The 57223-nt window shown below is 38.7% G+C and carries 63 protein-coding genes, 1 other RNA gene, 1 pseudogene and 1 riboswitch (2 of these 66 only partly in view); of the genes and pseudogenes, 44 read left to right on the forward strand and 21 right to left on the reverse strand.

Annotated features, from left to right (window positions below):
- The 5 genes from cobA to M3226_RS15025 all read left to right on the forward strand — a co-directional run.
- Nucleotides 1–679, forward strand: the 3' portion of a protein-coding gene (gene cobA / locus M3226_RS15005) for a uroporphyrinogen-III C-methyltransferase (protein ID WP_251566525.1). The gene continues 101 nt to the left of window position 1, outside the view; 679 of the gene's 780 nt are visible here — the last part of the coding sequence; its start codon lies off the left edge, out of view; its stop codon occupies nucleotides 677–679.
- Nucleotides 680–697: 18 nt separating this feature from the next.
- On the forward strand, nucleotides 698–1423 hold the full coding sequence (locus M3226_RS15010; protein WP_251566526.1) for a sirohydrochlorin chelatase: 726 nt from the start codon (nucleotides 698–700) through the stop codon (nucleotides 1421–1423).
- 190 nt (nucleotides 1424–1613) lie between these two features.
- Nucleotides 1614–3413 carry an assimilatory sulfite reductase (NADPH) flavoprotein subunit gene (locus M3226_RS15015; RefSeq protein ID WP_251566527.1) on the forward strand — a complete coding sequence of 600 codons (1800 nt, stop codon included), beginning with the start codon at nucleotides 1614–1616 and terminating at the stop codon, nucleotides 3411–3413.
- A 28-nt stretch (nucleotides 3414–3441) separates the two neighbouring features.
- Nucleotides 3442–5160: an assimilatory sulfite reductase (NADPH) hemoprotein subunit gene (cysI, locus tag M3226_RS15020; protein ID WP_251566528.1), complete on the forward strand. Its 1719-nt coding sequence runs from the start codon at nucleotides 3442–3444 to the stop codon at nucleotides 5158–5160.
- Between the two features lie 287 nt (nucleotides 5161–5447).
- A complete protein-coding gene (locus tag M3226_RS15025) occupies nucleotides 5448–6155 on the forward strand; it encodes a rhamnogalacturonan acetylesterase (RefSeq protein WP_251566624.1) in 708 nt (235 codons plus the stop codon).
- A gap of 75 nt (nucleotides 6156–6230) precedes the next feature.
- Here the strand turns inward: M3226_RS15025 and M3226_RS15030 are convergent, their stop codons facing one another.
- Nucleotides 6231–7226, reverse strand: coding sequence for an NADPH:quinone oxidoreductase family protein (locus tag M3226_RS15030; RefSeq protein WP_251566529.1), 996 nt, complete (start codon nucleotides 7224–7226; stop codon nucleotides 6231–6233).
- Between the two features lie 385 nt (nucleotides 7227–7611).
- Between M3226_RS15030 and M3226_RS15035 the strand changes: the two genes are divergently transcribed.
- Complete coding sequence (locus M3226_RS15035; protein WP_251566530.1) at nucleotides 7612–8175, forward strand: DUF2062 domain-containing protein; 564 nt, start codon at nucleotides 7612–7614, stop codon at nucleotides 8173–8175.
- Nucleotides 8176–8235: 60 nt separating this feature from the next.
- On the opposite strand, the gene M3226_RS15040 is transcribed toward M3226_RS15035, so the two are convergent.
- Together M3226_RS15040 and M3226_RS15045 are read right to left on the reverse strand one after the other, a co-directional pair.
- Entirely contained in the window at nucleotides 8236–9054 is an 819-nt protein-coding gene (locus M3226_RS15040) for a GDSL-type esterase/lipase family protein (protein WP_251566531.1), read from the reverse strand.
- Between the two features lie 185 nt (nucleotides 9055–9239).
- Nucleotides 9240–10145, reverse strand: a complete 906-nt coding sequence (locus M3226_RS15045) for an MBL fold metallo-hydrolase (RefSeq protein WP_251566532.1) — start codon at nucleotides 10143–10145, stop codon at nucleotides 9240–9242.
- A gap of 264 nt (nucleotides 10146–10409) precedes the next feature.
- Here M3226_RS15045 and M3226_RS15050 point away from each other — a divergent pair, with 264 nt between their 5' ends.
- From M3226_RS15050 to M3226_RS15065, 4 genes are all read left to right on the forward strand, one after another.
- Nucleotides 10410–10592: a Fur-regulated basic protein FbpA gene (locus M3226_RS15050; protein WP_251566533.1), complete on the forward strand. Its 183-nt coding sequence runs from the start codon at nucleotides 10410–10412 to the stop codon at nucleotides 10590–10592.
- A gap of 186 nt (nucleotides 10593–10778) precedes the next feature.
- Nucleotides 10779–12209, forward strand: a complete 1431-nt coding sequence (locus tag M3226_RS15055) for an amino acid permease (RefSeq protein ID WP_251566534.1) — start codon at nucleotides 10779–10781, stop codon at nucleotides 12207–12209.
- A 142-nt stretch (nucleotides 12210–12351) separates the two neighbouring features.
- Nucleotides 12352–12819 carry a CoxG family protein gene (locus tag M3226_RS15060; RefSeq protein WP_251566535.1) on the forward strand — a complete coding sequence of 156 codons (468 nt, stop codon included), beginning with the start codon at nucleotides 12352–12354 and terminating at the stop codon, nucleotides 12817–12819.
- Nucleotides 12820–12948: 129 nt separating this feature from the next.
- Nucleotides 12949–13962: a DUF3231 family protein gene (locus tag M3226_RS15065; protein WP_374110603.1), complete on the forward strand. Its 1014-nt coding sequence runs from the start codon at nucleotides 12949–12951 to the stop codon at nucleotides 13960–13962.
- A gap of 70 nt (nucleotides 13963–14032) precedes the next feature.
- Here the strand turns inward: M3226_RS15065 and M3226_RS15070 are convergent, their stop codons facing one another.
- Nucleotides 14033–14920, reverse strand: coding sequence for a YhcN/YlaJ family sporulation lipoprotein (locus tag M3226_RS15070; RefSeq protein WP_251566537.1), 888 nt, complete (start codon nucleotides 14918–14920; stop codon nucleotides 14033–14035).
- Nucleotides 14921–15114: 194 nt separating this feature from the next.
- Here M3226_RS15070 and M3226_RS15075 point away from each other — a divergent pair, with 194 nt between their 5' ends.
- Nucleotides 15115–16140 carry a threonine aldolase family protein gene (locus tag M3226_RS15075; RefSeq protein ID WP_251566538.1) on the forward strand — a complete coding sequence of 342 codons (1026 nt, stop codon included), beginning with the start codon at nucleotides 15115–15117 and terminating at the stop codon, nucleotides 16138–16140.
- 154 nt (nucleotides 16141–16294) lie between these two features.
- Here M3226_RS15075 and M3226_RS15080 read toward each other — a convergent pair whose 3' ends face one another.
- The 3 genes from M3226_RS15080 to M3226_RS15090 all read right to left on the reverse strand — a co-directional run bounded on the left by M3226_RS15080 (nucleotide 16295) and on the right by M3226_RS15090 (nucleotide 17201).
- Nucleotides 16295–16639: a YkgJ family cysteine cluster protein gene (locus M3226_RS15080; protein ID WP_251566539.1), complete on the reverse strand. Its 345-nt coding sequence runs from the start codon at nucleotides 16637–16639 to the stop codon at nucleotides 16295–16297.
- A 33-nt stretch (nucleotides 16640–16672) separates the two neighbouring features.
- Nucleotides 16673–16909, reverse strand: a complete 237-nt coding sequence (locus tag M3226_RS15085) for a hypothetical protein (protein WP_251566540.1) — start codon at nucleotides 16907–16909, stop codon at nucleotides 16673–16675.
- A gap of 70 nt (nucleotides 16910–16979) precedes the next feature.
- The gene (locus M3226_RS15090) at nucleotides 16980–17201 is read right to left on the reverse strand and encodes a hypothetical protein (RefSeq protein WP_251566541.1); all 222 of its coding nucleotides are present in this window, start codon (nucleotides 17199–17201) and stop codon (nucleotides 16980–16982) included.
- 165 nt (nucleotides 17202–17366) lie between these two features.
- Between M3226_RS15090 and M3226_RS15095 the strand changes: the two genes are divergently transcribed.
- The 4 genes from M3226_RS15095 (at nucleotide 17367) to M3226_RS15110 (ending at nucleotide 19886) form a co-directional block, all read left to right on the forward strand.
- Nucleotides 17367–17684, forward strand: a complete 318-nt coding sequence (locus M3226_RS15095; protein ID WP_251566542.1) for an antibiotic biosynthesis monooxygenase family protein — start codon at nucleotides 17367–17369, stop codon at nucleotides 17682–17684.
- A gap of 367 nt (nucleotides 17685–18051) precedes the next feature.
- Nucleotides 18052–18819 carry a TSUP family transporter gene (locus tag M3226_RS15100; RefSeq protein WP_251566543.1) on the forward strand — a complete coding sequence of 256 codons (768 nt, stop codon included), beginning with the start codon at nucleotides 18052–18054 and terminating at the stop codon, nucleotides 18817–18819.
- A gap of 21 nt (nucleotides 18820–18840) precedes the next feature.
- Nucleotides 18841–19452, forward strand: coding sequence for an NUDIX hydrolase (locus tag M3226_RS15105; RefSeq protein ID WP_251566544.1), 612 nt, complete (start codon nucleotides 18841–18843; stop codon nucleotides 19450–19452).
- 44 nt (nucleotides 19453–19496) lie between these two features.
- Complete coding sequence (locus M3226_RS15110) at nucleotides 19497–19886, forward strand: VOC family protein (RefSeq protein ID WP_251566545.1); 390 nt, start codon at nucleotides 19497–19499, stop codon at nucleotides 19884–19886.
- 66 nt (nucleotides 19887–19952) lie between these two features.
- On the opposite strand, the gene M3226_RS15115 is transcribed toward M3226_RS15110, so the two are convergent.
- The gene (locus M3226_RS15115) at nucleotides 19953–20108 is read right to left on the reverse strand and encodes a lmo0937 family membrane protein (RefSeq protein WP_374110604.1); all 156 of its coding nucleotides are present in this window, start codon (nucleotides 20106–20108) and stop codon (nucleotides 19953–19955) included.
- Nucleotides 20109–20270: 162 nt separating this feature from the next.
- On the opposite strand from M3226_RS15115, the gene M3226_RS15120 reads away from it, so the two are divergent.
- The 3 genes from M3226_RS15120 to M3226_RS15130 all read left to right on the forward strand — a co-directional run bounded on the left by M3226_RS15120 (nucleotide 20271) and on the right by M3226_RS15130 (nucleotide 23041).
- Entirely contained in the window at nucleotides 20271–21113 is an 843-nt protein-coding gene (locus M3226_RS15120) for an aldo/keto reductase (RefSeq protein WP_251566546.1), read from the forward strand.
- Nucleotides 21114–21267: 154 nt separating this feature from the next.
- Nucleotides 21268–22770, forward strand: coding sequence for a DHA2 family efflux MFS transporter permease subunit (locus M3226_RS15125; RefSeq protein ID WP_251566547.1), 1503 nt, complete (start codon nucleotides 21268–21270; stop codon nucleotides 22768–22770).
- Nucleotides 22771–22876: 106 nt separating this feature from the next.
- Entirely contained in the window at nucleotides 22877–23041 is a 165-nt protein-coding gene (locus tag M3226_RS15130; protein ID WP_251566548.1) for a hypothetical protein, read from the forward strand.
- 25 nt (nucleotides 23042–23066) lie between these two features.
- On the opposite strand, the gene thiC is transcribed toward M3226_RS15130, so the two are convergent.
- Nucleotides 23067–24851: a phosphomethylpyrimidine synthase ThiC gene (thiC, locus tag M3226_RS15135; RefSeq protein ID WP_251566549.1), complete on the reverse strand. Its 1785-nt coding sequence runs from the start codon at nucleotides 24849–24851 to the stop codon at nucleotides 23067–23069.
- Between the two features lie 135 nt (nucleotides 24852–24986).
- Nucleotides 24987–25101, reverse strand: a riboswitch (TPP riboswitch).
- 173 nt (nucleotides 25102–25274) lie between these two features.
- Here thiC and M3226_RS15140 point away from each other — a divergent pair.
- From M3226_RS15140 to M3226_RS15155, 4 genes are all read left to right on the forward strand, one after another.
- Nucleotides 25275–25442, forward strand: coding sequence for a hypothetical protein (locus tag M3226_RS15140; RefSeq protein WP_251566550.1), 168 nt, complete (start codon nucleotides 25275–25277; stop codon nucleotides 25440–25442).
- Between the two features lie 241 nt (nucleotides 25443–25683).
- The gene (locus M3226_RS15145; RefSeq protein WP_251566551.1) at nucleotides 25684–26130 is read left to right on the forward strand and encodes a MarR family winged helix-turn-helix transcriptional regulator; all 447 of its coding nucleotides are present in this window, start codon (nucleotides 25684–25686) and stop codon (nucleotides 26128–26130) included.
- A 238-nt stretch (nucleotides 26131–26368) separates the two neighbouring features.
- A complete protein-coding gene (locus M3226_RS15150; RefSeq protein WP_251566552.1) occupies nucleotides 26369–27400 on the forward strand; it encodes an NADH:flavin oxidoreductase/NADH oxidase in 1032 nt (343 codons plus the stop codon).
- A 27-nt stretch (nucleotides 27401–27427) separates the two neighbouring features.
- Nucleotides 27428–28252 (forward strand): aldo/keto reductase, encoded by an 825-nt coding sequence (locus M3226_RS15155; protein WP_251566553.1) that lies wholly within the window; start codon nucleotides 27428–27430, stop codon nucleotides 28250–28252.
- 429 nt (nucleotides 28253–28681) lie between these two features.
- Here M3226_RS15155 and M3226_RS15160 read toward each other — a convergent pair whose 3' ends face one another.
- Nucleotides 28682–28891: an alpha/beta-type small acid-soluble spore protein gene (locus M3226_RS15160; RefSeq protein ID WP_251566554.1), complete on the reverse strand. Its 210-nt coding sequence runs from the start codon at nucleotides 28889–28891 to the stop codon at nucleotides 28682–28684.
- Between the two features lie 364 nt (nucleotides 28892–29255).
- Here M3226_RS15160 and M3226_RS32250 point away from each other — a divergent pair, with 364 nt between their 5' ends.
- Both M3226_RS32250 and M3226_RS15165 read left to right on the forward strand, forming a co-directional pair.
- Nucleotides 29256–29384 carry a hypothetical protein gene (locus M3226_RS32250; RefSeq protein WP_255286518.1) on the forward strand — a complete coding sequence of 43 codons (129 nt, stop codon included), beginning with the start codon at nucleotides 29256–29258 and terminating at the stop codon, nucleotides 29382–29384.
- Nucleotides 29385–29490: 106 nt separating this feature from the next.
- Nucleotides 29491–30036: a hypothetical protein gene (locus M3226_RS15165; protein WP_251566555.1), complete on the forward strand. Its 546-nt coding sequence runs from the start codon at nucleotides 29491–29493 to the stop codon at nucleotides 30034–30036.
- A gap of 26 nt (nucleotides 30037–30062) precedes the next feature.
- Here M3226_RS15165 and M3226_RS15170 read toward each other — a convergent pair whose 3' ends face one another.
- On the reverse strand, nucleotides 30063–30959 hold the full coding sequence (locus tag M3226_RS15170) for a TetR/AcrR family transcriptional regulator (protein ID WP_251566556.1): 897 nt from the start codon (nucleotides 30957–30959) through the stop codon (nucleotides 30063–30065).
- A 192-nt stretch (nucleotides 30960–31151) separates the two neighbouring features.
- On the opposite strand from M3226_RS15170, the gene M3226_RS15175 reads away from it, so the two are divergent.
- The 4 genes from M3226_RS15175 (at nucleotide 31152) to M3226_RS15190 (ending at nucleotide 36882) form a co-directional block, all read left to right on the forward strand.
- Nucleotides 31152–32678, forward strand: coding sequence for a DHA2 family efflux MFS transporter permease subunit (locus M3226_RS15175; RefSeq protein WP_251566557.1), 1527 nt, complete (start codon nucleotides 31152–31154; stop codon nucleotides 32676–32678).
- Between the two features lie 381 nt (nucleotides 32679–33059).
- Nucleotides 33060–34235, forward strand: a complete 1176-nt coding sequence (locus tag M3226_RS15180) for a glucose-1-phosphate adenylyltransferase (protein ID WP_285857858.1) — start codon at nucleotides 33060–33062, stop codon at nucleotides 34233–34235.
- Nucleotides 34236–34509: 274 nt separating this feature from the next.
- A complete protein-coding gene (locus M3226_RS15185; RefSeq protein ID WP_251566558.1) occupies nucleotides 34510–35109 on the forward strand; it encodes a hypothetical protein in 600 nt (199 codons plus the stop codon).
- A 189-nt stretch (nucleotides 35110–35298) separates the two neighbouring features.
- On the forward strand, nucleotides 35299–36882 hold the full coding sequence (locus M3226_RS15190; protein WP_251566559.1) for a glucose PTS transporter subunit IIA: 1584 nt from the start codon (nucleotides 35299–35301) through the stop codon (nucleotides 36880–36882).
- 73 nt (nucleotides 36883–36955) lie between these two features.
- Here the strand turns inward: M3226_RS15190 and M3226_RS15195 are convergent, their stop codons facing one another.
- Nucleotides 36956–37342 carry a GNAT family N-acetyltransferase gene (locus M3226_RS15195; RefSeq protein WP_251566560.1) on the reverse strand — a complete coding sequence of 129 codons (387 nt, stop codon included), beginning with the start codon at nucleotides 37340–37342 and terminating at the stop codon, nucleotides 36956–36958.
- A gap of 250 nt (nucleotides 37343–37592) precedes the next feature.
- On the opposite strand from M3226_RS15195, the gene M3226_RS15200 reads away from it, so the two are divergent.
- Entirely contained in the window at nucleotides 37593–37883 is a 291-nt protein-coding gene (locus M3226_RS15200; RefSeq protein WP_251566561.1) for a hypothetical protein, read from the forward strand.
- A gap of 110 nt (nucleotides 37884–37993) precedes the next feature.
- On the opposite strand, the gene rnpB is transcribed toward M3226_RS15200, so the two are convergent.
- Nucleotides 37994–38376, reverse strand: an RNA gene (gene rnpB, locus M3226_RS15205) — RNase P RNA component class B.
- A gap of 323 nt (nucleotides 38377–38699) precedes the next feature.
- Between rnpB and M3226_RS15210 the strand changes: the two genes are divergently transcribed.
- Nucleotides 38700–38834, forward strand: coding sequence for a BA3454 family stress response protein (locus M3226_RS15210; RefSeq protein ID WP_251566562.1), 135 nt, complete (start codon nucleotides 38700–38702; stop codon nucleotides 38832–38834).
- 126 nt (nucleotides 38835–38960) lie between these two features.
- Here M3226_RS15210 and M3226_RS15215 read toward each other — a convergent pair whose 3' ends face one another.
- Together M3226_RS15215 and M3226_RS15220 are read right to left on the reverse strand one after the other, a co-directional pair.
- Nucleotides 38961–39251: a putative quinol monooxygenase gene (locus M3226_RS15215; protein ID WP_251566563.1), complete on the reverse strand. Its 291-nt coding sequence runs from the start codon at nucleotides 39249–39251 to the stop codon at nucleotides 38961–38963.
- A 196-nt stretch (nucleotides 39252–39447) separates the two neighbouring features.
- Complete coding sequence (locus M3226_RS15220; RefSeq protein WP_251566564.1) at nucleotides 39448–39993, reverse strand: 3D domain-containing protein; 546 nt, start codon at nucleotides 39991–39993, stop codon at nucleotides 39448–39450.
- A gap of 208 nt (nucleotides 39994–40201) precedes the next feature.
- On the opposite strand from M3226_RS15220, the gene M3226_RS15225 reads away from it, so the two are divergent.
- From M3226_RS15225 to M3226_RS15270, 10 genes are all read left to right on the forward strand, one after another.
- Complete coding sequence (locus tag M3226_RS15225) at nucleotides 40202–41791, forward strand: ATP-binding protein (protein ID WP_251566565.1); 1590 nt, start codon at nucleotides 40202–40204, stop codon at nucleotides 41789–41791.
- 15 nt (nucleotides 41792–41806) lie between these two features.
- Nucleotides 41807–42508: a response regulator gene (locus tag M3226_RS15230; protein WP_251566566.1), complete on the forward strand. Its 702-nt coding sequence runs from the start codon at nucleotides 41807–41809 to the stop codon at nucleotides 42506–42508.
- Between the two features lie 257 nt (nucleotides 42509–42765).
- Nucleotides 42766–44199 carry a GntT/GntP/DsdX family permease gene (locus tag M3226_RS15235; RefSeq protein ID WP_251566567.1) on the forward strand — a complete coding sequence of 478 codons (1434 nt, stop codon included), beginning with the start codon at nucleotides 42766–42768 and terminating at the stop codon, nucleotides 44197–44199.
- 54 nt (nucleotides 44200–44253) lie between these two features.
- On the forward strand, nucleotides 44254–44415 hold the full coding sequence (locus tag M3226_RS15240) for a hypothetical protein (RefSeq protein ID WP_251566568.1): 162 nt from the start codon (nucleotides 44254–44256) through the stop codon (nucleotides 44413–44415).
- 496 nt (nucleotides 44416–44911) lie between these two features.
- Nucleotides 44912–45724, forward strand: coding sequence for a formate/nitrite transporter family protein (locus M3226_RS15245; protein ID WP_251566569.1), 813 nt, complete (start codon nucleotides 44912–44914; stop codon nucleotides 45722–45724).
- A gap of 159 nt (nucleotides 45725–45883) precedes the next feature.
- A complete protein-coding gene (gene fdhF, locus M3226_RS15250; RefSeq protein WP_285857859.1) occupies nucleotides 45884–48856 on the forward strand; it encodes a formate dehydrogenase subunit alpha in 2973 nt (990 codons plus the stop codon).
- Nucleotides 48856–49335, forward strand: coding sequence for a DUF1641 domain-containing protein (locus tag M3226_RS15255; protein ID WP_251566570.1), 480 nt, complete (start codon nucleotides 48856–48858; stop codon nucleotides 49333–49335). The genes fdhF and M3226_RS15255 overlap by 1 nt, the downstream gene beginning before the upstream one ends.
- Nucleotides 49336–49372: 37 nt before the next feature.
- Complete coding sequence (locus tag M3226_RS15260) at nucleotides 49373–49729, forward strand: DUF2294 domain-containing protein (protein WP_251566571.1); 357 nt, start codon at nucleotides 49373–49375, stop codon at nucleotides 49727–49729.
- Nucleotides 49730–49745: 16 nt separating this feature from the next.
- On the forward strand, nucleotides 49746–50561 hold the full coding sequence (fdhD, locus tag M3226_RS15265) for a formate dehydrogenase accessory sulfurtransferase FdhD (RefSeq protein WP_251566572.1): 816 nt from the start codon (nucleotides 49746–49748) through the stop codon (nucleotides 50559–50561).
- Between the two features lie 624 nt (nucleotides 50562–51185).
- A complete protein-coding gene (locus M3226_RS15270; RefSeq protein WP_251566573.1) occupies nucleotides 51186–51749 on the forward strand; it encodes a hypothetical protein in 564 nt (187 codons plus the stop codon).
- A 152-nt stretch (nucleotides 51750–51901) separates the two neighbouring features.
- On the opposite strand, the gene M3226_RS15275 is transcribed toward M3226_RS15270, so the two are convergent.
- The 3 genes from M3226_RS15275 to M3226_RS15285 all read right to left on the reverse strand — a co-directional run bounded on the left by M3226_RS15275 (nucleotide 51902) and on the right by M3226_RS15285 (nucleotide 53269).
- Nucleotides 51902–52333 carry an HIT family protein gene (locus M3226_RS15275; protein WP_251566574.1) on the reverse strand — a complete coding sequence of 144 codons (432 nt, stop codon included), beginning with the start codon at nucleotides 52331–52333 and terminating at the stop codon, nucleotides 51902–51904.
- Nucleotides 52334–52396: 63 nt separating this feature from the next.
- Nucleotides 52397–52690 carry a hypothetical protein gene (locus tag M3226_RS15280; protein ID WP_251566575.1) on the reverse strand — a complete coding sequence of 98 codons (294 nt, stop codon included), beginning with the start codon at nucleotides 52688–52690 and terminating at the stop codon, nucleotides 52397–52399.
- Between the two features lie 54 nt (nucleotides 52691–52744).
- Complete coding sequence (locus M3226_RS15285; RefSeq protein ID WP_251566576.1) at nucleotides 52745–53269, reverse strand: CarD family transcriptional regulator; 525 nt, start codon at nucleotides 53267–53269, stop codon at nucleotides 52745–52747.
- Nucleotides 53270–53556: 287 nt separating this feature from the next.
- On the opposite strand from M3226_RS15285, the gene M3226_RS15290 reads away from it, so the two are divergent.
- Nucleotides 53557–53661, forward strand: coding sequence for a hypothetical protein (locus M3226_RS15290; protein WP_251566577.1), 105 nt, complete (start codon nucleotides 53557–53559; stop codon nucleotides 53659–53661).
- A gap of 203 nt (nucleotides 53662–53864) precedes the next feature.
- Nucleotides 53865–54209 carry a hypothetical protein gene (locus tag M3226_RS15295; RefSeq protein WP_251566578.1) on the forward strand — a complete coding sequence of 115 codons (345 nt, stop codon included), beginning with the start codon at nucleotides 53865–53867 and terminating at the stop codon, nucleotides 54207–54209.
- 218 nt (nucleotides 54210–54427) lie between these two features.
- On the opposite strand, the gene M3226_RS15300 is transcribed toward M3226_RS15295, so the two are convergent.
- Nucleotides 54428–55579, reverse strand: a complete 1152-nt coding sequence (locus M3226_RS15300; RefSeq protein WP_251566579.1) for an SLC13 family permease — start codon at nucleotides 55577–55579, stop codon at nucleotides 54428–54430.
- Nucleotides 55580–55972: 393 nt separating this feature from the next.
- Between M3226_RS15300 and M3226_RS15305 the strand changes: the two genes are divergently transcribed.
- Both M3226_RS15305 and M3226_RS15310 read left to right on the forward strand, forming a co-directional pair.
- Nucleotides 55973–56191 carry a hypothetical protein gene (locus M3226_RS15305; RefSeq protein ID WP_251566580.1) on the forward strand — a complete coding sequence of 73 codons (219 nt, stop codon included), beginning with the start codon at nucleotides 55973–55975 and terminating at the stop codon, nucleotides 56189–56191.
- A 166-nt stretch (nucleotides 56192–56357) separates the two neighbouring features.
- Complete coding sequence (locus tag M3226_RS15310; protein WP_251566581.1) at nucleotides 56358–56636, forward strand: hypothetical protein; 279 nt, start codon at nucleotides 56358–56360, stop codon at nucleotides 56634–56636.
- A gap of 81 nt (nucleotides 56637–56717) precedes the next feature.
- Here the strand turns inward: M3226_RS15310 and M3226_RS15315 are convergent.
- Nucleotides 56718–56862 (reverse strand): annotated as a pseudogene (locus M3226_RS15315) (PadR family transcriptional regulator); the annotation flags it as partial.
- A gap of 193 nt (nucleotides 56863–57055) precedes the next feature.
- A protein-coding gene (locus M3226_RS15320) for a C40 family peptidase (RefSeq protein ID WP_251566582.1) crosses the window boundary here: on the reverse strand, nucleotides 57056–57223 show its final stretch. The gene runs 318 nt beyond the window's last position; 168 of the gene's 486 nt are visible here — the last part of the coding sequence; the start codon falls outside the window, past its right edge — the gene reads right to left on this strand; its stop codon occupies nucleotides 57056–57058.

Genomic DNA, 57223 nt, shown 5'->3' on the forward strand with positions numbered 1-57223 from the left:
TGATCGGCTCGTAAATCCTGAACTACTTGATTTTGCAAAAGAAGGGGCACAGCTGGTTTACTGCGGTAAGCTCCCAAACTATCATACAATGAAGCAAGAAACCATTAACCATTTTTTAGTTAAATACGCTAAAAAAGGCTATCAGGTTGTGAGGTTAAAAGGCGGCGATCCCTTTGTATTTGGACGCGGCGGCGAGGAGGCGGAAGAATGTGTAAAGCACGATGTTCCGTTTGAAGTGGTTCCCGGGATTACTTCCGGGATCGCCGCATCCGCTTATGCCGGGATTCCCGTCACCCATCGAAGTTTGAGTAAAAGTTTTGCTTTTATCACGGGCCACCAGGCCGCTGGTAATGTTGCAGCGGAACATCAATGGTATCACTTGGCGAATGGGGTCGATACGCTTTGTATTTATATGGGTGTATCCCATCTTCCGACCATAACGGAGCAGTTAATCTCGGCCGGCAAATCACCTGATACTCCAATTGCGCTTGTACATTGGGGGACGCTAAGTGATCAGCAAACGGTGGTTGGAACGCTTGAAACCATCGAGGATCTTGTGAAGGAAGCTTCAATCTCAAATCCAAGCATGATGGTGATTGGAGAGGTTGTAAAGCTTCATAATCGGTTAAACTGGTTTCAAGAGGAAATTGTTCCTAAACTGCCGGTTGTCCATGGGTAGTGTTTGGAGGGGATGAAGATGAAAGCCATTTTATACATTGGTCATGGTACACGCTCGAAAAAAGGAGCAGGCGAGGCAAGGGCCTTTTTTACAAGAGTGAGTGAGCGAGTCGATGTGCCGCTGCAAGAAATTAGTTTTCTAGAGTTAACAGAGCCGTCGATTGAAGAAGGTTTTAGGCGGTGTGTAGAGAAAGGCGCAACAGAAGTAACGGTTGTTCCCCTGTTTCTATTGGCTGCAGGGCATATAAAGCAGGATATCCCAAATGTGCTTAAGGTGTTAAGCTCGGATTACCCGGATATTTCGATCAATGTAAAGGATCCTTTCGGTGTTCAAAGTAAGATTTTGGATGCAGTGGCTGAACTAGTTCGAGTGACCGCAGGTCCAGTCGGGTTTCAGGATCGAGTATTGATTGTCGGAAGAGGGAGCAGTGATCCTGCTACACTGGCAGATTTCAGCATGATTGCGGATGGCGTGAAGGAGCGGCTTGGTATTACAGGCGTTTCGGTATGTTATTTGGCGGCAGCGGAACCTCGCCTGCAAGAGGGGTTAGCGGCGGTGCTGGATGATGTTGAGTGTAAGGTGATTGTGATTCCTTATTTATTATTCTCTGGGCTCCTGATTGCGGAGGTAACGGCAGAGATCCGCAAGTGGTCGAAGCTTGGCCGTGAAATTTATCATACAGGTATTTTGAGCAGCCATCGGGTAATTGAGGATATTGTGGTTGAGCGGGCAACGGAAAGCTAGTTGGTTAACCGTTTTTGTGCCTATAGCCTCGAAAAAATCGAGTGAACGATAATTAATAATAAAAATTCAGTGTATTTTTTAGATTAATAGTTGTCTGAATCATAAAAAAATGGCATGCTAGATTATTAGAGAGACTATTCTCAATAATTTCCTAAAATAATAATTTTTTATTCCATGTGAGGTGGTATAGTTGCAACTTCAGGTATTGAACAGCCCGTTTACAGAGGAGCAGGTGGAGCTTCTAAACAGACTCCTGCCAACCTTGTCAGAAACACAAAAGGTTTGGCTAAGCGGCTATCTTGCCGGCTCCCAACTGGGAACCGCATCAGCCCAATTAGCACAACTTCCAGCTGAAAGTCAAAAAATCTCTAAAGAGGTAACCATTCTTTACGGTTCTCAAACGGGGAACGCACGAGGTTTAGCAAAAAAATCAGCACAAACTCTTGAAGCAAATGGATATCAAGTAACCGTCAGCGCCATGAGTGATTTTAAACCAAACAATCTTAAGAAGCTTCAAAACCTTCTTATCATTGCGAGTACTCACGGTGAAGGGGATCCGCCTGATAATGCGATTAGCTTCCATGAGTTCTTATATAGTAAAAGGGCACCAAAACTAGAAGATTTACATTATTCCGTTTTAGCCCTTGGAGACAGTTCTTATGAGTTTTTCTGCCAAACAGGCAAAGATTTCGACGTTCGTCTTGAAGAACTTGGCGGTACACGTCTATACCCAAGATTTGACTGTGATGTTGACTTTGATGAACCTGCTGCAGAATGGCTTGAAGGGGTTCTTGCAAGTTTAGGTGAGTCTGCAGGAGGAACCAAAGCGCAAACGCAAACGGCAGTAAACCGAGCAGTCGAATCGGTTTACTCAAGAACGAACCCATTTAAAGCAGAAGTTCTTGAAAATATCAACCTGAACGGCAGAGGCTCAAATAAAGAAACACATCACCTTGAGATTTCACTTGAAGGTTCTGGCCTAACATACGAGCCGGGAGACGCTCTTGGAATTTATCCAGACAATGATCCAGAGTTAGTGGATCTATTAATCAAGGAATTAAATATGAATCCTGATGAAAAAGTAACAGTGAAACAGGGAGACGTTCGTACCTTACGTGATGCGCTCGTTTCTTATTATGAAATAAGCGTTCTAACAAAGCCACTTCTTCAAAAAGCAGCAGACCTGACAGGAAATAAAGAGTTACAGGATTTTCTTGCACCTGGAAAAGAAGAAGAGGTAAAAGCCTATATTCATGGACGTGACTTAATTGATTTAGTTCGTGACTATACGCCTTGGAATGTAACGGCACAAGAGTTTGTCTCGATATTACGAAAAATACCAGGCCGACTTTATTCGATTGCATCAAGCTTAGCGGCGAACCCTGATGAAGTTCATTTAACCATCGGTGCTGTTCGCTACGATGCACATGGACGTCTCCGGAATGGCGTTTGTTCGACATTAGTAGCTGACCGTATTAATCCTGGGGATATCCTCAATGTATACGTCCAGCAAAATGAAAACTATAAACTGCCGCAAAACCCTGAAACACCGATCATTATGATTGGACCTGGTACAGGTGTTGCGCCGTTCCGCTCCTTCATGCAGGAACGAGAAGAAACTGGGGCAGAAGGAAAATCATGGCTTTTCTTCGGTGATCAGCATTTCGTGACGGACTTCCTTTACCAAGTTGAATGGCAAAAGTGGCTGCAAAACGGTACATTAACGAAACTAGATGTAGCCTTTTCAAGAGACACTGACCAAAAGGTTTATGTACAGCACAGTATGCAAGAACAAAGCAAGGAATTATTCCAGTGGCTTCAAGACGGTGCAGTCGTATACATTTGTGGTGATGAGAAACACATGGCACATGATGTTCATCAAACTCTTATCGACATTATTGAAAAAGAAGGCAGCATGAGCCGTGAGGATGCAGAGGCTTATTTAGCCGACATGCAGCAGCAAAAACGTTACCAGCGGGATGTATATTGATTTTAAGGGGAAGGAGTTTTAATTCAACATGGTTAATCAAATTTTAAAAGCACCAGATGGACCACCAAGTGATGTTGAGGATATAAAAGTACGAAGCAACTATCTTCGCGGTACGTTGAAAGAAGTTATGCAGGATCGAATCAGCGCCGGTATTCCAGACGACGATAACCGTCTAATGAAACACCATGGCAGCTACTTGCAGGACGACCGCGATCTTCGCAACGAGCGTGCCAAGCAAAAGCTTGAACCAGCTTATCAATTCATGCTTCGCGTCCGCCTTCCTGGGGGGGTAGCAGCACCAAACCAGTGGCTTGTTATGGATGAACTAGCTGACAAGTATGGGAACGGAACCTTAAAGCTGACCACACGTGAGACATGGCAAATGCATGGAATTCTAAAATGGAATATGAAAAGTACCATTCAGGAAATTAATTCGGCACTTATGGATACCATCGCAGCCTGCGGTGATGTAAACCGTAACGTAATGTGTGCTTCGAATCCATATCAATCAGAGATTCATGCTGAAGTGTATGAATGGTCTAAAAAATTAAGTGATGATCTTCTTCCAAAAACAAGAGCCTATTATGAAGTTTGGCTAGATGAAGAAAAAGTTGCCGGCACTCCTGAATTTGAAGAAGTGGAACCAATGTATGGCCCAACTTACCTGCCTCGTAAATTCAAAATTGGTATCGCTGTTCCGCCGTCCAATGACATCGATGTCTTTTCACAAGACCTTGCTTTCATTGCGATTGTCGAAGATGGCAAACTAATCGGCTTTAACGTAGGCATTGGCGGAGGCATGGGTATGTCACACGGTGATACCGCAACATATCCGCAGCTGGCAAAAGTGATCGGTTTCGTTAAACCGCATCAACTTTATGAAGTGGCTGAAAAGACGATTACGATTCAACGTGATTACGGAAACCGTTCCGTTCGTAAAAATGCCCGCTTTAAGTACACAGTTGATAGACTTGGTCTGGAAAACGTGAAGGCTGAACTTGAAAACCGTCTTGGCTGGAGCCTGGAAGCAGCGAAACCATTTAAGTTTGATTCTAACGGCGACCGTTATGGCTGGGTGAAAGGCGTTCAAGGAAAATGGAACTTTACTCTATTTATTGAAAACGGCCGTGTGGCGGACTACCCAGATTATAAATTAAAGACTGGCTTACGCGAAATTGCCAAGGTCCATACTGGTGATTTCCACTTGACCGGTAACCAAAACGTAATTATTGCCAATGTTTCAAGCCAGAAAAAGAAGAAAATTAGTGAGTTAATTGAAAAATATGGATTAACAGACGGCAATCATTATTCAGCTCTCCGCCGCAGTTCAATGGCTTGTGTCGCTCTTCCTACATGCGGATTAGCGATGGCAGAAGCAGAGCGTTATTTACCTTCACTTATTTCAAAAATTGAAGAGATTGTTGATGAGAGCGGCTTACGTGATAAAGAAATTACCATCCGGATGACTGGCTGTCCAAACGGTTGTGCAAGACACGCCCTTGGAGAGATCGGTTTTATCGGTAAAGCGGTTGGAAAATACAATATGTATCTAGGTGCAGCACATGACGGTTCACGTCTAAGCAAAATGTACCGTGAAAATATTGGCGAAGAAGAAATTCTTAAGGAATTACGTGTAATTCTTCCACGCTACGCGAAAGAAAGACAGGAAGACGAGCACTTCGGTGACTTTGTCATTCGTGTGGGTATCGTGAAAGCAACAACCGATGGTACTAATTTCCACGAATAATATTAATCGAGGGGCAGGAATTCTGCCTCTCTTTTTTATTTCAGAACTAAAAAACATATGTAAAAAGAATTAAAATGCTGTACAGAACCCTGAAAAAGGTGTAAAAATGGATTGATTGGGAATGTTACAAGAACAATATTTTTACATGAGTGGTTTTTTTTATAGGGGGAAAGAAGTTGAAAAAAAGGTTTGGCATGAAGCTTACGTTTATCTCAGTTCTCGTCATCCTAGCGGGTTTTGCCGCTTACATGGTTAATAATAGATCAGAAGCGGCACCAAAGCCTGCGATGGCAGAGCAAGCACCAACACCTGTCACCATCTATCTTGCTGGAGATTCAACGGTATCCGATTATCCAAGTTCACTATTTCCGCGTACAGGCTGGGGTCAGGTGCTTCCAACCATGCTTGACCAACAGGTAACGGTCCGGAATTTCGCAAAACGGGGAAGAAGTTCGAAAAGCTTCATCCATGAGGGTAGATTAGACTGGATTTTGAACAGTATTCAAAAGGGTGATTATCTGTTTATTCAGTTTGGCCACAATGATGAAAAAGTTAACTATCCAAATCTATACACAAATCCAAACACAACCTATAAGAGTTATTTAAAAATGTATATCGATGGAGCACGGAAAAAGGGGGCCATTCCCGTTCTCGTCACACCCGTTCAACGGATGAGTTTTTCAAACGATGGCAGGGCATTGGATACTCACGGCCGTTATCCGGAAGCCATGAAGGCACTTGCAAAAGCGGAAAATGTCCCTGTTATTGATTTAGCGGCAAAAAGTAGAAGATTATACCAACAGCTAGGGACCAATGATACAAAGAAATTATTTTTATGGCTAAAAGCCGGCCAATATCCGAATTACCCTCAAGGAGTTAAGGATCCAACCCATTTTCAGGAATATGGGGCAGAGCATATTGCTAAATTGGTGATTGAGGGGATTGAGGAATTACATCTACCTATAGAAAATCATATTCTGGCTAAGTATCGTTAAATAATGAAAGAAAGACTGCTTCTTTTCGTAAAAGAGCAGTCTTTCTTTATGTTTCGTTTTTGGAAATTCACAATACTAAATTAAACTCACAATGATTCTACCCCGTGCCTGGCCCTTTAAGAGAGTGGGAAGGACTTCAGGAAGCTGCTCAAGTGTGACCTCTGCCTGGATGAGTTCTTCTAGGTTTCCTGGTTTAAAATCTGAAGCGAGACCATCCCAGATTTTTAATCGCGTCTCCATTGGACAGTTGACAGAGTCAATGCCTAGTAAATTAACCCCTCTTAGAATGAACGGGAACACGGTTGTTGGCAGCTTTGTCCCTGCTGTTAAGCCACTTGCCGCCACGGAACCGCCATATTGTATTTGAGTTAATAACGACGCAAGCGGCTCACCACCGACCGGATCGACTGCGGCGAACCATTTTTGCTTGCCTAAAGCTCTAATTTTTCCGTCATAGACTTCTTCACGCGAAATGACTTCTGTAGCACCAAGCTTTTTCAAGTAGTCATGCTCCGAAACTTTCCCTGTACTTGCCTCGACCTGGTAGCCAAGTTTTGAAAGAATGGAAACAGCAAAGCTGCCGACTCCGCCTGTTGCACCAGTTACGAGAACCTTGCCTAAATCTGGGGTAACGTTATTTTCTTTTAATCGTTGGACAGAGAGTGCAGCCGTGAAGCCGGCTGTACCAATGACCATTGCTTCTTTCATAGATAAACCGCTAGGGAGCGGAACGATCCAATTAGCAGGAATCCGCGCGTACTCGCTGTAGCCGCCAAAATGGGAAACTCCAATTTCATAACTTGTAGCGATTACCTCATCTCCTGCTTGAAATCGATCGTCACTGGATGAAACAACCACCCCTGCTAAATCAATTCCCGGTACAAATGGATAGCGTGTCACAATGTTGCCATCCGGGATGCTGGCTAAGCTATCCTTATAATTGACGCTTGAGTAGTGAACACGAACAAGGACATCGCCTTCAGGCAGGTCAGTTAAAGAAAGATTTTGTACTTCAACCGAAAAATTTTCATCCTGCTTATCCACAATCAGGGCATTAAACGTTTCTGTCATAGTTTTTACTCCTTTGTTTTTTTAAAAATATAAGTTAATTTCATCATACAATAAATAGTAGCACTTTACCTTTTTAGGACACAGGCTATTTGTGAAATTTTAAAGGATAATAAAAGGGAACCCTTATCGTGGAGCTCCGTTCTTGATGAGTTAATAGTCCCGGAAACGGAACGTGATTTGATAACATGAATATTCTATGTAAAATTAAAGTACCTTTAAAGGTATCGCTTCCACTTTATTTAGGAAAACATTCCCTTATTAGATTAATTTTTAATTAATATTCAAAAAACCAGCAATATCCTGTATAGTACTTCTGGTTTATTTAGCTTATTTGGAATATAATTAACTTATAATCATTTATTGTATTCGGTTGGGGGGTTAACTTATGAGCATAAAACATAAAAAGCATAATTTTTTTCAACGTCTAGGACGTGCTTTTAAGTTAAACATTTTAAAACTTCTCCGTTCTCCAGGAGGGGCAAAAAAGGTATCATTGGGATTTGCAATTGGATTCGGGCTAGAGATGTTAGTGATTTCGTCTGCCTCCCTTATCTATATATTATTTGTACCGATTGTCCGGTTAGCAAAAGGGTCACTGCCAGCGTCAATAATTGGGAATGTGATCGGAAAGCTGACCTTGCTGCCAGTTATTTTATTACCATTTGCCAGAAAATTAGGGAAACTAATCTTTCCAATGAAGGTGAAACTAGGGCATAATGGAACATTTTCATTTCAAAAGCTCATCCATGGTGATTTCCATAGCTTGGTAAGCCTAATTCACGGCGGGTTTCACGCGCTTATAGGAATGACTATTTTTGGTATTATTCTAAGTGTAATTTCCTACTTTATTGTTCATTATTTTTATGAAAAAGAACGGGTAAATCGTCTGAAAAGAAGACGTACTAAAAGTGAAATTCGAATCAAAAGAGTAAATAAAAATTTTATTTGACGGGTGTAAACGTTCGCATTAAATTTTAAAAAAAACGAAGGAGTATGCTCCTTCGTTTTTTTATGCTGCCGTTTTTCGGTATTGATGTTTAAATTGGTATATCATTTGCTCGGAGATGGCCGTATAGCCCGCAAAATTTGGATGAACACCATCGGCTGATAAATTTTGTAGGTGTTCCCCGTTAATCACCTTTGTGGTTTCGACCACAATGGAAGAGGGAAGCCGGTTTGCTGTTTCGTAAATATGGACATTCCATTTTGGCAGCAGTTTATCAGCAAGTGCGTACATTTGATTGTCAGGAGATAACGGATTATATAATTCTAATAACACAACTGTGGCATTAGGATTTAGTTTGGTTACTCTGGACGTAATATCAGTTAAATTTTTCGTAAAAGTGGCTTGGAGCTCGTCGTAGGTCTGGAACACAGACTGGAGGTCGAGTCCCTTGGCAGCATGGATGATATCATTTCCGCCCACATTTATGGTGATAATGTCCGCCTGCTTAATGAAATTATCAAATTGCCCGCTCTGTACGAGCTGATTTAATTCACTGCTTGTAATCCCGTTAATCCCTTGGTTGTCGGACACTATCTTTTTATGGGTCTGTTCACTTAGCAAATTAGAAAATTGCGTCACCATATTTTTGCTCTGTCCGGCACCAACACCGCGGATAACCGAATCACCTAAGGCTAAATGATGCAAGGTGTCATCTTTTGTGTTTTTAAAATAGGTTAAATAAGAGATTTGATTGTCCGTTTGACTTGCTTTAACGGTGTGTTTTTTCATTTGGTAAAGTTGATAATGAGGATAATAAATCCATATGGAGGTTCCAACTCCAATAAACAGTACCAAACAAATCAAATATTTTAAAAGCTTCATATCATTCACTCCCTGATATTCCATTATAGCAAGGAAAACAACAGAAATATGTAGGAGTTGATTTCCATTGTAAAGAGAAGGGCACTAAAGGATGATCCGTCCTTTAAGTAATAAAGTTTCGTATTAGCCATAAGAGGGTATATAAAAGAAGGATGTTAGCTGCGCGGGAAACATCCTTCTTAAAACTACATGACTGTTTCGCCCAATAAAAGTACTTTTAATTGTTCCTTTGGAAGCTTGAGATTATCCCATGCACGATATAAACGTTCTAATGCTTCCGGTCCGGTATCGTCCGCTAAGCGATAGGCGCCGTAATGCATTGGAACAAATGTTTTCGCCTTTAACTCCAGGAAGGCTTTGACGCTGTCCTCAGGGTTAATATGAGATACAGCCATAAACCATTCTGGTTCATATGCCCCAATTGGCATAAATACGGTATCGATGTCAAAACGCTCGGCAATTTTCTTAAAACCGGTGAAATAGCCGGTATCACCAACAAAATAAAAGGTTTCTTGCCCGGTTTGAAAGACCCATCCACCCCAGTGGGACGTATTCATATCATTCAATGAACGTCTAGTCCAGTGCTGGGCAGGGACGAAATGAATGGAAATACCTTGATGCTCGGCACTTTCCCACCAGTTTAGCTCCGTTACATTTTGATAACCTTTTTTTAAAAAGAGTGATTTTAATCCAGCTGGTACATAATAATGAGGGCTGCCTGTTAATTTTTTTAACGTTGGAAAATCTAAATGGTCATAATGGCCATGTGAAATCATTACCATATCAATCTCTGGCATGTCCTCCAAGGCAATACCAGGTGCTGTTAATCTTTTTTGAAAACCCATCCGCTTGGCCCAGACGGGGTCAGTTAAAATATTTATGCCATTTAGCTGGAGCAAAAAGGTGGAATGGCCTATCCAGGTATAGGTGGTCTTGCTCCTGTTTTCATTCAATTCTTGTATGATTTTCACAGGCGATTGTTCAATGTTTTTTGTTAAATCTTTTATCTTGGATTTTCTTTCTTTTTGCCATTTATGCATATCTTTAAACGTTTTTTTATTTTCAACACCATCTAAATTAGCATATCTCATTATCGATATCACCTCGAGCTCTCGGGAGTTTGAATCTACAATGAGTATAGCAATTATTTTTTCAACCATCAAAAATGAACCAATGTAACAATCCGATTAAATATTTTGAAAAAACATTTGTCCACATTCAAAAATGGTTGCGTTCATTAAAATAAGGTTAAAGTTTACGATGATGCGAGATTTCGACAATATTTTAAAATAGGACTATTTATAATAAAGGGCAGAAGGTCAAAAATAAAAGTCTATGAATGGAGGTTTTCTCAGGTGAGCGAATTACTTCAGGAAGCTGTCCACGATAAAAGACAAATTTTGATTGATCAATTAATCCAATCAGGGGTATATAAGATTAAAAATAAGCATCTGTATGAGATGTCCCTGAGCGAATTAGAGACGGAATACTTAAACATTGGTTCGGCAGAGCCGCCGAAACAACATACTTATATGTAAACCTAAATTCAGTTAAACATAGGAAATGAGGGAGCTGCTCAGATTTTTGAGCGGCTTTCTTTGTGTGAATCCAGTTTTTGTCATATGGTCCAAATTGTCTCTTCCTAGAATCAATTTATAAACGGGAGCTAATAATATCCTTGTCATGTTTCATGCAAAAATTTAAAGTATGGGAGAAAACGTTTAATGGAGACAAAAAGTAAAGGACTGTCCGCGTGGCAGTTAACGATGATGGCCTTAGGAAGCGTCATTGGAGGTTCCTTTTTTCTAGGTTCATCCGTTGCCATTCATGCAGCTGGACCGTCTATTTTATTGTCCTACATTTTAGCAGGCGTCCTGGTTTATTTAATCCTCTATGCATTGTCAGAAATGACAGTAGCCACTCCTACTGTTGGATCGTTTAGTAATTTTGCGGCACGAGAACTTGGCCCTGGATTTGGCTTTGTAGTGGGCTGGCTGTACTGGACAGGGACGGTTTTATCGATGTCGAGTGAAGCTACCGCCATTTCGATCCTGCTCCGAGAATGGTTTCCACATTTATCAATTGCCATTTTTGGAAGTTTTCTTATTGTTGGGGTAACACTGGTGAACTTATTAGGAGCAGACAAGTTTGGGAAAATCGTAAGCGGGCTTTCCGGAGTGAAAATATTTGCGATTATCTTCTTTATTATTACCGCTATTGTGTTAATCACGGGTTTACTCCCTCACAAAAGTGCGATAGGGGCAGGGGAGTTAACGCGAGAGGCAATCATGCCAGGGGGTATTAAGGGGATAGCCGGAAGTATGTTACTCGTGGTTTTTGCCTATGCAGGTTTTGAAATCATTGGTTTAGCAGCTTCGGAAGCGAGGAATCCCCGTGATACCATTCCTAAGGCAATTCGTTATACAGTCTTTTCTCTTGTTGGATTATATATCCTGTATGCAGCAGTCCTACTTCCACTCATCCCGACGGCTGCATTAAATGAAACCGTTAGTCCGATGGTGGCATCTTTGGATCGATGGGGGATTGGCTGGGCTGGCTCCGCCCTTAATGGGGTGTTAATTTCGGCGAGTTTATCAGCGATGCTTGCAGCCATTTTTGGGCTGGGCAGAATGGTTCGGTCATTAGTCGATGAGGGACATGCCCCACAGTTGCTAAAAGATAATAAAGATGTGCCCTACCGCGGTATTCTTTTTTCCGGTCTTGCTATGCTCTTAGGCTTAGGGTTTGGTCTGCTGTTCCCTAGAGTTTATTTGGTATTGATCAGTACGAGCGGTTTCACATTGATTTTTACTTATGCGGTGATTATGGCCAGTCATATCCGCTTTCGCAAACGGGAGGGCTGCCCTCCGGAAGGCATCTGTCAAGTTAAGGGCTTTCCGTATACTTCATATATTGCGTTAATTAGCTTAATTATTGTTCTTTTAAGTATGCCGTTAATTCCCGGTCAAGGTACAGGGCTTGTGGCCGGAATGGTCATGCTGGTTTTGTTTACAGCTATTTATTTTGTAATGAGATATAGGATTAGCACACAGAACAAGACGACAGTTAGGGGAGGAATACAATCCAAACCAGGTTTGTTAACGGAATTCTCGGAAGAAATAACTCTAGATAAGGAAAAAAATAAGGACAATTGAGCCGAAAACGTAAAAAAAGCTGACATCGAACAATCGTCATATACGATTGATCGAGTCAGCATTTTTATTATCCTTTTTTAACATCTCCGCCCAACCATGAATATGAATAAATCATAATCTACTGACAACGGGAGGAGAAACTGTGGAAATCGAGTACCAATACCACTTCAGTTTACCAAGAAGCGTGGTCTGGAAGTATATCAAAAATGAAAGGGTCCTTAAAAATGCACTACCAGGATGCAGGTCTTTTTCCATGGTGTCAAATAATATATATAAAGCGGAAATGGATATCCATATAGGGCCAATCCAAGACTTGTTCACACTTGAAATTCGATTAGATGAAGATCAAGCCCCAAGCCTTATAGAACTCCATATTAAAGGGAATGGCAATATGGGACAGCTGAATGGGCAAGCTTTACTTATGCTTAAAGAAAACCAAGGGACTACCATGTTATCCTGTAAGGCAAATGGTCAAGTTACAGGAGCGCTAGGTTTAGCAGGCAAGCGAATTTTAGATTCTAGTGCCAACAAAGGATTAGAAAACTTTTTTCAAATACTTGAAAAGGAAATCAAGCGGCGTATTTATGAACTTAAAAGACGAAACAGATGAAGGAGCGGTTGATCAATCGCTCTTATTATCTTTTTGGGAATCATTCATAACTTTACCACCGATAGGAAAAGATAACCCCATATTAACGAATGCAAGACCCTTATTAGTAGGTAATTCATTGCGAGGGGAGTGTCCGATTTGGAGGATCAATCAGAAATCCGCTTAACGGCTGCTGAAATGGCGGTATTGTGGTCACAATACATAAATGATACATCAGTAATATGTGCGAATAGCCATTTTTTGGAAAAAACAACGGACCCGGAAGTACGTTCGATTGTTGAATTTACTTTATCTACCGCAAAAAGTAATATCGAGTTTCTTCAAGGTTTTTTTAAAAATGAGGATTTTCCCATTCCGTTCGGATTTACCGAAAAAGACGTATTGCCGGAAGCGCCAAAACTGTTTTCTGATACGTTTGTTCTGATGTATTTAAGACAAATGTCCATTCTTGCCATGGCTGCCAGCAGCGCAGCTCTGGGATTAGCTACCCGTGAAGATGTGGTCGCTTTTCATAAAAAAGTATTACAAGCAGCCGTTAAATTACAGGACCTCACGCGCCGCTTGATGTTAAAACAAGGGACCTATATTAGACCGCCGTTTATATCGACACCAGATAAAGTAGACTTTGTTGAGAAACAGCAATTTTTAAATGGATTTTTTGGTAAAAAAAGAGCTTTGACCGTTGTGGAGATTACTCATCTGTTTATGAATATACAAACAAATGCAATAGGAAAAGCCTTAATCACAGGGTTTGGACAAATTGCTAAGAGCGAAGAGGTCAAACAATACCTGAAAAGAGGGAAACAAATCGCCCAAAAACATATGGATATCTTTGGTGGTTTACTTATAAAAGAAGATCTTCCCGCACCAATGAGCTGGGATGCTGCTGTCATGGATTCCACGTCATCTATATTTTCAGATAAATTAATTATGTTTCTGACATCAGCGATGATTGCTGCTGGAGTTGGAAACTATGGTATGGGAATGGCAGCAAGTCCAAGGAAAGATTTAGGATTTCAGTATGCATCTTTAATTCCGGAAATAGCATTGTATGCGGAGGATGGTGCTAATATTATGATTAAAAATGGCTGGATGGAGGAACCGCCTCAAGCTGATGACAAGGATCAATTAATGGATAGTTAAAACAGGCAAATGGGCAAAGAAAGAAGCATTGTTTTTCCTATGGAGGAAAGACAATGCTTCCTTTTTAAATTTAACGGAAGATGTTGTTGACAGTATTGTTAAAGTCGTTCCAAATGTTGTTATTTCGGTTACGGCCTTTTGTGTTTAAATCATTTGAGTAGTCGGTCATTTGACGGAAGAAGTCACGGTCGTAAGAAACATAGACACGGTGAACCGCCCTGTCAGCTGTACGTACTTGATCCGCAATCCTTTGATCTAATGGTGAAGACACATGATGGAAATTAGTACCAGTCGTGCCGTCATTTGTTCCAGTTGTACCGTCATTTGTACCGGTAAAAGTATTATTCATGTTACCTGTTGTGCCATTATTGGTGCCAGTGCCACGAATACCGATCGTACCACGAGTATTTGATGTTCCGCCAGCACCAGGGGTTAAACCATCAGCTGTATTGTCAAGAGGATTTACACCAGTAGTACTAGGATAGTTTCCATTCAGACCAGTTCCTGCCCCGCGTGCAGTAAGGTGATTGTCACGACCATTGGTACCTGTAGTACCTAAGTTATTATTTGTACCGGTGATGCCTGTTGTGTTGTTACGATTAGTTGTTGTACCTGTGGTACCCGTGTTATTACGATTGTTTGTAGTACCAGTTCCCGTCTGGAACCGATTGTTTTTTAAGCGAACTGCGACATAGGCATTGTTATTTCGGATGATGACATGCGCTAAATCCACTTCTTGCAGTTTTTCAACCGCCCTTCCGGCACGGTTTGAATATCGTAGGTTATGATCATTTACATTTTGAACACTTAAGCGGTTATCATTGTTGTTTCTGACGTTGCGGACATCCATACCATTGTTTACGTCATTTCTTAGGTTGTTTTTGGTCGCATTATCAGCACAGCCCGTTAAACCAACAAGGGTAGAAGCTAACACGAAAGTCACTAAACCTTTTTTCAAGAACTTCACTCCCTATAAATAATTGTGTTACATATATATCGTCACCCATTTGTGTGGAAGTATTCGAAGCTTTGATGAGGTAAATATTGATATAACTAACCTATCCTTGTGTATTCGTATTCACTTAAATTGACGAATTATGGTACGATTAAGGGTGAATGAAAAATGGAAAATTAATAACGGAGGAACCGCAAATGTACAGCTTTAAGAATGATTACAGTGAAGGAGCACATCCACAAATCCTGAAGGCATTGATGGAGACCAATTTAGTTCAAGAAGAAGGATATGGAGAAGACGACTATTCTTTGAAGGCAATTGGGAGAATAAAGGAGAAATTAGGCCGGGGTAACGTGGATGTTCATCTGTTAACTGGCGGGACACAAACAAACCTTACAGCGATTTCTGCATTTTTAAGACCACATGAGGCAGCAATATCCGCGAGCACTGGCCACATTCTTGGTCACGAAACGGGAGCCATTGAAGCTACAGGCCACAAGGTTCTCTCTGTTGAAAGTAAAGATGGAAAACTAACTCCTGCGGGTATAAAAGCCGTACTTGATGGCCATCCGGATGAACATATGGTAAAACCAAGGCTTGTATACATATCAAATTCTACGGAAATCGGCTCGATCTATAAAAAGGAAGAGCTGCAGCATTTAAGTGATTTTTGTCGTGCAAATCAGCTTCTTTTATATATGGACGGGGCAAGATTAGGGTCGGCTCTTTGTTCGAAGGAAAATGATCTTCAATTAAGTGATTTGCCTGACCTTGTTGATGCGTTTTATATTGGCGGAACGAAGAATGGGGCGTTGTTGGGAGAGGCTTTAGTAATTTGTCGGGATTCTCTTAAGGAGGATTTTCGTTATCATATTAAGCAAAAAGGGGCGCTGCTGGCGAAGGGAAGATTATTAGGCATTCAGTTCCTAGAATTGTTTAGAGACAATTTGTTTTTTGATTTGGCGGAGCACGCCAATCGGATGGCAGGGTTGCTTCAAGTTGCGTTGACGCATGCTAATGTGAAGTTTCTGACGCATTCACCGTCTAATCAAATATTTCCAATTTTCCCTAATACATTGATTACTGAATTGGAAAAGACCTATGCCTTTCATGTTTGGGAGAAGGTCGACGCGGAGCATTCAGCCATTCGTTTGGTTACTTCGTGGGCAACGAAAGAGGACGAGGTTGTGGGGTTTATTGAGGAATTGAAAAGGTGGCTGTAAGCTTCTAAGATTTGGCTTGGACGATGCGGAATGAAATAACAGGAGTGTGTCTGAATGCGGGACTCATTTGGACAATTGAAAGAAAAAGCGTCTTCCTGGTTGGTATGGAATCAAAAAATACCAGAGCACTCCATGGAGTAAACTCTGGTATCTTCTATTTAAAATCCTTCCATGTAAAATCAATCGAAAGAATCCCAGCCGGTTCCTCAATTAAATCATGATTTTTCGTTGCTAACTCAGGCTTACGAAAGCAAGTCATCCCCTTATAAAACCCGAACATACTGCACGCTTTAGGACGGGCAGAATAAATGCCGCACCTGTCTTTTTCGGTATCATAAAAAATACAAGTCCCATGAAAGCGGAGTTGATTTTCTAATTCGTCACGTGTCTTCCTCGGCATAGTTTTAATCTTCTTTTTTATCTTCTTTAATTCCACTTCTGATATAGCAACTGGACCACAGCACAACCCTTTGCAGTCCTGACATGGTAATTGCTCCATCTGTTTCCCCATTTCTTCGATACTATATAACTACTAAGTTGATAAAAGGAATATGTTTCCACCTGTATTTTTACCATGGTAACGATTACAGGTCAACAGGAAACGACTTTTATCATTTTTATTCATCCTTTTTTCATATTTTTCCAATTTATACATTAAATCTTTTAATTTCTTTTCGAGGGCATCCAGCTTTATCTTTTCGTTTTTGATAATTTCCTCTATTCGATCTTCCATCGAATCATGATTTAAAGGTGTTTTGTCATCAATCATTGGGAATCTTTCCTTTTTGTAAATGACATTCTTACTTAAAAAGAGACGGTGGACTGACTCCTGCAAGATTTTAACGTTTTCTCTTTTTGGATTGGTCCACCACTGCTGTTTTACCTTTAGTGACTTTTTCTATGACTACTTGGACATGAAACTTATTTTGTTCCACATTGGTAACACTTGAAACCTTTCCTTTACGGCCTTTTATCTTTAGTTCTTCCCCGACGGAAGGGACCCGTTGAAGGAGCTGGCTTAACAAAAGGTTTTTGTTTTCAAAAAAATGAACGGCAAACATTTGGTCTCACCTAATTTCATATAAAATGTATTAGAAATAAATCCTCATCTAAATATATGATTATAGTTGTATTAGAGACCATGAACCTAAAAAAAATCATAAAAAGACTCCATGTTTTAAATTTATTATAAAATAAATTATGGTGACAAAAAGGGGGAATAAAAAATGAGTGAAACACTACAACCGCCGTATTATGCGGTGATCTTTACTTCACAACGGACAGAAGGGGATAAAGGTTATGGGAAAATGGCAGAAACAATGGAGGAACTGGCCTCGACACAGCCAGGTTTTTTGGGAATCGAAAGCGTGAGGGACACACAATTAGGAATTACGGTTTCCTATTGGAATTCATTAGAAGCCATCGAGAAATGGAAGAACCATGCAGTGCATATAATCGCTCAACAAAGGGGCAAAGAGGAATGGTATAAAAACTATAAAGTCAGAGTTTGTAAGGTGGAACGAGCGTATTCTTTTGAAAAATAACGGAAGATATCGAAACAAAAAGGTAACTGAAAATCCCATGTTACCTTTTTCAAATTTTGAAATGATAGTTGGAAAATCATACAAACCAATATAATAGAAAAGTTTAACACCGGCAAACCATTAAATGGGTTCCATCAGGATCTTTGAAATTAAACCAATGGTTATGTTGTAGACCTGTTGTTAATGCAACTTCCTTTTCTTTCATAAACTACCTCCAAAATGATATCGGATTAATTTCGCCAAAACGGTCAAAATCCCTTTGTACCCTTTTAGTACACTCATTCATAAATAAAACCAGCGAATCCTATTTACAATAGTTAAAACTTTAGCTACTATTTCAATAGTTATAAGAGAGAAGGTTGTATAGATGCCATTTGATTTAGATCCATCGTTATTAGTTATTTTAATTGTATTTGGTTTTTTAGCCGCATTTATCGATTCGGTTGTTGGCGGCGGCGGTCTGATTGCATTGCCGGTATTGTTATTTACAGGAATATCACCAGCGGCAGCTGTTGCTACCAATAAATTAGCCGGAACCATCGGCTCTTTAACCAGCACTATCATGTTCTACCGCTCAGGTAAGCTCGATATCAAGTCGGTATATAAGTTATTTCCGTTAACGTTTATTGGTTCAATGATTGGCGCTTGGACGGTCGATTTGATGAATCCTGAAGTATTAAAACCATTGATGCTGGTCATGCTCGCGGCCGTAGCAATTTATACGATTTTCAAAAAGGATTGGGGAAGTGTAGCAACCAACAAAAAATTATCAAAACGGCACTTAACGATATTTATGACCCTCATTTTTGCCATTGGATTTTATGATGGATTTATTGGTCCGGGAACCGGCTCATTTTTAATCTTTGCCTTTTTAATGGTTGGCTTTGATTTTTTAAAGGCAGCGGGGAACTCTAAGTTTTTAAATTTTGGCAGTAATATTTCGGCATTGCTTATGTTCATGTTTTTGGGACATGTCAATTATGCCTATGGTATTACAATGGGAATTGCCCAACTAGTTGGGGCCATTTGCGGTTCAAAATTTGCGATTGCGCGAGGAAGTGGTTACGTACGGGCCTTGTTTATCGTCGTGACCTTTTTACTACTAGCAAAAAATACGTATGATTATCTCCATTAACATGTGATTGGAGGGAGCAAGATGGATACAGAACAATTAAAAATTTTCGACCAAGCGAGAAATGAAATGGGTGTGGCTACGCGTGAAGAGGTACATAAAAAGGGATATTGGCATGAAGTTTTCCATTGTTGGTTTGTTAGTGGGGATAATCTCATTTTGCAGCTTCGCAGTGAAAAGAAAAAAGAAAATCCTTTACTCTTCGATATCACCGCTGCAGGTCACCTATTAGCAGCTGAAACGGTAGAAGATGGAGTGCGTGAAGTGAAAGAGGAACTGGGTGTCGATCTTACTTTTGAAGAGTTACTGCCACTTGGAATCATCAATTATTGCTCAATCCAAGGAGATTATATTGATAATGAAATCGCCCATGTATTCTTATATAAAGGGCATGTGGAGATAAATGAATTAATCTTGCAAAAGGAAGAAGTGGAAGGGATTGTAAAAGTTGATTTTAAAGACTTTCGCGACTTGTGGACCGGAATCAAAGACACAATACGAGTGGCAGGTTATGAAATAAAAGCTGATGGCAGTAAGCCTGTGGTTGATAAACTAGTTGGACGAGATCAATTTGTGCCACACCCAGCTGGATATTATGAAACCATTATTGAAAAAATAGAAGAGGAAATCAAATAGAAACTGAACTATTAAAAAAATTTAATTGAAAGAAGTGAAAATTTTTGATTAAATATCTATCCCTCCATCATGTGAGCCTTTCTGTAACAGATTTGGAAAGGGCAAAAGATTTCTATGGGAAAACTTTAGGTTTAAAAGAAATAAGCCGTCCTGATTTTGATTTTCCAGGTGCCTGGTATGGGATAGAGGGGCAGCAGCTTCACTTGATTGTCGATCCCTCTTCACAGACGATTCGCCAGGATAAAAGCTTATCCACGAGAGAAGGTCACTTTGCTCTTAGAGTAGAAAACTACTTTGATACTCTTAACTGGTTAAAACAGAATAAAGTGGAAATTCTTGAAAAACCACACGGAAAAAGTGGATTTGCACAAATTTTCTGTGCCGACCCTGATGGTAACTTGATTGAATTAAATGTGGATCAAAAAGATCTATAGGAAGCGCGGGGACGGTTCCGATGCTTGAAAAGAAGCACTAGAACCGTCCCCGTGTTTTACCATGTTTTAGGCTCTATTTTTTGTCCTGCCCGAAATAAATTTAAAGATGATTACCACGGCAGCAATTACTAGTAGAAGATGTATAAGTCCTCCTGCAATATGGAATACAAGCCCAAGGACCCAAAATAATAGTAATAATCCAACAATCGTCCAAATCATCATAATCCCTACTTTCTTGAAATAGTGGTTTGTTATGTATGATACCCATAAATCAAAAAAGTATATCAATTAGTATTTGCTATATATTCCAACTCCAATCTATTACTATGAAATTTATTGATAAATATGGTAATTTATAAATAGGACTGAAAGGAGTGAAAAGTTTTGGAGAAGACAATTCCAGAGATAACACTAAATGATGGGCTTACTATGCCAGTTATAGGTTTGGGAACCTATAGACTAAAAGGAAGTGAAGGGGTCAATTCTATCATAAGTGCGATTGATATCGGCTATAGACTGATAGATTCAGCTTATAATTATGAAAATGAAGGAACGGTAGGGGAGGCTGTTAGACGCAGTTCAGTTCCAAGAGAAGAATTAAAGATTACCTCTAAACTGCCAGGCCGCTATCAAAACTATGACAAAGCCGTTACGACCATTCAAGAGTCGTTATATCGGGCTAATTTAGATTATTATGATGTTTATCTGATTCATTGGCCTAACCCGAATCAGGATACATATGTGGAAGCGTGGCAGGCGTTAATTGACGCTAAAAAATGGGGACTGATTCGTTCGATAGGTGTTTGTAATTTCTTGCCTGAACATATCGAGCGTTTAGAAAAGGAAACAGGCGTGAAACCGAGCATGAACCAAATAGAATTACACCCTTTTTTCAATCAAGCAACACAAAGAAAATGGCACCAAGAGAACAACATCGTGACGGAATCTTGGAGCCCGCTAGCCCGGGCAAATGAAGTGCTGCAAAACGATATCCTTCAACAGATTGCCGATCAACATCAAAAATCAATATCACAAGTGATACTACGATGGCATTACCAACTGGGAGCTATTTCAATCCCTAAATCATCATCTCCTGAACGGCAGCTAGAAAATATCTCTATTTTTGATTTTTCATTAAATGAAACCGAAATGAGCCTAATTTCAGGATTAACCCGCCCAGAGGGAAGAATCAACAACCAAGATCCAGCTACATACGAGGAATTTTAGGGAAGCCTGGGGACGGTTCTCATGCTTAAAAAGAAGCGCGAGAACCGTCCCCGTTCTCCCAGATGATTAGTGTTTTCCTTGTATTCACATACTAACAAGTACTATACTAATTAAGTTTATATTATATAAATACATCTACAGGAGGACTTATTTCTTGGGTACTGCAGAAACAACGAAGAAGACTATTCGAACAACACCGATATTTGCGGTATTGCTGGCAGGGGCTTTTGTTGCATTCTTGAATCAAACGGTGATTAATGTAGCATTGCCCAAAATTATGGAGACTTTTGATATTTCCGCTTCAACTGCAAACTGGTTAAGTACCATCTTCATGTTAACAAATGGAATTGTCATTCCAGTTACAGCGTTTTTAATGGAAAGATATACCACCAGGCAATTATTTTTATTCTCCATGGGGGTATTTGCGGTTGGTACCTTTATTTGTGCTATTGCACCTGCCTTTTACATCATCCTGATGGGTCGTGTTGTACAGGCAATTGGAGCTGGGGTCCTATTTCCTTTAATCACAAATGTTATTTTTACGATTTTCCCGATCGAGCGGCGCGGGTTTGCAATGGGGATTTTTGGTGTTGCGATGAATTTTGCACCAGCGATTGGTCCAACATGGGCAGGGTGGATTATTGAAACCTATTCCTGGCATACAATGTTTTATATCATTGCCCCAGTTGCTTTAATGGACTTTTTATTAGCGATCTTTTTTGTGAAAAATGTAACAGAAACCAGACGTCCAAGATTGGATGTGCTCGGGGTTATTTTATCCACAATTGGATTTGGCGGTTTACTTTATGGATTTTCTACAGGTGGAACAAAGGGGTGGACTGATCCGGAGGTCGTTACCTTGTTTGTCATCGGAGGAATAAGCCTGATTCTTTTCGTATGGCGTCAACTAACTGTAGGCCATCCTATTCTTGAATTCAGGATCTTCAAGTATCGCATGTTTACGTTAACCACCATCATTAACGTCATTGTCACGATGGCCATGTTCTCCGGAATGATTTTAATGCCAATTTATATGCAGAATATCCATGGCTTTACACCACTTGAAGCAGGATTCATGCTACTCCCAGGCGGCATAGTGATGGGGGTTATGTCTCCGATTACTGGAAAGCTATTTGATAAATATGGAGCCAGATGGTTAGCAATTATTGGTTTAGCGATAACGATTGTGACCACTTATGCACTGACAAAACTGCATACGGATACGTCCTATACTTATGTTTTATGGGTATATACCGCAAGGATGTTTGGAATGTCCATCCTCATGATGCCAATCTTTACAGCAGGATTAAATGATTTGGGCCTCAGCTTAAATAGATATGGTACCGCAATGGTGAATACATTAAGGATGGTTGCGGGGGCTGTAGGCATGGCCTTTTTTGTCTCAATCATGACCAATCAAGGGGAAGAACATATGAAAACGATTATGAGCCAGGAAGAGATTTCCCCTGGGGATAAGGTCCACATGGCGATGGCGATTAAACAGGGAACGGTAATGGGGATTGATGATGCCTTTATGATCGCTACCTATTTATCGATTGCCGCATTTATCTTGGCTTTCTTTATCCGCACACGTGGTAAAAAGGAAGAAGCACCCATCCAAAAGAAAGCCATTAAAAAAGCACCGCAGATGCAGTAAATCATTTTTATAAAGTTAAAAGAAAATTGACGTATGCGCGTTAGCATACGTCAATTTTCTTTTAATATATATTTTTTAAACATGAAAGAAAATGGGAGGTTTTCTTTTGAAAAAAACCAATATTTTCTTAGTTACCATTTCCATAATTATTGCCATAATAAATCAATTTGTTGAGACAATTTTCTTGGATGGACACTCAGATAGTATTGGTACAGGATTATCTATTATTCTTTTGGCGATTATTCTTTTAAATCTACTGAGGGACAAATAAATAGGTCAATAGAATCTTAATCGATTTACTGATACAGTTTACCGCCAGATTGTTTAAACTCTTCTGCTTTATCCTTCATTCCTTTTTCAATCGCTTCTTCTGTTTCAAGTTTGTTTTCTCTTGCAGAGTTTCGAATATCGTGAGAGATTCTCATGCTGCAAAACTTTGGTCCGCACATGGAGCAGAAATGGGCTGTTTTGGCCCCTTCAGCAGGCAGGGTTTCATCATGGTACTCCAGTGCACGCTCAGGATCCAATGATAAATTAAATTGATCTCTCCAACGGAACTCAAAACGAGCCTTTGATAATGCATCATCTCTTATTTGTGCTCCGGGATGTCCTTTGGCCAAGTCAGCTGCATGTGCAGCAATTTTGTAGGTTATCACACCTTCACGCACGTCATCTCTATTAGGTAGTCCCAAATGTTCTTTTGGAGTTACATAACATAGCATGGCAGTACCAAACCAGCCAATCATTGCAGCTCCAATTGCGGAGGTTATATGATCATATCCGGGAGCAATATCCGTTGTAAGAGGTCCCAGTGTATAGAAGGGCGCTTCCTTACAAATTTCTAGTTGTTTATCCATGTTCTCTTTAATGAGGTGCATCGGCACATGTCCAGGACCTTCTACCATTACCTGTACGTCATGTTCCCAAGCAATCTGCGTTAATTCGCCTAGAGTTTCTAATTCTGCAAATTGTGCTTCATCATTTGCATCGGCAATAGAACCTGGTCGTAAACCATCTCCTAATGAGAAGGCCACATCGTATGATTTCATAATTTCACAGATCTCTTCAAAGTGAGTATATAAAAAGTTTTCTTTATGATGGTGTAAACACCATTGGGCCATAATTGATCCGCCACGTGAGACAATTCCGGTTAACCGTTTCGCTGTTAACGGAACATATCGTAATAGGACACCAGCATGGATGGTAAAGTAATCGACACCTTGTTCAGCCTGCTCAATTAAGGTATCACGGTAAACTTCCCAGGTCAGGTCTTCAGCAATTCCATTTACTTTTTCGAGTGCTTGATAAATCGGAACGGTACCAACAGGAACGGCTGAGTTTCGAATAATCCACTCACGGGTTGTGTGGATATTTTTCCCTGTAGAAAGATCCATAATCGTGTCGGCGCCCCAGCGTGTGGCCCACGTCATTTTTTCCACTTCTTCTTCAATCGATGAAGAAACCGCCGAATTCCCAATGTTGGCATTTATTTTTACATGAAAATGGCGTCCGATGATCATCGGTTCTGTCTCTGGATGGTTGATATTCGAAGGGATAATCGCCCTGCCTCTTGCCACTTCATCACGGACAAATTCAGGCTTCATATTTTCCCTGATTGCGATGAATTCCATTTCAGGTGTAATGATTCCTTTTTTTGCATAATGAAGCTGTGTCACATTTTTTCCTTTTTTTGCTCGTAATGGCTTACGCTTTAATCTAGGAAAAACTTTATGATTAGCCCTTGGGTCGTTTAGATCTTGATACCCATTATCTTCTGGTTTGATTTCACGGCCTTCATATTCTTCAACATCAGAACGTTCTCGGATCCAAGTACTTCGGAGCGCAGGCAGACCTTTTGTGATGTCTACGGAATAATTTGAATCTGTATAGGGGCCGCTTGTATCATACACCCGTACTGGGGGATTCGCTTCCTCTCCAAAGGTACTTGTTGTCGGACTTAGTTCAATTTCCCGCATAGGAACTTTAATATCGGGTCTTGAACCCTCTACATAAACTTTTTTACTGCCTGAAAAGCTTGACATGATGGAAATGTTTTTCTCATTTAATGAGGTTGTTGCCATTAGTAAATCTCTCCCTTTTTATAAAATGTAAAGGACGAGTTCTAGAACATTGATGGGGAAAAAGAAGCACATAAAAAAAGCCGGGTCCTATAAAAGGATGGACCCGGCTTTTGTATGTAGAAGTTAATCTTAAAAAAGATGCTAGTTCAACTTCCCCACGCTGGTATGATCCAGATCAGGTCCGAAGGGTCAAGAAACTTAAACGCGTTTCTCTCTCAGCCCAAACTATTGGACTCCCCTAGTTATGTTTATTTAACTTGCTTAAGTATACAAAAATAAAAATAGAAAAGATAGGTAATTTTTAAAAAAATCACAATATAAGAAATAAGACAGGGGACTTTTTAACTATAATTGAAGGAAATGTATATTCTTCAATCATCAAACAGAAAATAAAAGATAAAAGAAAATAGTGGAGGAATAGACATGGTACGCAATCGAGCTCACAAAGATCCGGAAAAGAATATGAAAATATTTAAAAACATCAATCAGTCCGCATTAAACTACGTACAGTCTGCAATTGAAAACCCGGAAGAATCAACAGATGACGCCACGCAAACCTTAGTTAACAATACGATGAATAAGAAACGATAATTCTATAAAACGGAAAAAGGTGGCGAGAGAATTCGCCACCTTTTTCTCCTCCAATCCCAAAAAACTGGACATTAACATGCCTATAGTCCTCATTTTGTTTTATAAGTGGGATATGTTGAAAAGTTTGTTTTTAAAAGCTATCGCAAGAGGTATAATTGACTAGTAAATTAATTAATTGGTAGTATAAAGGTAAATAAAATACAGGCTCTAGGGCCTTTTGGACAAGAGTAGGGTGGTATAGATGGAATCGTTTCCACAAAAACAACTAATAACCAATTGGTTATCATTCTCCCATCTGCAACTAAAAATTACAAATGAATTAGAAGACAGCCTTCAACAGAAACATCAATTATCGTTGAATGAATTCTACGTTCTCTTATTTTTAGCAGAATCTCCTGAGAAAAAGTTAAAATTGCAACAGCTGCAGAATATGGTGGGGTTAAGTCAGAGTGCCATGTCTAGACTGGTAAGCCGCTTTGAAGCGAGGGACTGTGGAGCCTTAAAAAGGCATATTTGTACAGACGACCGTCGAGCTATTTTTACTTCATTAACAGTAGAAGGGGAGGAAAAGCTTAAACAGGCAATGGTTACCTTTCAAGAAACCCTTGAAAAGACGTTTTCGAACGAACCGGTTCTTGGCGAGCTGCAACAGCTGCTGAATCAATTAAAAAAGGATGGGACCGATTAGAATCCGCTAGGTATGGGTTACTAGGTCCCATTTTTTTATGTTGAATCAAGTTGCTTGACGGACTAAATAACCGTATGCTAATTTGTATGCATGCACATACATTTTAAAAGCTCAGCAAATAAGTAGATTTGGATGGGGAAAATAACGTGGTAAAATTGGCGGAAAAGGTAGACGCTAACGAAAGTAAAACCACTCAACCTTGTATCAAATCATGTTATTGCATAAAGGGAGTGTACAGATGGAACATTTATTTACACCATTTCAAATTAAAGGTCTACAGTTGAAGAACCGCGTGGTTATGCCGCCAATGTGTCAATACTCTGTAACCAATAAAGATGGAATTGCTACCGATTGGCATTATGTACATTATGTCAGCCGTGCGATTGGCGGTGCAAGCTTAATCATCATTGAAATGACCGATGTGGAACCAGATGGACGCATCACAGATTATGATCTAGGCTTGTGGTCAGACGAGCACGTCCCTGCATTGAAACGCATTGTTGACGCTTGTCATCAACATGGAGCAAAAGTGGGCATTCAAATTGCCCATGCCGGACGCAAAGCACAAGATGCAAAAGAGCCCGTTGCACCATCAGCGATACCATTTGATGAAAAATCCAAAACACCAAGAGCTCTTTCTACCAATGAAGTAAAAGAAATCGTAGAGAAATTCCGTCTGGCTGCACAACGAGCCATCAAAGCAGGAGTGGATGTAATTGAGCTTCATGGAGCACACGGATATTTAATTCACCAATTCACATCCGCTTATACGAATAAAAGGACAGATGAGTATGGACGTGAATTAACGAAATTTGGGAAAGAAGTCATACAGGCCGTAAAAGGTGAAATGCCTGAAGATATGCCATTAATTATTCGTATTTCGGGAAGAGAGTACGTAGAAGGCGGTTATGGAATTGACGAAGCCATCGAATTTTCAAGAGAATTTCAAAAAGCAGGAGTCGATATGTTCCATGTAAGCGCAGGTGGAGAAGGCCCAATCGCTGCAGAGGGAAGACCGGGCACACATGTAGCCTACCAAGTGCCATTAGCAAGAGCGATTAAGCAAGCACTTAATGTCCCTGTCATTGCAGTTGGCAGATTGGATGAACCAGGACTGGCCAACTTTGTAATCGGAAATCAGGATGCAGACCTTGTTGCCGTTGGAAGAGCCATGCTAAGAAATCCTTATTGGGCATTGGAAGCTGCAACAATACTTCACAAAGAAATTGAAATTCCAAGACAATATGATAGAGGATTTCCACGTCGCTAAAAAATAACCATGATGGGAGCAAAAAACATGAATTATGTTACGCTAAACAACGGTTTAAAAATGCCGCAGCTCGGTTTTGGCGTTTGGCAGGTTGAAGATGAGCAAGCGACTGCAGTAGTTGCAACTGCAATTGAAGTTGGCTATCGTTCAATCGATACAGCCATGATTTATAAAAATGAAAAAGGCGTTGGAAAAGCACTTAAAGAAACGTCTGTTTCTCGGGAAGAGTTATTTATTACCACAAAAGTCTGGAACAGCGACCAAGGTTATGAAAATACCCTGCGTGCCTTTGATGAAAGCTTAGAAAGATTAGGCCTTGATTATCTCGACCTATATTTGATTCACTGGCCAACACCTCAATTTGATCAATATGTAGATACCTATAAAGCATTAGAGAAGCTTTATCATGATGGTCGCGTCAAAGCAATTGGTGTGTGTAATTTTGAAATAGAGCATTTAGAGCGTCTTCTAAGAGAATGTGAAGTGGTTCCTGTTTTAAACCAAGTTGAGTGTCATCCGTACCTTGCACAAAATGAATTAAAAGAGTTTTGTGCCAAGCATAATATCTTTGTGGAAGCGTGGAGCCCTCTAGACCAAGGTGGAGAAGTACTGCAAGATCAAGTGGTTCAAAAAATTGCGGCGTCCCATGGCAAGACTCCGGCACAAACCGTGTTGCGCTGGCATTTGCAAAATAACACAATTGTCATTCCGAAATCCGTAACACCATCTAGAATAAAAGAAAACTTTGAAGTATTTGATTTCGAACTTACTACTGATGAAATGAACGCAATTAATGAAATCAATCGCAATCGACGTAAAGGTCCACAGCCAAACGAGATGCATGTTCGATAGTATACAAAAGAAGTATGGGGGCGGTTTATGCTTCCCCGGATCATAAATTCCGTCTTCATGTTTTTGGAACACAAAAAAATGACCTATCCAGGGATATGTCATTTTTATGTTATTAAGCTTTAGCACCCGAAAAGAATCTAAATGATTCAATGAAACGGGGAGGGGATTAAGTAAGGATTCATAATCCCTAGTGATATCACATGACAACATATCTATTATTGGATTTCTCCCCTTGTTACTATTCATTAGTTTTTAAAATAAACATTGGACGTTTTAATGGATGAGGTTGACTTTTTTGTTTATTTTTGTTTTTATGTTTACGTGATTACACTTTATAATTAGAACATTTTTATAAATAAGATTTTCATCTCTAAAGACAAAAAGGTTACCTGTCATAGACAAGTAACCTATAGCCATTTTATGAAGTTTTTAGCGTGAAGTACCGCCGAATTGTCCTGCCAATTGAGATTGTGCAGTTGCAACAAGACGTTTTGTAATCTCTCCACCAACAGAACCATTGGCACGAGATACAGTGTCTGCACCTAATTGCACACCAAATTCCTGGGCAATTTCAAACTTCATTTGATCAATAGCTTGTTGTGCACCATTTACTAAAAGTTGGTTATTATTGTTTGACATATTAAATCACCTCCAATTAATACTAATGTTCCTTAAATGAACGACAGCATACTTTGTAAATTTTGGATGAAAAGGATCAATAATTTTCTCATATATCGGTGGGGTATATTTTTGATCAGATTAATTTAGAGAGAGATTTTTGGCCATAGAGGAGTCTCTTTTTATGACACAGTAGAGACCGCAAAAAATATATACAAGTAACCTTATGCCATTTATACCTTACTCGGTAAAACTAGAGAAGTCAGATATATCAACAAAATCTTAAAAGCATAGCCAACTAAAAAGAAAGCAAACTAAAATCATGGGGGGCGGATTTCGTACCCTTACTCCTATAAATCAAAAGACTAGGACGGTGACTAAAGAGATGGCGAAAAATAAAAAAAGCAAATTTTCAAAGAATAAAAAAGGTGCTCCAGAGGCTGATGTAGAATTTGCAGGAGAAAATGGCCTTGAAAAAATGGCGATAAAGGCTCAACAAAATCATAATCAGTAAGCCCGTTGGGACAGTATACCTGTCCCTTAATTTTACCAACGTCATAAAGCGGTCTTTTTAATTTTTCCCCGATAATGATTCCCTAAAATACAGGTAGGTGCTGCTTATGATCGTCTATCACGGATCAATAAAAAAATTTGAACACTTTAATAAAGAAGCAGTGGTCCAAAAATGGAGTAATGATATCGATACAATTGGATTTTGGTTTACTTCTGATATCCATTCGGCAAAACCATTTGCCATCGGAACGGAAACCGTTATCGAAAAATCAGAAACGGAGTTTTGGGATGATGGTGAACCAAAAATCGTGCAAATAGAGAAGCCTGTCCGTGGATTTATCTATCGAGTTTTTATTGATGAACCTACTCTAAAGGAATACGAATCCTATGATTTATTTATGAGTGAACGTGACATCTATTGCGATTATCTAGAAACCAAAAAAAGAAACCCTAGCTGGAAAGATCAAGTCATACTATTAAATAAAGAAGAAGCCAATGCCAATCTTCGAAAAAATTTAATCAAACAGGGATACGAAGGTTTGGTAATCCGAAACACAACGCTACATGACAAGATTACAGATTTGTATTGTATTTTTTCAGAAAATGCCCCCTATATAGCCGACGTCATGCCAATAGATGAATTGGAGCAATGAAAAAAGTGCGAAACCATTTCGCACTTTTAGGTATATGATTTGTCCGTAAGAAAATCTTCAATAATTTCCTCAAGCTTTTGTAAATCCGTCTGCCAGACATCACCTGAAATTTCTCTTAATGTGCTAAGAGCACTTTTAATAAGGAATTTTCGCGGCGTCTTGGAATGGATGACTTCCTCCTGAATAAAGTCCAGTAACTCAAAATGTTCAAGTTGCTCTGCGCCGTCCTTCATATGCTTTTTTAATGCGGATACGATATGATATATTTTTTTCTCAAACACTAGTCCAGTTTTATTGCATTCAGGGAGCCATTTAGAAAGAATTTCTGGATCCAATAATTGATCCCCGCTGCTTGCCACTTCATTCACCATCTTTACCACTCGTTCCACGGTAAAACGGATGACATGCTTCAAACTGCTATCCGTCTCATGAGCCAAAAAATGATAATGAATATTATGATGGAGCATACCAGTGAACATGACTGCACAATCTAGCAGGTATGGATGTTTGCTTTTTTCAAAAATGTCTAAAAAGCGGTGATAAATCCAACTAAGATGCATAATTTGCATCCTTTTTAAAAATTGTTTTAAGGCGGGGTCATTGGAAACAAAGACTTCTTCGAAAAGGGTTAACAGTTTATTCCTCTTATTAAAAGCCATGTGTAACTCAAGCTGCCCTATAAATACCTCAATATCAGCTGGATCTTGTCCAATTAAGAGATGATTGCGCTCCTGATCGATTTTCTTCCCCAATGAAGTAAAAATGGCAATTAGCAATTCATTTTTGGAGGAAAAATAATTATAGAAGGTACCCTTTGAGATACCGCTGTACTCTAAAATATCGATAATGGAAGTGGCTTGAAAACCTTTTTCGACAAACAATTGATGGGCTTTCGTAATTACTTGCTGTTTTCTATCGTTCATTTCATTCACCTATATTTTCTGATTAGACTGATAGTACAAAATTATTGTACCTCATTTTTGAATCCAAGACAAATATCATTAAATTACTGATATTTTTTAGTTGCAAAAAATGAACTAACGGTTTATGATATTGTTTATGCAGAATAATAGTACAAAAAAATGTACCATCAGTATACACAAGGGGGAATACAAATGGAATCAACGATAACAAATAATCGCCCGCCATATGGCATTATTGCCATTTTGATGATCGGTGCGTTTATTTCCATGTTAAATGAAACACTATTAAACGTCGCACTGCCCTCCATTATGAAGGATTTAGATGTAAATGCATCGACCGTTCAATGGCTGGCAACCGCGTATATGCTGGTAAATGGGGTTATGATCCCAGCAACTGCGTTTTTAATACAAAAATATTCAGTAAGAGGATTATTTTTGACAGCGATGGGATTATTTACGGCAGGTACGATTATTGCCGGTTTTGCTCATGTTTTTCCATTATTATTAGTAGCCAGGATGATTCAAGCATCAGGTTCCGCCATTATGATGCCACTATTAATGAATGTTATGTTAACAAGCTTTCCGCCTGAAAAAAGGGGAGGTGCGATGGGTCTTTTTGGATTGGTATTCATTTTTGCCCCAGCCGTTGGACCAACTCTATCAGGTTATTTAATCGAACATAATAGCTGGAGAATTTTATTCCACCTCGTATCACCAATCGCGGCTGTTGTTCTATTGGTTTCCATTTTCTTATTAAAAGATAAAAAAGGCAAAGTAGATATCAGTCTAGACCTATTGTCATTGGTGTTATCAAGTATCGGATTTGGCGGATTGCTATATGGATTTAGTTCTGCCGGTGATAAAGGCTGGGATAGTCCTCAGGTGTACGTAACCATTATTGCAGGTGCGATCAGCTTGGTGTGGTTTGTACTTCGTCAAAACAAACTTGAGAAGCCGATGTTGAATTTCAAAGTTTATCGATATCCGATGTTTGCTTTATCCTCTGTCATTTCGATCGTTATTGCCATGGCGATGTTTTCAGCGATGTTGCTTTTACCGATTTATGTGCAAACGATTCTCGGCATCACACCATTAAAATCAGGTTTATTAATGCTTCCTGGTTCAATCTTAATGGGGATTATGAGCCCAATCACTGGGAAATTATTTGATAAATTCGGTGGCAGAGTACTTGCTATCATTGGTTTATCGATTACGATTTTTACAAGCTATATGTTTAGTACATTAACATTAGATACGAGCTATACGGAATTAATGCTTATATATTCAGCACGTATGTTTGGGATGTCAATGGTTATGATGCCAGTCATGACAAACGGATTGAATCAGCTTCCAGCAAGATACTACCCGCATGGTACGGCGATGAACAACACGTTACAGCAGGTATCGGGTGCGATTGGTTCGGCTCTTTTAATAACCATTATGTCAAACCGAACGAAAACACATGCCACTGAACTTGCGAATTCTGCGATGAAGCATGTAACAGGAAAACCGACTGCCGAAATGATCGCACAAATGAAGCAAGAAATTGCCATGAAGGCAATGTTAGAAGGGATTAACGATGCATTCCTAGTTTCTGTTGGGATTGCCCTTATTGCTTTAGTTCTTGCATTCTTTATTAAACGGGCGAAACAAGCAGAAGATCCAGAAGAATCAAAGGCTGCACAACAAAAAGTGGTTAACAAACTTGCAGAAAATTAAACCGGAGAGGGTGCCCTATGTTTGGGGTATCCTTTTTTGTTACATAAAAAAATCAATAAATAGCAAACTAACATTGTTGGTAAAGTTTACTAAACATGAAAAATATCCTCAATGAATACAATCAAACTATGATGGAGTAAATACATAGTAATTCAGGGCTAAAATGTAGCTGAACTTGGACAATGGTGTAGAAAAATGACTTATAAAAATAACAAATTTTTGAAAGCCTTTTCTGTATTATATTGGAAAAATAACTGTAAGAAATACTAACGGAAAACTTGTTATTCTGCATGATTGGATTAAAATTTAATTATAAGGATGACAGACTTGGTAAATACCCTGTTTACTCAAATAAAATAAAAAAACAACAAGGAGGAGACCATGACAAAAAATAAATGTATTGCGATGCTTTTAGCCGGCGGCAAAGGGTCTAGATTAAAAGACCTAACCACATATACCGCAAAACCTGCTGTTCCGTTCGGTGGAAAATATCGAATTATCGATTTTACATTAAGTAACTGCAGCAATTCTGGTATTGAAACAGTGGGTGTTTTGACACAGTATCAACCACACACTCTTCAAAATTACATTGGTGACGGAAAGTACTGGAACTTAGCTCGGCAAAATGGCGGCATCACAATCCTTCCTCCGGATCAAAGTCAGACAGGGGATCGATGGTATGAAGGAACGGCTCATGCTATTTATGAAAACCTCTCCTATATTGAAAATTATAATCCAGAGTATGTTCTTGTTTTATCCGGTGATCATATTTATAAAATGGACTATAATAAAATGCTTGATCAGCACATAGAAACAAACGCTGATGTCACGATTTCCGTCATTCATGTTCCTTGGAGAGATGCTAATCGTTTTGGCATAATGAACATAGATGCAGATTCCATGAGAGTACTAGATTTTGTAGAAAAGCCAAAACGGCCTAAATCTAATCTTGCTTCCATGGGGATCTACATTTTTAAATGGGAAATGCTAAAAAGATATTTAGAAATAGAGGAGAAAAGACCATTTTCATCTAAGGATTTTGGAAAAGATGTAATCCCTGCAATCATTAATGATAACCATCAGGTGTATGCTTTTCGCTTTAACGGTTATTGGAAGGATGTTGGAACCATTCAAAGCCTTTGGGAAGCAAATATGGATTTACTTTCTTATGAAACCAATCCTATTTTACAAAATGAAGAGTGGGGGATATATACTCGCGAAACCTTCCATCAGCCTTTTTATTTGGATGGTAAAGCTGACCTTTCCCAATCATTAGTCTCAGAGGGCTGTAAGGTGTTTGGTAAAGTAGATAATTCCGTTCTTTATAACGGGGTGACAGTGAGTAAGGGGGCAGTAATCAAAAATTCAGTCATTTTGCCGAATACGTTTATTGGGGAAAATGTTGTGATTAATCGATCCATCGTTGGCAGTGATACGTTCATTTATTCTAATGTGCATGTGGGAGATAAAAATCCTTTCAGTGAAATCACTCTAATTGGAAACAACCAAATTATCAAGAAAAATATGCCGAAGCAAATAAAAGGAAATGTAGTTTAACATAAAAATTGGAAAAACTCACCCAAAAAGGATGAGTTTTTAATTTTGACCTTAATTGCTATAAATAAGGAACTCCCGCTATAAAATTGAATGGATATGAAAGAAACTATTGCTATCCCCTAGCCGATTTTTTTTATGAAAAAACCATACATCAATTGCTAATCCAGGAATACATGTAAATGATAGCTCCATTTTTCATTTTATAGGGTGATTACGTTTAATGTTATCAATAAGTAGAATCAGTTCGTTATTTACCAGATGGAAGGGGATACTTATGCGATTTATAAAGTGGACGCTGAAAGTATTCAAAAAGAAACATGAGATTACAGTCGGACCGTATTCAAAAAATATGAAGTTAGTCGTAGGAAGCCTGCTCTGTACAATTGCGGCTGTACTTCAATCAGCAGGATTGATAGGCGGGATTGGCTATGCGTTTAGCATTATGGCAACAGGTCCGATTGTCCTCTCGACGGTCATTTCAATCCGAATCGGGCTGTTAACATATGCGGTCACAACCCTGTTATTAATCATTCTGCAGCCTAGTGAAGTCTTGGTTTTCCTGTTTACCACCGGCTTTCTCGGTATATCGCTTGGAATTGGATTTAAACTCTTTAAAACGGGAACTGTGGTTTCGTTAATGGGAGGAACCTCCCTCACGGCCGGAATCCTGATATTACTTTACCTGTTTCAATTTCCTGTATTAGGTCCTTTAGTCTCAAGCAAGGTAAGTGGTACAGTGGGATTAGCCATTTTCCTTTTTGGTCTGTTTTATAGCTGGATTTGGATGAATCTATGCATGGTTGGATTGAAGCATCTAAATAAGGTTATGGTGAGAAAGTTATTTATTGAAAAAGATGAATCAAGCTGCAGGTGATGGAAAGTCAATTTCCTTCACCTTTTTTTTATTTCAAATTAGACCCAAACAAGTAATCTATTTGCTGAATGATTTTAAGGAGAAAAAGTAAAAATAAGATAGACATCATAACTTGAAGTCTGTACAAAAAGATCCGCTTATTAAATTTGATGGACTGACAGCAAACTTCAACCAAGGGAGTACATAAAAATGAATGCTATTAATACGAGTGATTCTACGACAGAAAAAAAAGAAACCGTAATGAATAAAATTTTAGGAGCCATCAGCGGAAGTTTCGCGCCAATTCTTGGGGTACTTGCGGGATCCGGCTTAATTTCTGCATTAATATCCATTTTAACGACATTAGGATGGTTATCTCCAAAAAGCGGTACCTATGCGATCCTTGGTGCAGCAGGGCATGCTATTTTTTACTTCTTCCCCGTGTTTCTCGGGATTACATTAGCCTTAAAACTCGGAGCCAATGGCTATGTTGGCGGCGCAATTGGTGCTGCGCTTTTGGAACCTCATTTTACCAATTTAGTTGCCTCACATGCTCAAAATGTCCATTTCTTAGGGATTCCAGTTATATTAGCGAGTTATTCTTCAACGGTTTTTCCTATATTAATTGCGGTTTCCATTTATTCGGTATTAGATAAGTTTTTGAAAAAAGTGATATATAAAGACTTGCAAATGTTTGTTAATCCACTTATTTCATTACTTGTTATCGTTCCTTTAACCGTACTTATTTTTGGTCCGTTTGGCACCTATGTTGGAGGGGGCTTAGCAGTCGTTATTAAATTATTAAGTTCAACAAGTGGAATGTTGACAGGAGCGGTCATGGGAGCCGCATGGTCATTCCTGACGATATTAGGTCTCCACTGGGCCGTCATACCAATATTCATTGCAAATCTAGCGGCTGGCGGTGATCCGCTTAGCCCGATGATCGCCGCAGCTCCTTTTGCTCAAATTGGGTTGGGCCTTGGGGTTTTCTTTAAAACCAAAGATAAAGACTTGAAAACACTCGCTGCTTCTGGGCTAGTTCCAGGTGCATTAGCGGGAACAACTGAAATTATCACCTATGGTATCCTCGTCCGTTACAAACGAACGATGTTGATTGTGGCAATTGCTGGAGCTATTGGCGGGGCAATTAATGGTATGTTTGGGGTAAAAGGGACTGCATTTGCTCTCCCGAGTTTCTTGTCTATTCCTGTATTTACACCAATTGGACTATATTTAATTGGTACTTTATCGGCTTTAGTTATAGCAATGGTTCTTACAATTGTTTTGGGATATGAGGGTAAAAGCGACGTAGTACCTGAAAAAACAATCAAAGATGTAAATAGAGAAACCATTTCAAGCCCCTTAAGTGGAGAAATTGTACCATTGAGCAAAGTTTCAGACCCTCTTTTTTCAACTGAAACGGTAGGAAAAGGAATCGCAATTGATCCAACAAAGGGGGAAGTGGTATCACCTGTAGATGGAGTTGTGACTACATTATTTCCAACCGAGCATGCGGTTGGCATTACTTCGGAAGATGGAGCTGAAATCTTAATTATAGTTGGGGTTAACACCATCAAGCTGAAAGGGCAATTTTTCACTTCTCATGTAAAACAATGGGATACAGTGAAGAAGGGTGACTTACTGATTGAATTTGACATTGAAAACATTAAAGCCGCAGGCTACGATGTAAAAACACCTGTCGTTATTACTAATACCAATCAATATATTGATGTTGTTCCAACCAGTGAGGGAAATGTCCAGGCAAAAGATGAATTAATCAGGCTGGTTGTATAAGGAAAACGGTGAGAGGAATTTCTCTCACCGTTTCTTATTGCATATGTACTTTTTTATGTTTAGTGCAAGAGGTTTATGCAAGTATTTCTGACAGTCTGCTTGGGAAAGAATCATGTATGTCACATTTTACAAAAAAGGCTTTTGTATGTTCATCGGGAACAAAATGAGGATCTGGATAAAGTTCTTTTAGGGTCTTAATCATTTTTTTACCGATTCCTTTTCCACGATGGGAAGGGTTTACGGAAATATGTAATATTTGCATCAAGTCCTCTTCAACAAATAATACACCGACTAGACCAATAATACCGTCCTCTTCCTTCCACAAAAAAAGCTGCCGGTCTTGTTCTGTTTCATATTGTGTTATGGTCATCTGAAGCTTTTGGAGATCTTTTTCATTCGGCATAAAAGACAATAGTCCCATGGCAATTTTGTTAAACATTTTTTTGTAACGTGTCAACATAATTTAAATCCCTCTCTAAATAAATAGACTGATACTGCTAACCGCTAAGTAATGCTTTGTTACCATATCATTTGATTTTTTTATTATATAACAGAACTACATACAATGTAACATATATAAAAGCTAATAGTTTTACAATCATATTAAAAATGGGTTGCAGGGGAATTAATTAGCTACATTATTTTTCACATTTTTTTTTAAAAAGTAGGGGAAAATAATAAAGATAAATCAAGAAGAATGGGTGATTCCAATGTCATTTATATACAATCTCTACAGCTCAAAAGAATTTGGATTTACAAAATCTTTTCATATTAAATGCGAGATTCCGCCTCATAAATTTCGTTTAATCATGTCGGAATTTCGGCAAAATGGAGAAGAGAACACAGAAGCCTTTGTTAAGTACATGAGTGAAAACTTTCCTGATTCATTCCAACTTTTTGAATATGACGATGTTTTACAATATGATGCTGACCAGGAAAACTCTGCTATCCTGGCAAATCTTTTAACAAACGGGAAGGACGACTTCCATGAACCGTTATAATATGGTTTCACAGAGGAATATGTATGTAAGGGGCAGGGATTAAGTAGCTGACTAATGAGTTATCCCGCCATATAGTTGCTTCTATAAACAATTTTATCAGCATATGAAATGGCTGTAAGCCAGGTTCTGTACTTCCGTACTGTAAACGGCAGCTAGCCTTGTACAGGAAGTAGTAGTCATATAACTATCGACCAATGGTCAATTCATCCGTTTGGTTCATTTCCCGCAGGATGATGCCCCTACCTAATTTGGGTTGCTCGCTCGTGGGGTTTACCCGTTCCACCTTTTCCGTTTCCAGAAAAGCATCGTCACTGTGGCACTTTCAGGTTACTCTCAGCATATCTCGAAGACTTAGCATGATTTCACCGCCGTCAGCCGACCTTAAATCGACCGCCCACCCTTGCAGATGGCACGAACACTACAGGCATCTCAGCACTGTGCGAGCCTGGACTTTCCTCAGCTCCTTAAAAAGGAACCGCGACTACTCACCATTTCATATTTAATTCGTTCAGAAGCGACACTACATACTATATCAGGATTAAAAGGTTAAATCTTTAGGAGGTTACTTCCAAAGTTACCAATACTCAATATATTTCGACATTTTTCTGCAATATCATTATTGCAGCAACTTACAACAAGGAATAGAATCATAAAAAGTTAGTTGATTTTATTGACTTTGCCAGCCAATACCGTTGATAGGGGAATATTTCTTATATATTAAGTTGAGAATTTGTCAAATCTTGACCTTTTTTTTAGCTTTAATCACTTTGATTTTATTTGTAAAATATAAAAAAGTTAAAAAAGGGGATAGAACAAATGTACAAGTACACAATCTATGTAACTCATAAAGGTAAAGTTTATCAAACCAATGTAATAGCTCCTAAAAACCAAACAGAAGAAGAAGTTTATCGAATTGCAAAAGAACAAGTTGAAAAACAATGGACAAATTAAATAAAAATCCTCAGATAATAGTGAAAATTACCTCACATCACATCATTAAAAAACAACCCAAAATCATAGGTTAATACCTATAGTTTGGGTTGTTCATTTTCTTATCCATTTTATAAAGGTTAATGGTTATTCAATCGGAGTAAATATTTCTCTTTCACGCTTTTCTAAGATTGGGATTATTTTTCCTTCAATGATATCTTTAAAGTGTGGTGTGTGTCGATGTGCCTCAAGGGCAGCTTCATCTACATATTGTTCATAAAGTAAGAAAAGATCCTTATTTTCTGTTGAGCGATTAGCGGTGTAGACAATACACCCTTTCTCATGTTCATATACCAAGGGTTTCATCTCTTGGAGATAAGCTTGAACCTGGTCACCATTACCTGGTATACAATAATATTTCGCTACTAATACAATCATATTGACTCCTCCTAAAAAATTTTAAAAAAGCTCATAACCTCTTTATTCCATATTAGTAATAACTACTGGCTTAATTCAAGGTTTCTTTTTTAGATTCTTATGTAACTTGAATTTGATCGAAATTAGGAAATAAAACAGATACGATTAAAAAGCCGCACCATTTGGTTGCGGCTTTTTAGATGATTCGATAAGTGGATTAGTTCAGAATTTGTATTTTTACGTTTTTTCTTCCCCATTGCACAGCAGCTTTTTGAGAAGGTATAAAAACATCAATTTTATATCCTTTTATGGCGCCGCCAGTATCACCCGCGATCGCATATCCGTAACCGGGAACATAGACCTTTGAGCCTAATTTAATTACTTTCGGGTCAACGGAAATCACCTTTTGATTTGGGTTTTTCTTCAAATTAATGCCAGTAGCTGTAATACCAGTACAATTTTTAAAGTTTAACGTGTAAGCAGAGGCATTGACTGTGATTTCTTTTATTGCCTTCACAGGCTTAGCTGGATTTGCAGGGTTACCAGGATTTGCTGTTTTTAATACTTGATTTATTTTAATAAGATCGGATGAAAGATGGTTCCATTGCTTTAATTGATTGACAGTAATATGATAGGTCTTGGCAATTTTTGAAAGAGAATCGCCTTTTTTTACGGTATATGTATTAGATGCCGCAGAAGCACCGCTGCTAATTCCAAATAACAGCATAAGAGATGTTGAAATCGTTATCAGGGATTTTTTCACATTTAAAACTCCTTTGTTCTACTATAATAAAATAATACCAGAGTAGTATTGCAATTCTGTTTCAAAAGTTTACTAATTTCGTGACAATGTGATAGAAGCATGGGGACGGTTCTCCTGCTTCCTAAGAAGCAAAAGAACCGTCCCCATGCTTACTACAATTTGTTATAATGAGAGTACTATATAACGTTTTCAATGTTGGAGATAAACTATGAAATTACCCTACATAAAGTTGAAATTATTTACCCAGATGGTTATCCATATATCCATTGTCATTTGTGCAACATCGATCCTTGCAGCACTTTTTTTTACTAAAATAATGGACGATCTTTCTGCACAATATCTAGGTCATGAAGCAATGTCAGTAGCTAAGATGGCTGCTCGTGACGCAAGGATTATCCGTGCTTTTACTAACGAAAAACCTGCAAAGGAAATACAACCGATTACGGAAAAAATGAGGAAACTGACCGGTGCAAGTTATATCGTGATTGGAAATAAACAAGGGATCCGTTATTCCCACCCGAATCCGAAATATATAGGTAAGTACATGGGTACAAGCAATGAGCCTGTTTTTAAGCAGCACATATCCATTGTTTATTTTGGTGAAGGGATTTCGGGCCCAGCTATTAAAGCCAAAACCCCGATTGTAGATACAAAAGGGAATATAATTGGCGTTTCCTCTGTCGGATTTTTAATGGTGGATGTAAAAAAGAGAATCCTTACCTATAAAGAAGAAATCATCGGGCTTGCTTCATTGCTTTTATTGATTGGGATTTCCGCCGCCTTTTTTATTGCAAGGAGAATAAAACGGAAAATGTTAGGTCTCGAACCCGAGGAGATTTCCTATGTTTTCAAAGAAAAGGAAGCAATCCTAGAATCTATTCGCGATGGGATTATTGCTGTGGATAAAGATTTCCGGGTGCTATCCATGAATAAACGCTCCCGCGAATTATTGAAGGAGAACCAGCCTCTGAATAATTCAATGATCCAAAACACTCGCTTAAGGGATTTGGTTCAATATGTTATGGAATCAAAGACAGGAAAAACCAATGAAAAAGTATTGATAGGGGATCAAGTGTATGTGATAGATTTTTCAATTGTTACCCAAAGGGACGATATCGCTGGGGTTGTCTTAACCATCCGGACAGAATTTGAAATTGAACAATTATTTGATGAAGTAACTAAAATTAAGTCTTATTCCGAAAACATAAGAGCGCTCAACCATGAGTTTTTAAACAAATTAAACACGATTTATGGATTGTTAAGCATTGGGGAATACGATCAAGCAAGAAAACTGATCTCAAGTGAAGTGGAAGAACGGCAAAGCACGATCGTCTTTCTCATGACAGCTGTTAAAGATCCTTTCCTTGTAGCTTGTTTGTTGGGCAAGATAAATCGTTCAAAAGAGTTAAAGGTAGATTTAAAAATTGATCAAGAGAGCTGCTTAGCTGAGATACCTGATTCTATTGATACAAAGCTGCTTGTAACCATTTTAGGCAATATAATAGATAATGCGATGGAGGCTGCAAAGGAAAAACATATAGCTGGGGCAATAGTAACTGTTTCCTTCACAGACATTGGCAGGGATCTTATATTTGATATACAAGACAATGGACCGGGTATTCCGGAGGAAAAACAGAATGCCATTTTTATAGAAGGGTATACAACCAAACCTGGAAAAAATCGAGGAATTGGTCTAAGTATTGTGACGAACTCACTTGAGCAATTAAACGGACAAGTTTATATTACAAACAGCTATTTGGGTGGTTCAAAATTCACTCTTGTGATTCCTAAAAGCTAACGAAGGAGAATGTATATGACGGGCTATTCTATTCAAGTCATGATTGTTGAAGATGATCCTGTAGCCGCTAAAATTTATAAGCAATTTACTGAAAAGATAGATGGGTTTGATGTTTCTGTGATTGCGAGTTCGGGAAATGAAGCAATAGCCTATCTAGAAACCTTTAAGCCCCAATTAATACTGTTAGATATTTATCTGCCAGATATGAATGGCATTGACTTATTAAGAGTGATCAGAATGAAATACCGTGGCATCGATATTATTCCAATCACCGCAGCCAATGATGCAGAAACAGTGACAGAAGCAATTCGTGGAGGAGTTTTTAGTTATTTAATTAAACCGATTGATGTAAAAAAATTCACTGATGAATTGACTAGGTATAAACGAACGATGAGTCAGCTTCAGATAAAGAAAACAATGGACCAAAAGGAGATAGATACCTATTTCTCATTAGCAGATCGTTCAAAGCGGGAACCAGCTGATCAAAAACAACCTCCTAAAGGGATCGATAAATTTACGTTAATGAGAGTTCGGGACAAACTCCGTTTTGAAAAAGAGAGTGTAAGCGCTGAAGAGTTAGCGATCCTCCTTGGAATCACGGATTCGACTGCACGAAAATATTTAGAATATCTTACTTCGCTTGATGAAATGGAAGTTGATATCCAGTATGGATCTGTTGGCCGGCCTGAACGCAAATACAAATGGAAAAAGAAGTGAAGATGTTGGGATTGGTGACAGCCAGTCTCTTTTTTTTGCTATCAACCATTCGTTTTTACAAAAAATGTAAATAATTAGTTTATTATTTTAATTCTTATTATTAGGATAATATTCTAATTTTTCTATTTAAACTGTAAATTTAGTTTTAACAGCTCTCAAACGACGGTTTGAAAGCGTTATCTATAATTGCTTTTAGGGAGAATGGAGAGCGCTCTCTTGCTCAAAAAATTAATTCACGATTCATAAGGGGTGTTTTTATGACAAGTCATGATATTACACTACTCATTGTAGCAGTATGCAGCGTGTTGTTGTTGATCCTTCTCATAGTTTCAAAATTGCGAATGCATCCTTTGCTAGCGTTATTAGTAGTGTCCATATGTGTAGGGGCTGCTTCCGGACTAGACACAACGACCATTGTAGATTCCATTGAAGAAGGTGCCGGAAAAACACTAGGCGGGGTCGGATTGCAAGTAGCTCTTGGGGCAATGCTTGGAAAACTATTGGCTGACTCAGGTGCAAGTGACCAAATTGCTTCGGCTATTTTGAGACGTTCCAATAAACGAACGTTACCATGGTTTATGGGTGCGGCAGCCTTTATTATCGGGATTCCCATGTTCTTTGAAATAGGACTCATCATGCTTCTGCCACTCATTTTCTCTGTAGCGTCAAAAATTGAAAAACAGGGGAATATAAAAGGATCAGCGTTCGTTCTGATTGGAGTACCAGTTATCGCTGCCCTGGCCACGATGCACGGGATGGTACCGCCACATCCCGGTCCACTAGTTGCAATTGCAGAATTTAAAGCAAATCTAGGTATTACCATGGTTTATGGAATTATCTGTGCCATCCCTTCTGCTATTCTAGCAGGACCCGTATATGGTAAATTTATTAGCCCACGAATGACTGTTCGTCCAGATCAACAACTATTGGACCAATATACAGCAGCAGGTGTGGATAATGGAAAGAACCTTCCGGAGTCTGACGCAGCGCCTTATACGGCGGCAGCCATAGAAAAACCACGGGTCTCAACTGTTACTTCCTTTGTCGTGATTTTGCTGCCAATGTTAATGATGTTAAGCCGTGCATTAGCTGAAACAGTGTTTAAGAATTCAGCCATGATTAATAAAATAACAGAATTCGTAGGAGAGCCCGCCATTGCCCTGTTAATCGGTCTACTAGTTGGGATCATTTTATTAGGGTATGTCCGCGGAACAGATGCGAAAAAACTTCGCGACTCGCTTGGTGCCAGTCTTAAACCGATTGCGGGAATCTTATTAATTATTGCAGGCGGTGGTGCCTTTGCAAAGGTGCTGGTTAATTCCCACGTTGGGGATGCCATCATTCATCTTTCTTCTGGGTTCAAACTTTCTGCTATTGCCATCGGTTGGCTGATTGCCGCTTTATTATCTGTAACTACAGGGTCTGCGACTGTGGGAATTGTCGGGGCAACGGGCTTGTTAGCTCCACTTGTCGGATCCGATCCAAGTATTAATAAGGAGTTACTGGTAGTGGCCATTGGCTCGGGTTCATTGTTCTTTAACTACGCAAATCATGCAGGCTTCTGGTTAGTAAAGGAATCCTTTGGTATGTCGATGGGGGAAACCTTTAAAACGATCACCATTATTCAATCGATTATTGGACTAGTTGGATTAGTTATGGTTCTATTATTAAATTTGCTGCCCCATTTTTAGAGTAAAGAGTAGTCTAATTAACTTCATGTCGATTATAAAAAAGAGGAGATTCCAATGTGGAATATCACGGTATATTCAAATGAAAATAGTATAATCATGTACGAGTTTAATACGGAAAAAGAAGCAAGAGAAGTCTTCAATCATATTACGGGTTGCAAAATTCTTTCAGAAATTGTCTATTTTAATGATCCATGTTTCGCTTTAGAGCCATTCTAAAAACCTTCTAAAAAGCTCTTGAAATAAAGGAAATATCATTGAATTTACATTAAATAATGATGTAAACCGAAAAACTCATCCACGACGGAGCTATTGACAAAGTGGGAAATCAGATTATTTTTTTTTGAAAAAGAAAAAAGTTCGTAAATTGTTCACAAATCTGTATTTACATGATACTATTAGAGAGGTTTATAGAGTATGAAAAGTTCATTGATGCCAGTTAATAAAGATTGACTGCAGCATCCTGTTCTTGACGTAGTGTATATGGCGGGAAAGATTGCTAGTATGAGATATGCTCAGCTGTCAGCCCACTATAAAACGGTACATGCATTGGCATGAGAACCGATTTATGGTGGGCTTTTTTGCGTTTTTGAAGCAGGCGCGAAGCATGGGGAAGCACAGGGACGGTTCTCCTGCTTCTAAAGGAGCAGGAGAACCGTCCCCATGCTTCCAGAACCGCCCTCATGCTTACATCAACTAATGGGAGGAAAGGTTTATGGCGTTTCATAGTTCCAAGCGTATTGTGGAATTGGCAGTTGAGGCTGGTGCCAGAAAGGCATCAATGAAGCCTAGACATGCAATATTATTAGGATTTTTAGGTGGTGCCTTTATTGCACTCGGATTCCTATTAGATATTCGAGTAACGGCAAATTTACCTCAGGAATGGGGCTCCTTCAGTTCACTAATCGGAGCTGCGGTTTTCCCTATAGGACTAATATTAATCGTAATTGCTGGTGGAGAATTGGTAACAGGAAATATGATGGCACTTCCGATTGCCGTTCTAGCAAAGCGTGCTACGCTAGGACAATTAGTGAAAAATTGGCTCTTAGTATTAGTAAGTAATTTTATGGGAGCGATCTTCGTTGCCTACTTCTTTGGTCACATAGTAGGGTTGACGGAAACAGGTCCTTTCCTAAACCAAACGGTTGCAATCGCAGAAGAGAAAATAGACGAAACCTTTATTCAAAGCTTAATTTCCGCTGTTGGTTGCAACTGGCTCGTATGCTTAGCCGTTTGGATGGCTTATGGTTCAAATGATATTGTTGGAAAAATGGTTGCCATTTGGTTTCCGATTATGGGATTTGTAGCGATCGGCTTTCAGCAAGTTGTAGCTAACATGTTCGTAATCCCGGCAGCTATCTTCTCAGGGCACTTTACATGGGGAAATTATTTCACTAATTTCGTCCCAGTAGTATTGGGAAATGCTATTGGCGGCACGGTTTTTGTTGCCTTCATCTATTGGATGATTCATAAAGAATCTCTTCAAACACTAGCAATAGCAAAGCCAAGTATCAAAAAAGCTGGTTAACGACTAGTATTTGTACGTTAAACATATTAATAGTTTTATAGAAAAAGAAAAAAGAAGGACTAGTTACAGGTAAGGAAGAATACAGGATATATTGGTCATAATAGTGATCTTATTAGTAGATAAATAGATTTCTCTGCTTTGAACGAAGGAGGACTTACATTGAAAGAAAAAATCAGTGTGCTTATTAATGGAACAGCACATGAGGTAGAAAAAGGAACGCGTATTTTAGATTATTTACTGCAACAGGAAGTGGACCATCCGCATATCTGCTATTCGGAAGTCTTAGGTCCGGTGCAGAGCTGTGATACCTGTATGTGTGAAATAAACGGTAACATTATGCGTGCCTGTTCGACTGTTATGGAAGAGGGCATGGACATTTTGACCTCGTCCGAGCTTGCGAAGGAAGCACAGGAGGAAGCAATGGACCGTATTTTAGAAAATCATCTATTATACTGTACCGTATGTGATAATAACAATGGCAATTGTCGTGTACATAATACAGCAGAAATGATGGGCGTTGAACACCAAACACGCCCTCATCGTTCTAAAGGCTATGAGGTAGATATGTCACATCCGTTTTATCGGTACGATCCTGATCAATGTATCTTATGCGGACGTTGTGTGGAGACCTGTCAGGATCTTCAGGTGAATGAAACGCTAACAATTAACTGGGAAAGCGGTCAGCCTCGTGTTTTATGGGACGGAGGAAAAAGTATTAACGAATCCTCATGCGTATCCTGTGGTCAGTGTGTGTCCGTTTGCCCGTGTAATGCCTTGATGGAAAAATCGATGCTTGGAAATGCTGGATTTATGACAAGCATCTCAGATGACTTGCTTACACCGATGATTGACATTGTCAAAGCGGTAGAGCCTGATTATCAAACGATTTTTGCCGTTTCAGAAGTAGAAGCAGCGATGCGTGAAACACGTATAAAGAAAACAAAAACCGTTTGTACGTTCTGCGGCGTAGGCTGTTCCTTTGAAGTTTGGACAAAAGATCGTGAAATTCTCAAAATCGAACCATCTGAAAACGCTCCTGTAAATAGTGTTTCCACCTGTGTAAAAGGTAAATTTGGCTGGGACTATGTGAATTCAAATGAGCGGATTACGACACCTTTAATCCGTCAAGGTGATGTGTTTGTTGAAGCAACTTGGGACGAGGCCCTTTCTCTCGTTGCAAAGAAACTGGGTGGGATTAAAGAAACCTACGGAAGTGATTCCATCGGTTTTATTTCATCCTCTAAGATGACGAACGAAGAAAACTACCTGATCCAAAAATTGGCCCGCCAAGTCTTTGGAACCAATAATGTGGATAACTGCTCTCGTTATTGTCAGTCACCAGCTTCATGGGGGTTACAACAAACGGGAGGCATTGGCGGTGACACCGGAACTATTAAGGATATAGCGGGTGCGGGTCTTGTCATACTGGTAGGATGTGCCCCCGCAGAAGGACATCCAGTACTTGCGACACGTATCAAACGTGCACAAAAACTTCACGGACAAAAAATAATTACCGTTGATGTGCGCCGGCATGAAATGGGAGATCGTGCCGACTTGTTCGTCCGTCCGAAACAAGGAACGGATTACGTTTGGCTATCAGCTGTTACGAAGTATATGGTGGACCAAGGATGGCATGATGAGCCATTTATTCAAAAACATGTCAATCAATTTCATGAGTTCCGGAAAATGATGGAGCCATATACTCTTGAAGAGGCAGAAAATATAACAGGTATTGCTAAAGAAACATTAATTCAAATAGCGGAAATGATTCGTGATGCGGATGGAACAGCGATTTGTTGGGGGATGGGTGTAACACAAAACATCGCGGGTTCACATACTTCTGTTGCGATTGCAAACCTGCTCCTAGCAACAGGAAACATGTTGCGGCCAAATGCTGGTGCCTACCCGTTACGGGGACATAATAACGTACAAGGTGCAGCGGACATGGGAACGATGCCAAATATCTTCCCTGGCTATCAGTCAGTATCAGATGACCAAGTTCGTGCAAAGTTTGAAAAGGTTTATGGTGTCGACATCCCTGCAGCTTCTGGTCTCGACAATATTCAGATGCTGGAAGCTATTGATAAAGGCGAGATGAAGGCGATGTTCATCGCTGGGGAGGATATGGCCTGGGTTGATGCTGATTCCAATCATACACAGGAAATGCTCACTAAATTAGATTTCCTTGTCGTACAAGAAATCTTTTTATCCACAACAGCCCAATTCGCAGATGTTATTTTGCCAGGAGCTCCTTCTCTTGAAAAGGATGGAACTTTTACAAATACCGAACGTCGCGTACAGCGTTTGTATCAAGCATTAGAGCCTCTTGGGAATAGTAAACCGGACTGGTGGATTCTTACACAGCTGGCGAAACAGATGGGCTTTGAATGGAATTATACTCATCCAAGTGAAATTTTTGCGGAAATGGCAAGCCTAACGCCTTTCTTCAGCCAGTGCAGCTACGATGTTCTTGAAGGGTGGAACAGCTTCCACTGGGGTTCTCCTGATGGAACAGACACACCGCTGCTTTACCAAGACGGTTTTCATTTCCCAGATAAAAAAGCTCGGTTCGGTCTGTTTGATTATGTGCCGCCAGTGGAGTTCCCGCAAGAATTCGATCTTTCATTAGATAACGGTCGTCTGTTGGAGCACTTCCATGAAGGAAACTTAACACAGAAATCAAAAGGACTTAACTACAAATTCCCGAAAGTTTTCGTTGAGGTATCCCCCGAACTTGCAGAAGAGCGCGGCGTAAAGGATGGTTCACTTGTCCGTCTTGTATCTCCATATGGGGCGATTCGCCTGCCAGTTCTAGTAACAGATCGTGTGACAGGAAAAACGGTGTATGTGCCAATGCATTCCTCCAGCCACGAGAGTGCGGTTAACCTGCTTACTGGAGGGGCAGTAGATGTGGTGACACATACACCAGCATACAAACAAGCCAAAGTTCGGATGGAGGTTCTTGAATTTGACGGTGAAAATCCGCTTCCAAAGTACAATCCACGTAATGCGACGCGAACACCGCAAATGGGCCTTGAGATTTACCGCAAGTGGGAACGCGGAGATTACGTTCCGATTGCCAGTGTAAACGAATATGTTAAGCCGGGTTTCTATGACAGGAGGAATGCGTAATGGCCAGGCCAATACAGACTATTCAAAAAGCAGAACTGACACAAGAAGAAAAGAAAATACAATCCCTGGAGAATCTTCTTTCCGGGGTCGCACAAAATAAGGATTCATTACTCGAGACGTTGAATCTATTGCAGGAATTGCATGATAGCGGAATGATGGAAGCTTTAGGAAGTCTCTTAAAAGCAAAAGAGAGCGCAGCAAAAATTGCGGTCGGACAACTGACACGAAAACCGGTAACAAACATGATCAATAATGCGATGGCTGCTGGCGGCATTTTGACTGACCTGGATCCTGATACAACCAGTAAGCTTGCCAAAAGCTTGACGGCTGGATTGAAAAAGGCCGAGCAAGGATTAAAAGCAGATACCAAGTTTGGGTTCTTTGACTTAATGAAAGCCATGAAGGATCCTGATATCAATCGAGCGGTAGGATTTGGATTTAACCTGTTAAAGGGTATAGGAGAAGGGTTAAAAGAGTAACAAGAATTCGAAACTGTAAAGATGAGGAGGGCGGTTAATGACAAAGAATATGGAGCATCAATTTAGTATGCTTGTTCGCGAAATTAGAAAAGAATATGTTGGAAATGGGCCGAAGGAAATCACCACGAAATTTATTGGTTCCTGGGCGATCAGCGAAATGATAGGGAATCTTACAAATGTAGAAAAGTTTATGATCCATTCAGAACAGGGCGCACAGATGGTACATGAGACGAGAACAAGATTCGTCAAGGAAATCTATAAAAAGCCAGAGGTCCTGTTAAGATTTGAAACCTTGATGGGGGCAAAGATTTTGCGGCTGTTTTCCGATATTAATATCGAAGAAGATATAGCGATGACCGTATTCGTCTTTGACCAATCTATCGAGGGAAAGTAACTAGGAGTGAAAAAGTATGGACCAGCCAATGAAAATGGAAAGTCAGGTATGGCGGTATGAGAACGGCGTCATACACAAAGTAACGGATACCATTGTAACGGAATATCCCATTACCATTGTGCTAAATGAGCAAGAATTCGCTACACTCGTTTGCAGCCCTGATAATATTGAAGAATTAGTTGTTGGCTTTTTGGCATCTGAAGGTATCATTAAAAGTTATAAAGAAATTAAAGAACTTACGATTATCGAAGCAACAGGCCGTGCGATTGTGAATACGTATAAGGTAAACAAACTCAACGAGATGTTTCACTCGAAACGATATATAACATCTTGCTGTGGAAAAAGCCGTCAGAGCTTTTATTTTTATAATGATGCTAGAACCGTTAAACCACTTGAAAACGTGAATGTGACGATTCCGATTGACCAATGCTTTCATTTGATGCAACTCATGCAAGAGGCGTCGGTTATCTTCCAGGATACAGGCGGAGTGCACAATGCGGCTCTTTGTGACAGTAATGGCATGGTCGTAGATAGAACGGACATCGGACGACACAATGCTCTGGATAAAATTTATGGTCATTGCTTACAGCATTCTATAACTCTTTCAGACAAAGTTATTGTTTTTAGTGGTCGGATATCCTCAGAGGTATTATTAAAAGTAGCTAAAATTGGATGTGGTATTGTTTTATCAAAATCAGCTCCGACTGAGTTGGCCCTCAGACTGGCAGACGAGCTTAATATTACGACCGTGGGTTTTTTACGCAATCATTCATTAAACATCTATACAAGACCCGATCGAATTGACTTTAAAAGTGTACAATCACTTACGTAAAAAAGTGCCGTTTCTGAGGAGCGGCACTTTTTTTATGGCTGAAAAGACGGACTTAATAATCAAGATTTTAAATGGACTGATTGAGTGTATGAATTACATTGGTTTTGGGTGTGTTTGTTTCAATATGTTTAAAGAATTGTTAGTTCTAAATAAAAGTATCAAAATTCATATGCCACAAACAAATGGGTATAATAAATAATAAAAGGTTAGGAAATGGCTTTGGGATAACACCAAAGCCATTTTTCCTTGTTTCGTGATTTTCTTATTTAGTCTTTAAAATACCTTCTAACAATTATTTGCCAATTGATTTGGTATGTAGGCCAGTGATTGATTTCTCGCTCAGCAAAAAGACCTGTAACGACAAATTAATAGGCCTATAATAGGACTTTTTAATTAAAAATCGTGAGAATTGCAGAATTTTGGTGCAATAAGCAGGATTTTTGACTTTGATAAATGAATATATAAATACATGATTTTGACAGATTACGAGAAGAACTTACGATATAAATAAGAATGAGTAAATAGAACCTGGATGTTTTTTTATAACAAAAAGAATTGCAGATAGAACAAATATAAAGCGCCTTATTCAATTATTCTATCAACGTACGAAAGAAGGTATACGATATGATTGAAAATTTCTTTGCTGATTATAAAAAGTTTATTGTGGAACCGGAAGATGAAAAGCGAGTTGCTGATGTATATGATCCAAAGAATTATGCTGCCTTTTATATTCTAACATTGTCTATTTTTGATTCCCGTTTATCGACATGGAAAGATGCAAGTAAATTTGAAATAGACGTTGAAAAAAGTATCAAAACAGTCCTGAAGGATTTCAATCATAAACAGCGTGAAAAGTACCATCTTCAATTACTTGAATTAGATAAGTTTAAAAACTATTTTATCTTGGCCCTTTCTTCGAAAAATAAATTTAATCCAGAGGAGGATAAGGAACGTATAGCTTATATCATTGATCATATCCTAACGAATCCTTTTTATGTAGGGCAAGGCTGGTTCAACCTTATTGGTGAAAAAGGGAAAGTAGCCCGCAAACTCTTTTGCTGCTCCTTTAAGGAATATGTATTGGGGGACCAAAACCAAACAGAAAAATATGAAAACATTAGTGAATTAATTCCGAAAAATGGAGAGATAAAGCTGATCAAAAGCGCTCTGAAAAAAGATATTCTCTAATCGAAAAAATACTTGGGGCAGCCCAAGTGTTTTTTTGTACTAAATTTTGAAAGGTCAAAATTTAGTAGCTTAGTAAAAAAAGTGGGAGGGTTCTCCAAGTTAATTTCTCTCAAATTAACTACTTAAGCAGGCGAACCGTCCCAGAATAATGATTAGTTGATTTGTAATTGAGTTTTTATTTTTTCGATCATTTCGTTATATTCGTCATCGGTTAAATACGTTTTACCAAGGTTCATTTCGAACGTAGAGCCCCAATTTTCTTTCCCTTCGTACTTGGGTACAATATGCATATGTAGGTGGTGTAACGTATCACCGTATGCGCCATAATTAATTTTATTCGGTTCGAAGATCTTATCCAATGCTTCGGCAACACGGTTCACATCATGAATAAACGCAGCAGATTCCTGTTCACTTAGATGAAACAGCTCTTTCACGTGACCCTTATAAACCACGTTACATCTGCCTCTATAGGTTTGCTCTTTAAAAAGAAAGACAGTGGATACACCTAGTTTACCAATTTCTATCATCAGGTTATCCCGTTTTTCATCTTCCATACAGTACATGCAATCTTGATTCTTTTCCATCTTATTTCTTCCCTTCTGGTCGAATAAATTGATGTAGTAGCCTACTTAGTATACACCTATTATTCAAGTATTAGTTAATTCGTCTCCAGCGGTTAAAACAAAATCCTTGTCATAGAAATAACCATATTTATTTTGATCAAATTCAACTCGGTATGTATCAAAACCTGAATTACAGTGATTTTGTTCTATTATTGTACCAATCCTATTTTCAAATTTTTTAAGGTAAAAGTAATCTTCCTGTTCCATAGATTCCTTGTTTATCTTAATAATTCTTACCTTTTCGCCTACCTTACTATTTATTTCACCATTGTGAATAAAATGATCTGGGTAGACTTTTTCTTTCTTATTCGTATCCATTTAAAACATCTCCTACAAGCTTCCTATAATCCAATAAAAAAGAAAACACCTTTTTTAATTGAATTGAATAGGTGTTTGATCTGTTGTTTCTATCAAGCTATTAATTTTTTCAAAAATAACTTCTGGTGAGGTATTGAGGGCAATTGACAACTCTTTAAACAAAATAGCTTGAATGGTGCTTAAAATTTTGTTATCGTGTTCATAAAATTTTTTTCCAGCCATTTTATATTCATACTTTTTCCGCATAAGTGTATTGGCTACGTTAGCAATATCCATCCTATTTCCGGTTTTAATAGTATCGGTATAAACTTGACCACGCAATTGCGGTCTTTCTATCCAATTTATTCCTGCCGAATGGAATGAATCTACTATCTTTACTGCTTCTTCTTTATTCATTAACTTTAGTATAACGGTCTTGTCATTATCAACTGGGGTACTTATCGTTAAATTATGACTATTATCAATTGGATGTAAGACGTAGTAAGCTCTAGTAATCCCAGAATAGGTCTTATCACAGATTTCATCTATCCGGCATATACCATGTCCTGAATAGACGATTAAATCACCAATACTAAACATAGTGCTCACTCCTTTTAAATCTAAATCTAACGTCAACCAAGTTGACTAAATTTATTTTAATTCTTTTTTTGCACCATTGTCAACTAAGTTGACGTTTTGTTGTTCCTTCTTGGAAATACTAATCACGTCTATAAATCGAAACAAGGAGAGTAAAATGAAAGATAAAATCCTTCGTTATCGTTCAACTCCATTTATTTGGGTGTTTTGTTAGCTATCGTTGGTGGTTTTTAGATGCTTAAACGTTTATCAGCCGAGATGGAGTATTTGCTACTGTCCAAACGGGGAATATGGTACCGCTTGCTGTAAACGCAACAAATAAGGAATGGAGAGGATCTTTGCTGTTTATTCCGTCTATTTTGGCTTTTTGCAATAAAGCATCTGGGTTTACGTGATTTAATAAATAACTTGAACGAAAAACAACAATTTCTTTAGTCTTAGTAATTGAAAAACATCACTATCACCAATTGTACTAGTAACCAATTTTTTATTTAAAGTGACAGAAATTGGCCAATTTGTTATAATAGAAATAAGAAAATATGTTCGGTAAATAGGTTGATATCAATAATCTAACTTTAATAAAACTGGGGGAGTTCAAATGGAAGAGAAATTTAAACTAATCCTCGATGAATTAAAAAAAATCAACACTCGTCTGGAAAATTTAGAAACAGGCCAAAAACAGTTAGAAACAGGCCAAAAACAGTTGGAAACGGGCCAAATACATTTAGTAGCTAGTCAAAAACAGTTAGAAGAAGGTCAAAATAAATTGCATTTAGATGTGATTGAAGTAAAAAATGGACAAGAAAAACTACAAAAGAATTTAATACAAAGTATGGGTGATTACACAGAAAAAATCATTCAATACACGGATAATAGAACATCTGCCTTAAACAAACGGCTTTTTCATGTTGAAACAGAAATTGAAAAACTAATAAGACAATAATCATTTCTGTATTTCAGCCTTTACCTTGGCCAATATATCATTTACCACAAAAAATAATCCATCCTGCTTTGGTTGGATTATTTTTGATAGAGCATCGTATTATATTCCTGTTTACCTGGTTGTTTAAAGTAATATAGGTATCTTTGAGGAACAACTGCTTATAGCTATTCAAAAAGGATCAAGCAAGGAATTTCGCTGATCAGAGGAACCTTCCATTTTTACATCATCTTTAAAAATTTTAAGATTGCAAACTGTACTAGGGCAAAAAATAGTAAAAAAGCAAAATTATAAATCGTAAATTTGGTTAAATATTGTTTACCTTCACTCGGATTGGATTGGATAAACAATTTATAAGAGATGACACTGGCTAGTGAAGCAATGATGGTCCCAAGTCCCCCGATATTTACTCCCAATAACAAAGGTTTCCAATCCGTTGTAAAATGTGACAAAAGGATGGAGGCCGGTACATTACTAATCAGCTGGCTGAAAAAGATAGAACTAAAATAGACAGAAGCTGAATTTTTTAGGCTAGTTCTTGCAAGGGCCTGTACGGCCTCAGCATGAGATATATTCCCGATAAAAATGAAAAAGCAGATAAAGGTTAAAAGCAATAAATAATCAATCTTTACTAATATCTTTTTATTTAATAAAAGCGAAATCATCAAAGTGATAATGAAGGCCATTTGATCATGTAAGATTCCAAAAATAGAAGCAATAATGATGATAAATACAATTCCCCAAACGGTAGCTTTCTTTCCATCAACAATCATAACCGGAGTAAGATCCACCTTTAGTTCAGTACTCTTAAGTTTTCGAATGAGAAAATACAGAGAACTGATCCCAAGAATAGCCATAAAGACAATGGATGTAAAAAAGGGCACTTGTTTAATTCCAAAATAAGAATAGATAAACAAATTTTGCGGGTTTCCCATTGGAGTTAAACTGCTGCCAATATTGGCAGCAATGGTTTGAAGAATGACCGTCACCATCATGGGAATATTCGTTTTTTTGCTAATTACTAGAGTCAAAGGTACAAACGTTAGTAGGGCTACATCGTTGGTAACGATCATGGAGCTAAAGAAGCACAACAAAATAAGGATCGCAGAAAAGGATTTACTATTTTTACTTTTATTTAAAAGACTTATAGCCAATTTATCTAATACCTTAAGCTCTTCAAAAGCCTTGATGGCCAGCATCAGATTAAATAAACAAACCAGCACATGAAAATTAATATACTCCAGTTTTGGCGGCTGAATAAAACAGCTTAGGGCTGCTAGTACAAGGGAAAAGGTAAAGACCAAGTCTTTTTTTAGTAGAGCAAATGTAATCTCAAGTTTATTTTTTTGTTGAATCAGTACAGTTTCTTTCACAGTAATATCACCTACACGCGTATTCCTTAATCATTTATAAATTCTCAACCTTATGATTCTAACATGTAGGTTTATGGTTGAATAGGGTTAAAGTAGATTCAAATAACGAAAGACTACAGTCTGTCCAGGTGAGTAATCGATGATGGTAGAATAGGAAAAAGAGATAAAATCAGCGTCCAGTCCTTAGTAAGTTGATTATAGAGCATAAAACGATTATATCTTGTATGAAAATAAAAGGGTGCAGCTGTCCTTTGGTGATGCAGTCCCACAGAAATCGTGCACGAAAAAAATTTTACTAGCAATTGATAAGATATACGAAATCGAGACAGGAGTTTAAGCAATTTATTAAATGTAAGAACATTAGTTCTGTTATAATGGTAATGAGGTGATTAGATGTCTTATCATATCATGCTGACAAGGAAAATTTCAGACATCAAAGGTCATTTACAGATCCAAGTTCAAGTAATGGATGCAGCCACTCCTCAGATCATTTACTTTACACTGGATGAACTAGAAAAAGATGACTTGCCGGAAGACCTTAAGGAATACATAAGAGGAATAAAATCAGGGATTGAGGAGGGAAGATGGCATTATAGTGGGAAATATAAATGAAGGATATATCATATACAAATGATTCAAATTTCAAGGCGGTAAAATATGTAGAAAACCCGAGTAAATGGACGATTTCCCTTCCATTAGTAAAGAAGTTTAATTGAAGAAGGTTTTAATATATGGGTTGTAGAATTTGATCTAGAAAGGGAAATATTGGGAGGGAATCATGAATAAAAATCTAATATCTTTTTCCATTATCTTTTTAGGACTTTGTATCGTTTTAAGTTCTTGGTTTATTTCACAATCCTTAAAATCGTTCCAGAATAATGAGGACAAAGTAAAACAGGATGACCCATTCAGATATGAGTTAATCACACCAAATGAGAGCAACATCATTTTATTTGATAAGCAAAGTGGGGATTATTGGCGCAAGTACATTGAACCTAATGAGGGGCCTACTGATTGGGAAAAACAACAATCCCCTGTCTCTTCAGGAACTAACTAATTAACATACATATATTGATTATTCATGTTAAATAGATGTCAATAGTTATGGAATAGAGCTTTCAGTTGGCAGCCTTTTATTGTAAATTGTACCTTCGCTCACATCACCTAACCCCACTTCTTGGAGTTTCTTCGATGATTCATAGCCAAACACTGGTTGCTTTTCAATTTCTGATAACACACAACCGGCCAATATGTCCTTTTAATAATTGACTTCTTAAGGACATTGTATAGCTTCCTTTCTTATTAAAAGTTGCACAGCTATTTTGTAAAGCAGGGTAGTTCATGAAAAAACAACTACTTTGTTATTCATAGTAGTTATCTGTTTTTATCCTTTTTTATCCAATTATGTCAATTTAAACACGATTTATTCCTTATAGCAGAAAGAGCTGCCCCTTGGACAGCTCTTTCCTAATGTTGTTACTCTTTTAAAACACGCTTGGCACCAACATATCGATCGTTCCAATATTTTAACGTTAGCGATTGAATGGAAACTCCATTTGAGGTAGCAGCAATAAATTTATTGTTTCCTAAATAGATTCCCACAAATGAAATATCTCTTCCGTTTGTTTTAAAGAAGACCAAATC

This window comes from Neobacillus cucumis (genome assembly GCF_023715505.1).

Bases quoted from the DNA above. Each gene is read 5' to 3' on its own strand.
- M3226_RS15010 (WP_251566526.1), top strand. From the start codon at position 698: ATGAAAGCCATTTTATACATTGGTCATGGTACACGCTCGAAAAAAGGA.
- cysI (WP_251566528.1), top strand. From the start codon at position 3,442: ATGGTTAATCAAATTTTAAAAGCACCAGATGGACCACCAAGTGATGTT.
- M3226_RS15025 (WP_251566624.1), top strand. From the start codon at position 5,448: ATGGCAGAGCAAGCACCAACACCTGTCACCATCTATCTTGCTGGAGAT.
- M3226_RS15030 (WP_251566529.1), bottom strand. From the start codon at position 7,226: ATGACAGAAACGTTTAATGCCCTGATTGTGGATAAGCAGGATGAAAAT.
- M3226_RS15035 (WP_251566530.1), top strand. From the start codon at position 7,612: ATGAGCATAAAACATAAAAAGCATAATTTTTTTCAACGTCTAGGACGT.
- M3226_RS15040 (WP_251566531.1), bottom strand. From the start codon at position 9,054: ATGAAGCTTTTAAAATATTTGATTTGTTTGGTACTGTTTATTGGAGTT.
- M3226_RS15045 (WP_251566532.1), bottom strand. From the start codon at position 10,145: ATGAGATATGCTAATTTAGATGGTGTTGAAAATAAAAAAACGTTTAAA.
- M3226_RS15055 (WP_251566534.1), top strand. From the start codon at position 10,779: ATGGAGACAAAAAGTAAAGGACTGTCCGCGTGGCAGTTAACGATGATG.
- M3226_RS15075 (WP_251566538.1), top strand. From the start codon at position 15,115: ATGTACAGCTTTAAGAATGATTACAGTGAAGGAGCACATCCACAAATC.
- M3226_RS15080 (WP_251566539.1), bottom strand. From the start codon at position 16,639: ATGGAGCAATTACCATGTCAGGACTGCAAAGGGTTGTGCTGTGGTCCA.
- M3226_RS15085 (WP_251566540.1), bottom strand. From the start codon at position 16,909: ATGATTGATGACAAAACACCTTTAAATCATGATTCGATGGAAGATCGA.
- M3226_RS15090 (WP_251566541.1), bottom strand. From the start codon at position 17,201: ATGTTTGCCGTTCATTTTTTTGAAAACAAAAACCTTTTGTTAAGCCAG.
- M3226_RS15095 (WP_251566542.1), top strand. From the start codon at position 17,367: ATGAGTGAAACACTACAACCGCCGTATTATGCGGTGATCTTTACTTCA.
- M3226_RS15100 (WP_251566543.1), top strand. From the start codon at position 18,052: ATGCCATTTGATTTAGATCCATCGTTATTAGTTATTTTAATTGTATTT.
- M3226_RS15105 (WP_251566544.1), top strand. From the start codon at position 18,841: ATGGATACAGAACAATTAAAAATTTTCGACCAAGCGAGAAATGAAATG.
- M3226_RS15115 (WP_374110604.1), bottom strand. From the start codon at position 20,108: ATGATGATTTGGACGATTGTTGGATTATTACTATTATTTTGGGTCCTT.
- thiC (WP_251566549.1), bottom strand. From the start codon at position 24,851: ATGGCAACAACCTCATTAAATGAGAAAAACATTTCCATCATGTCAAGC.
- M3226_RS15140 (WP_251566550.1), top strand. From the start codon at position 25,275: ATGGTACGCAATCGAGCTCACAAAGATCCGGAAAAGAATATGAAAATA.
- M3226_RS15145 (WP_251566551.1), top strand. From the start codon at position 25,684: ATGGAATCGTTTCCACAAAAACAACTAATAACCAATTGGTTATCATTC.
- M3226_RS15150 (WP_251566552.1), top strand. From the start codon at position 26,369: ATGGAACATTTATTTACACCATTTCAAATTAAAGGTCTACAGTTGAAG.
- M3226_RS15155 (WP_251566553.1), top strand. From the start codon at position 27,428: ATGAATTATGTTACGCTAAACAACGGTTTAAAAATGCCGCAGCTCGGT.
- M3226_RS15160 (WP_251566554.1), bottom strand. From the start codon at position 28,891: ATGTCAAACAATAATAACCAACTTTTAGTAAATGGTGCACAACAAGCT.
- M3226_RS32250 (WP_255286518.1), top strand. From the start codon at position 29,256: ATGGCGAAAAATAAAAAAAGCAAATTTTCAAAGAATAAAAAAGGTGCT.
- M3226_RS15165 (WP_251566555.1), top strand. From the start codon at position 29,491: ATGATCGTCTATCACGGATCAATAAAAAAATTTGAACACTTTAATAAA.
- M3226_RS15170 (WP_251566556.1), bottom strand. From the start codon at position 30,959: ATGAACGATAGAAAACAGCAAGTAATTACGAAAGCCCATCAATTGTTT.
- M3226_RS15175 (WP_251566557.1), top strand. From the start codon at position 31,152: ATGGAATCAACGATAACAAATAATCGCCCGCCATATGGCATTATTGCC.
- M3226_RS15180 (WP_285857858.1), top strand. From the start codon at position 33,060: ATGACAAAAAATAAATGTATTGCGATGCTTTTAGCCGGCGGCAAAGGG.
- M3226_RS15185 (WP_251566558.1), top strand. From the start codon at position 34,510: ATGCGATTTATAAAGTGGACGCTGAAAGTATTCAAAAAGAAACATGAG.
- M3226_RS15190 (WP_251566559.1), top strand. From the start codon at position 35,299: ATGAATGCTATTAATACGAGTGATTCTACGACAGAAAAAAAAGAAACC.
- M3226_RS15195 (WP_251566560.1), bottom strand. From the start codon at position 37,342: ATGTTGACACGTTACAAAAAAATGTTTAACAAAATTGCCATGGGACTA.
- M3226_RS15200 (WP_251566561.1), top strand. From the start codon at position 37,593: ATGTCATTTATATACAATCTCTACAGCTCAAAAGAATTTGGATTTACA.
- M3226_RS15210 (WP_251566562.1), top strand. From the start codon at position 38,700: ATGTACAAGTACACAATCTATGTAACTCATAAAGGTAAAGTTTATCAA.
- M3226_RS15215 (WP_251566563.1), bottom strand. From the start codon at position 39,251: ATGATTGTATTAGTAGCGAAATATTATTGTATACCAGGTAATGGTGAC.
- M3226_RS15225 (WP_251566565.1), top strand. From the start codon at position 40,202: ATGAAATTACCCTACATAAAGTTGAAATTATTTACCCAGATGGTTATC.
- M3226_RS15230 (WP_251566566.1), top strand. From the start codon at position 41,807: ATGACGGGCTATTCTATTCAAGTCATGATTGTTGAAGATGATCCTGTA.
- M3226_RS15235 (WP_251566567.1), top strand. From the start codon at position 42,766: ATGACAAGTCATGATATTACACTACTCATTGTAGCAGTATGCAGCGTG.
- M3226_RS15240 (WP_251566568.1), top strand. From the start codon at position 44,254: ATGTGGAATATCACGGTATATTCAAATGAAAATAGTATAATCATGTAC.
- M3226_RS15245 (WP_251566569.1), top strand. From the start codon at position 44,912: ATGGCGTTTCATAGTTCCAAGCGTATTGTGGAATTGGCAGTTGAGGCT.
- M3226_RS15255 (WP_251566570.1), top strand. From the start codon at position 48,856: ATGGCCAGGCCAATACAGACTATTCAAAAAGCAGAACTGACACAAGAA.
- M3226_RS15260 (WP_251566571.1), top strand. From the start codon at position 49,373: ATGACAAAGAATATGGAGCATCAATTTAGTATGCTTGTTCGCGAAATT.
- fdhD (WP_251566572.1), top strand. From the start codon at position 49,746: ATGGACCAGCCAATGAAAATGGAAAGTCAGGTATGGCGGTATGAGAAC.
- M3226_RS15270 (WP_251566573.1), top strand. From the start codon at position 51,186: ATGATTGAAAATTTCTTTGCTGATTATAAAAAGTTTATTGTGGAACCG.
- M3226_RS15275 (WP_251566574.1), bottom strand. From the start codon at position 52,333: ATGGAAAAGAATCAAGATTGCATGTACTGTATGGAAGATGAAAAACGG.
- M3226_RS15280 (WP_251566575.1), bottom strand. From the start codon at position 52,690: ATGGATACGAATAAGAAAGAAAAAGTCTACCCAGATCATTTTATTCAC.
- M3226_RS15285 (WP_251566576.1), bottom strand. From the start codon at position 53,269: ATGTTTAGTATTGGTGATTTAATCGTCTATTCAGGACATGGTATATGC.
- M3226_RS15290 (WP_251566577.1), top strand. From the start codon at position 53,557: ATGGTACCGCTTGCTGTAAACGCAACAAATAAGGAATGGAGAGGATCT.
- M3226_RS15295 (WP_251566578.1), top strand. From the start codon at position 53,865: ATGGAAGAGAAATTTAAACTAATCCTCGATGAATTAAAAAAAATCAAC.
- M3226_RS15305 (WP_251566580.1), top strand. From the start codon at position 55,973: ATGTCTTATCATATCATGCTGACAAGGAAAATTTCAGACATCAAAGGT.
- M3226_RS15310 (WP_251566581.1), top strand. From the start codon at position 56,358: ATGAATAAAAATCTAATATCTTTTTCCATTATCTTTTTAGGACTTTGT.